Source organism: Vespertiliibacter pulmonis (assembly GCF_013377275.1).
In the GTDB taxonomy this organism is placed as follows: Bacteria; Pseudomonadota; Gammaproteobacteria; order Enterobacterales; family Pasteurellaceae; genus Vespertiliibacter; species Vespertiliibacter pulmonis.
The window spans coordinates 1516374-1574044 of the sequence record NZ_CP016615.1 but is presented as its reverse complement, the minus strand read 5'-3'; the positions used below and the strand labels follow the sequence as shown (position 1 = coordinate 1574044).

Genomic DNA, 57671 nt, shown 5'->3' with positions numbered 1-57671 from the left:
TTGTAACATTTTCAATAGTTCTTTTGGCTCAACATAGCCAGGGATCACTTCTCCTTCTGATGTAATGATACTAGGTGTTCCCGTTATGCCAAACTGAATACCTAAGTTATAATGCTTTTTAACCACACTAGGAGTTTTTACTGTTTTCGGGAGACGTCCACTTTCAGCTTCATTCAATGCAAATACCTTATCTTCGGCACTCCACACTGCCTCCATTTGTTTAGCGACTTGCGTATTTAATCCGCCTCGAGGAAATGCTAAATAACGTATAGTAATACCTAAGTCATTGTATTCTTTTATCTGCTGATGCAAAATATGGCAATATTGGCAAGTAATATCCGTAAAAATATTCACTACATATTTTTGATTCTTCGCAGGAAATACAATCATTTCGTTGCTTAAGGCATTCAACTGTTTCATTAACGCATTATTTGTGATGTCTATCGCTTTACCACTTTTTAATTCAAACACTTTACCATAAATTACGAAACGCCCATCTTGACTAATTTGCACAACACCTTGATCAGATACTGCGGTTTTAAAGCCTGGTAAAGCCGATTCTGCAATTTTAACATTTGTTGCTCCAACACTTTCAAGCTGTTTTTCCAAATTAACGCTTGCCCAAATCGAGCTTGAAATTAAACTTGCTACTGTTGCTACCATTACTTTTGAATTCATTATTATGTCCTTATAGTTTTAATTTTGCTTCGATCATTCGAGCTTTTGCTAAAAATGCCTGCCGCTCTTTCTCTGGCATTCCAGAACCTGTTCCTGGTAGCCTTACCGTTAATGGATTAACTGGCTGTCCGTTAATATGAAACTCATAATGCAAATGTGGACCTGTTGAACGCCCTGTATTACCTGAAATAGCAATACGCTCACCTTTTTTCACACTCTGTCCTACACGAACTAACGCCCTACTTAAGTGCATATAGACCGTAGTATACTGTCCACCATGTCGCACTTTAATATAACGCCCTGCACCATTTGCTTGATAAGCCACATGCTCAACAACACCATCAGCTGGAGCAATAACTGGTGTTCCACTTTGTACACCTAAATCAACCCCTTTATGAGGAGCAATTCGTCCAGTAACGGGGTGTCTTCGTCTTGGGTTAAAAGGCGATGAAATTCTAGGTGTAAATTGTAACGGATAGCGAGAAAATCCCTTACCTAACGTTTCACCATGCCGGCTATAATAACGCCCATTATCTGCCTGAATAGCATAATAGCTTTTATTACCACTAAGAATATGGATAGCCTCCACATTACCTAATTCTGTTACCTTATTATTGATATATTCTCGTTTCACTAAAATAACGTATTTATCCCCTTTTTTTAGCTTATTGGTTGCAATTTGCCATTGAATACCTGATGCAAGCTGAGAAATTTGTCGGTTAGAAAGCCCTTGTTTTTTTAAACTCGAAGTAAAATCTCCATTGAGAACACCTCTTACTACATCTTGTTTCCAAACGCCCTGTTTTTCTATGGTTTGTACAGAAAACTGATTTTTCGATTTACGTTCAAAAATTTTCTCTTCTTTTTCGGATACCAACCAATTCATATATTCTAGCTCACCGTCTTTGTTTAGGATCCAATAAAATTGTTGCCCCGGTGTCAATGTCGCTAATTGAGGAAATTTTTTCTCTAGTACCCGAGCTGTTGCATTGCTTAATCCCGATTGCTCCAATACATCTTTTAATTTATCGCCTCGAGCAACTGTATAGCTAAATTGATTTTGAATACGAATAGCCTGCTCTGCGACATCTAAAAAACTATCCAATGCTTGTTCAGCTTCTTCAGACAATATTTCTCCCGATTTTTTTTGTTTATCTTTAGCCGCTGCATCTTGTAAACGCTCAATTGTTTCATCATCAACATCATCTTCCGCCACAAATTCATCTTCATAAGATGTCGCATTTTCATCAGTTGGAGACTGAACATCTACTTCATCAAGTTCATTATCTTGAATATCAATATAAGTAAGATCTTTTGCATTTGAAATAGCGGAATGAGAAAGGTTATCTAATGCTACATCTTCCATTTTCGTATCAGATAATGCCATTAATGCCAAATTATTTGCTGAAGTCGCAAAGGGATCAGGATTATCCGCAACCTCATTAACAAGCGGTGCGTTAACTATATTTTTTTGCTCTGTTTGTTTACTAGACGAATGATGATACTCTGGTTGCGATTTAACCGCTAAACCAATGCCAATTACAATGCAGAACAACGCCATTAAAAATAAAAACGCTTTAACACGATTTTTCTTACGGCGGCGATCTCGAGCGAAAACAACGTATTGCAAATTATTATCCTAATTATTTTTCTTATTTTAGTTCTAAATATTTATCCATTTTCGCTTTGACAGAAATTCTGCGAAAAAATTCACATGGACTTGTCAAAGATAAAAAAATCCGCTACTTTTAATGGCCTATACCCATAAAAATTTTAATACAATGCAAATTACACGAGTTAAGCCGATTACTCAACCCAATAATGAGCCATTGATCCGTTTAGAAAAGATTAACGTAACCTTAGAAAGTAAATCAATTTTACAAAATATCACGCTCAATATTTATCCAAATTCTATTACAACGATTGTCGGGCCCAATGGTGGTGGAAAATCAACCTTGTTAAAAGTATTACTTAAGTTATTACCCGCAACAAGCGGCCAGATATATCATAAAAAAGACATAAAAATTGGCTATGTTCCACAAAAATTACATTTAGATTCATCTATTCCCATTACAGTCCGTAAATTTTTGTCTCTTAAACCAAGGGTAACTCAAGCTCTGATTGATGAATCTCTTGAACTTTTTTCTATCACTCATTTAGCTCAAAGTAGTATGCAAAAATTATCAGGCGGAGAATTACAAAGAGTATTGTTAGCTCGTGCAATTTTAGACCGCCCACACCTACTTGTCTTAGACGAACCAATGCAAGGCGTAGATATTACAGGGCAAACAGAACTCTATCAACTACTAAATAAAACACGAGATTGGCTAAATTGTGCAATTTTAATGGTTTCTCACGATCTTAATATTGTAATGGCAAATACGGACGAAGTATTGTGTGTTAATCGACACATCTGTTGTGCCGGCACACCCGAAAAAATTTCAATGGAACCAAGTTTTATCCATTTTTTTGGCGATCAATTTGCTAAAAATGTGGCATTCTACGCTCATAATCATAACCATCACCACAATCTTCACGGTGATGTCTGCGGTGGTAACTGCCAACACTAATTAAGGAAAACTATGTTTGAAATTCTATTTCCTGCTTGGCTTGCAGGATTGCTTTTAGCATTTGTTACGGCACCACTCGGGGCGTTTGTAGTATGGCGAAAAATGGCATATTTTGGAGACACCCTATCCCACTCAGCGTTACTTGGGGTTGCACTCGGTATTTTTCTACAAATTGACCCCTATCTAGCGGTAATTATCATCACAATTTTACTTGCTTTAGGCTTAGTTTGGCTGGAGCAACGTTCTAATCACTCGGTAGATACTATTTTAGGAATTATTGCACACTGTAGTCTCTCTCTTGGGGTCATTACTATTAGTTTACTTGACAATGTACGGGTAGACTTAATGTCCTATCTTTTTGGCGATTTACTGGCAATTGATTTTAATGATGTCATTTTTATCGGCATTGGCGTGCTATTTATAGCGACTATTTTGGCATTGTTCTGGAAAAAATTACTATCGATTACCGTAAGCCCTGAACTTGCTCAAATCGAAGGGCTAAATATTGCCCGTTTACGCCTATTATTGATGGTTTTAACTGCCTTGACGATTGCACTAAGTATGAAATTTGTAGGGGCTTTAATTATTACTTCTCTACTCATTATCCCATCGGCAACTGCACGCCGTTTCGCTCACACGCCAGAGACGATGGTCATTTATGCTATCTTTTTCAGTATCATAGCCATCTCAGGTGGTCTTATTTTATCAGGATTAAAAGATACCCCCGCAGGTCCTTCTGTTGTAATTTGTGCTGGTGCAATGTTTCTACTTTCTTTATGTAAAAAAATAGCAAAATAAAATCGCTAATAATACTTGCTATTTTTCCCGATTTTCCCGAAAATCTCACTAGACTGCTTGCTATATGTTATTTATACAAGCAGTTCATTTTTTGGAAATTTTATTAATAATGAAAAAATAAATTATGTGTCAATTATTAGGAATGAATTGCAACTCTCCAACGGACATTACATTTTCGTTTGAAGGGTTTCGACGGCGGGCTGGGCTTACAGATTGCCATACAGATGGTTTTGGTATCGCTTTTTTTGAAGGGAAAGGCGTTCGTATTTTTCGAGATAACCGCCCTGGAGCTTCCTCACCAATGGCAGATCTCGTTAGCCAATATCATATAAAATCCTATAATGTTATCGCTCATATTCGTAAAGCAACTCGAGGCGATGTCAATTTGGAGAACACTCACCCTTTTATCCGTGAAATCTGGGGAGAAAATTGGGTTTTTGCCCATAACGGTACCATCGAAAATATTACTATCTGCCCAAGCAATCATTATCAACCTATTGGAACAACAGATTCAGAAGTTGCATTCTGCTGTATTGCTACGAAATTAAAAGAACGCTTTCCTTTTAAACCTAGCGAAAAAGAAATTTTTGATGCCATTGTTGAGATTACGAGTGAAATTGCGATGCACGGCGTATTTAATTTCATACTCTCTAATGGACATTGGATGATTGCTCGCTGTTCAACCAATCTACACTATGTATGCCGTAAAGCTCCTTTTGGTGTTGCCTTACGAGATGATGATGTAAGTATTAATTTTCAAGAGTATGCTTGTGAAACAGATAAAATCGTTGTCATTACTACTCAACCACTAACTAAAAATGAATCTTGGACAAAAATGAAAAATGGCGGTTACGTCTTTTTTAAAGAGGGTGATGTGATGTTTGAAATTGAAGGGACATTACCTGAATGTAAACCTCACGTTTAACGTTCAATGATATAAGAATAAAACAAGCGGTCGTTTTAGCAAAAAATTTACTAAAATAACCGCTTATTATTTTATCTACTACTCAAAAACAGCCCATACAGGTGCGTGATCAGACGGTTTTTCCATTGATCTGATCTCTAAATCAATGCCTGTGGCAACACAGCGGCTGGCGAGTGAATTAGACGCTAGCACTAAATCAATGCGTAATCCACGATTATCATCAAAACCTTTTGATCGGTAATCAAACCACGAAAATTTATCATCTGCCATTGGATTCATTGCTCGGAAAGTATCCACTAATCCATACTGATGTAATTTACCAAGCCATTCGCGTTCTTCAGGCAAAAATGAACATTTGCCGTCTCGTAACCAACGTTTACGGTTAGGCTCACCAATTCCAATATCCAAATCAGTTGGGCTAATATTCATATCCCCCATAATCACAATTGGATTTTCAGGTCGTAATTCCGTTTCTAAATAATGTTGTAAATCAGCATAAAATTTCTGTTTAGCTGGAAATTTCGTTTCGTGGCTACGATTTTCACCCTGTGGAAAATAGCCATTTAGCACGGTTAATTTACCAAAAGAGGTTTCAAGATCTGCCATAATCATTCTTTTTTGAGCATTTTCATCATCCGTTGGAAAACCTTTTCGAACAGCAATAGGTTCTGCTTTAGTTAATAATGCAACGCCATAATGCCCTTTTTGTCCATGGTGAAAAACGTGATAGCCGAGATGATTGACTAAATCGTGTGGAAAATCTTCGTCTGACACTTTTATTTCTTGCAAGCCCAATACATCAGGCTGATGTTTAGCAATCAATGCTTCTAATTGATGCGGTCTAGCTCGCAACCCATTGATATTAAATGAGATAAATTTCATTCGTTGTCCTTGTAAATATAAATTTCTACAATAAATAGAAATAGGGAAAGATTTATTGACTATACGGCTTTAATTTGAATAACACCACTATCGGTGTAATCATTTAACTCGTCTTCATCTTGAATTATAGGCTGTTGGGGAATATCCGCTTTATCAAAGGCAATATCGCCTTCAATACCTTCTAATAGTATTCCTCGCTTAAGCCCTTTAAAATCAAAAAGTTTTGGATCACAAAGGTGAGAAGGCGCAATATTTTGCAAAGCACTAAACATTGTTTCAATACGTCCCGGGAATTGACGATCCCACTGTTGTAACATCTCTTTGACCACTTTACGTTGTAAATTTGGTTGTGAACCACACAAATTACACGGAATAATCGGAAAGGCTTTTGCAATAGCATAACGTTCAATATCTTTTTCTTTACAATATGCAAGCGGTCGGATTACGATTTGTTTTCCATCATCGCTGACTAATTTAGGTGGCATACTTTTCATTTTTCCACCATAAAACATATTTAAAAACAGCGTTTCTAGCATATCATCACGGTGGTGTCCAAGTGCAATTTTGGTCGCTCCAAGCTCTGTTGCGGTACGGTATAAAATCCCACGGCGTAAACGAGAGCAAAGTGAGCAAGTTGTTTTTCCCTCTGGGATTTTTTCTTTTACAATACCATAGGTATTTTCTTCTACAATCTTATAATCAACCCCAATTCCCGCAAGATATTCAGGCAAAATATGTTCAGGAAATCCTGGTTGTTTTTGATCAAGATTTACTGCGACAATATCAAAATGGATAGGGGCATTGATGCGTAAATTTAACAAAATATCAAGCAATGTATAGCTATCTTTTCCGCCTGATAGACAGACCATTACTTTATCGCCCTCTTCAATCATATTAAAATCAGCAATCGCATTACCAACATTTCGGCGTAAACGCTTTTGTAATTTATTAAAGTTATACGCAACTTTTTTCTCTTTTTGCGTGTTTTGGAAGGCTTCTTGAGTCATAATATCGTTATTTTCTAAGTTCAAAAGATTAAATATAGTAAACTTTTCCCCTATTTTTTCAAGTAAAGACGTAATATATACGTTGATAAATTTCGGATTTTTAAGCAATTATGACAACAAAACGCATTATCGTTGGAATCAGTGGTGCGAGTGGATTTCAATACGGCTTTAAAGCCTTAGAGTTATTAAAAAACCTTGATGTAGAAAGCCATTTAGTCGTTTCAAAAGGGGCTGAATTAACTCGCCAATATGAAACAAATTATACTGAACAGCAACTATTAGATTTAGCTGATGTGGTACATTCTGCTCACAATCTTGGGGCAAGTATTTCAAGCGGTTCATTTAAAACGATGGGAATGCTTATTGCCCCCTGTTCAATGCGAACTCTTGCCTCTGTTGCACACGGATTTAGTGATAATTTACTCAGCCGTGCTGCAGATGTTGTATTAAAAGAACGGCGAAAACTGGTGCTAATGGTACGAGAAACTCCCCTACATTTAACCCATTTAGACAATATGCGAAAGGTAACAGAAATGGGCGGAATTATTTTTCCACCTGTACCTGCATTATATCATCAACCCAAAAGCGTTGATGAAATTATCACCCATAGCGTTAGCCGTGCGTTAGATCTGTTTGATCTCAATATAGATATTGCTCGCTGGCAAGGAAAGTAAACTCATAATGACTCCAATTCCTACCAATATTATTAAATTTATCAACCGCCATCACGTTGTCAGCCTTGCTTGCTACTCAAATTGTACAATCTGGTCTGCAAGCTGTTTTTACATTTTTGATGTCGAAAACAACCGCTTGCTTTTACTTACAAAACGAACGACTCGCCACGGGGAATTGATGCAACAAAACCCAAATATTGCCGGCACAATCGCAGGACAACCCGAACATCTCAATGAAATAGAAGGTATACAATTTTCTGCAACAGCTCGTTGTTTATCTCAAACTGATGAAAAAAATAGGGCTTTTACCCAATATACTCAACGCTACCCCATCGCCAAACTTATTCCAAGTGATGTATGGGAAATTTGCTTTGATGAAATCAAATTTACGGAGAATCGCACCGCTTTTGCCCATAAAACTTACTGGAAAAGAACAGATTAGTTTTCTAAAAATAAAAAATTGGACGTAATAACGTCCAATTTACTTTATAAAACTATTTAGAATAGGTATTACAGCATTTTTCCATTATCAATCTGATAAACTCGGTCAAAATGATCCATACCATTTAAACGGTGAGTTATCATCAATAATGTTTTATCCAGACAATGTTCAAAAATACATTGTAGAATATGTTGCTCCGTTTCTCTATCTAACCCTTCTGTTGGCTCATCAAGCAAGATAATTTCTGCTTTGCTCAACAATAAACGAGCTAACCCTAAACGGCGTTGTTCTCCGCCAGATAATGGACGTCCACCATCACCAAGCCATAAATCTAGCCCTTCTTGTTCAGTTAAATAGCTTAATTCAACTTTGGCTAACACTTTATACAATTCAGCTTCACTCGCTTGCGGATTTCCCATTAACAAATTATCTTTAATCGTTGCACTAAAAATATGCACCCTCTGGGTTAATGCTACAATATGTGTTCTCAATACCTGCTCAGGATAATTCGTAATTTTGCAATTATTCAGTAAGATCTGACCGCTTGTATTATCATAATTACGTACAAGAAGTTGAAAAATAGTTGATTTTCCACTACCTGTTTTACCTAAAATAGCGATTTTCTCGCCAGCATTGATCTCAAAGGTAATCTGATCCAACACAACTTCAGTACGTTCAGGATAACTAAAACTCACTTTATCAAAACGGACAAGCGGTTGGTTTTTCTCTATTTTTTGCCATTTTTCTGTACCATTAAAGGTAACAAGCGGTCTTTGCTGAGTAATCTCATTTAGCCGTTCTGCGGCTGTGATGATTTGCCCTAAATGCAAAAAAGCGATACCTATTGGACTTAAAATTTCAAGCGATGCCAGCGTGCAGAATACAACTAACGCAATCAATGCCTCAGGGCTATCTGCGCTCGGCACATTAATAGCCGTTGCAGAAAGGTAAATGACTACCGTAACCAATAAACCATTTAATGCAACTAACATTGCATTAGAAAGCCCTGCTAGTTGGCTCTCTCTACTTTGTGCGAATAACCACGTTTTTTCTGTCTGATTAAGCCGATCCGTTGCTTGAGCTTGCACCCCAAATAATAGAAATTCGCCATTCAGCTGTATCCATTCAATAAACTGGCTACGATAATTTGCTCGGCTTTGAATAGCAAGGTTGCCTAATTTTCTGCCTAAACGATAAAATAATAGAGGAAAAATAAGCAATAATACCGCTAACGAGCCACAAATAACAAAAGCTAGAAGTGGTGAGATAAATGATAAGCCTATTGCCATAAATAGAATAATCATTACCGCACTCACAAAAGGCGAAATTAAATTGAGATAAAGTGTATCTAACGTATCAACATCTGATACTAGCCGATTTAATAATTCACTATTTCGATAACGGCTTAATCCTGCTGGTGTTAAAGGAATGAGTTTACGGAAAATAGTTACTCTTAAATTAGCTAAAACTCGAAATGTACCATCGTGAGTAACAAGCCGTTCAAAATAACGAGAAATAGTACGCCCAATTGCTAACCCTCTCACGCCTGATGATGGATAAAAGAAGTTAAATAATAGGCTTGAACCCACTAATGCAGATGCAGCTAAAAACCAGCCTGATAGGCTTAATAAGCCAATACTTGCCGCCAAACTGGTAATAGCAAGTACAATACCAAACAATAACTGCCCTAAATGGCTACGGTATAGCGAAAGAAATGGAAGAAGTGCTTTCATTATTCATATCCTAATAATTCTGCAAAAAAGCCTTGATGCTCTAATTGTGTAAATGTACCACGTTGAATAATCTGCCCTTGCTTCATTACCCAAATTTCATCGCACTGTTTTAAATCCTCAATACGGTGCGTAACCATTAGGGTAGTCTGCTCACGGCTTAAATGATGTAATGCTTGCAACACTTTTTGTTCTGATTGCAAATCAAGGCTTGCCGTTGGTTCATCTAATAATAACAATTCATAAGGGCGTAGTAACGCACGAGCAATTGCAATTCGTTGAGCCTGTCCACCTGATATGCCTACATTGCTGTCGTGGATTTTGCTATCTAATCCTAACCTCTCGACAAATTCATCAGCGTTAGAACGGCACAAGGCTTCTTTTATCTCCCGTTCTGTTACATTCGGATTACCTAATAAAATATTTTCTCGCAATGTACCCCTAATTAATTGCGGATTTTGCCCTACCCACGCTAATTTTTCTCGCCACTCCGCCATATTGAGCTCTCGCAGTTCTATTCCATTGATAGAAACGCTACCTTGATACGGTAAAAAGCCCAATAACATATTGATCAACGATGTCTTACCCGACCCACTTTGCCCAACCAGTGCAATATGTTGATGTGGTTTTAATTCAAAAGTCAGTGGTTCAGTTAATGCAATTCCCTGTGGCGATAAAATAACACAATCTTTCGCTTGTATAACAAGCGGTTCATTTGGCACATTTTTTTGCCCTTGTGTTTGCGTAACTATTTTCTCACTCAGAAAATGTTCTAAACTATCCGCCGCTCCAATTGCCGCAGCTTTATCGTGATAGAACACGCCTAATTCACGCAATGGTTGGTAAAATTCGGGTGCTAACATTAAGCAGAAAAAGCCAATAAAAAGTGAAACAGGCAATCCATAATTGCCAAATTCTAACTCACCTAAATAACTAAAACCAAAATAGACTGCCATCACGGCAATTGAAATAGCTGTAAAAAATTCTAATATAGCAGAAGATAAAAATGCCATTTTTAGTACGTCCATTGTACTGACACGAAACTCTTCTGTACGTTGATAAATTTGATCAGTTTGAGCCTTTGCTTGTCCGAATAAACGGATAGTTTCCAACCCTTTTAAACTATCAAGAAATTGACCGCTTAAACGAGCTAATATACCAATATTACGTTGATTTGCTTCTGCAGCTTTAAACCCAGCCAATGCCATAAAGATAGGCAAAATAGGCAGGGTAAAAAATAAAATAAGCCCTGCAGCCCAGTTCAACGGGAACACAAAACAGAGAATAACCAGCGGTACGATCAATGATAAAAATTGTTGAGGAAGATATCTAGCATAAAAATTATGAATATTTTCTACCTGCTCTAACATCAACGTTGCCCAGCTCCCAGCAGGACGTTGGTGAATTGCCATAGGACCAATCATTGCTAATTTCTCTAACACTTGCTGACGCAAATGTTGCCGTAATAATTGTCCTGCTTGAAAACCTGCTCGCTCTCGTAACCAAAGCATAATGGCTCGTCCTAAGAAACAACTCAATAACAGCAATAGTTGCCCAATGAAAGTGTTTGGTGACTGATGTTCTACAATCATTTTATGTAGTATTGATGCCAACAACCCCATTTGAGCAACAATCAGAAGAGCAGACATTGAGCCAAGCAATACATTGAGATAGAGCCATTTTTTAACAATTTTTTGATGCTGGCGGAGCCATTTTTGTAATTGCTTTTGACGTTGTTTATCCATAATTTTATATTTATTCCTACTAAATTTAGCGTTAATCAAACTCAAAACGGTAGAGTAAATCAACTGCTTGATTAATACTTGAAATCCATTGTAAATAGAGGCTTGGTGCAAGACGATAACGTAATGTTAGCTCAGTCAATGGAGCAAAAATGCCAACGCCATATTTCACTTTAAATTTTGGTGTTAAGCTACCACTTACTACCACTTTAGTGTTATCCCCAATACCTGCTGTAGTTACGTTTAGATCACTAATTCCAAAAGCACTGCCAACGCCACCAACTAATTTACTACTTTTTGATAAACTCATTCCAATCAACGCCGCTGCAATAGAGTTACTTGAGCCTGCATCGCCACTATTTTCTAAACTTCTACCCGTAAGAATATAAGAAAGGGCTTGGTCTTGCGACATTGATGGGCTTGAAAAAACTTTTACATCGGGTGAATCTGCAATACCTGTAATTTTAACACCTGCGACTACATTTTGATCTTCCATTGCTTCAGGATTACGAATTGCCTCAATATCTAATGTAGGCTGTGAAGGCATTCCAGTGAAAGAAATCACTCCCTTACGCACCACCAAATCTTGCCCGAAAGAGGCAAAAGTTCCATTTAATACGTTTACCTGACCATATAATCCCAGGCCTTTACTGCCTTGACGAACTTTTAAAATACCTTTTAAATCACTTTTAAAACCATAAGCATCAATTTTTACGGCTTCTTTCGGATCTTGCCCTATATTAACGGTAATATTCGCTTTAATCGCCATTCCTTTACCGTCTTGTGGAAGATTTTTAAGAGGAAGAGTAACCTGTTTATCTTTAGCCGTGCCGTCCATTATTACTTCATCAGCACTCACACTTACCGCACTCTCTGGTAATTCTTCCACAGAAATTCTCGCCCAAGGCACATCAATATTACCACTTAACACTAACTCTTTAGGGGTAGCTTTCACTTCAATATTTGGGCTAATATCCACTTTGGCTATACTTGGGATATTTACTCTAAAACGATTTGCTTTGGCACTAATTCGAGTATGCCACGCATCAAGTCTCTTCCAATTTGCGTCTCCCTCCAGCACTAAATTGCTTTCTTTTGTCTGAATGTTACCTTTTAGCGTAGAGCTTACCCCATTAAAATTCGCCGTCAAATTACCCCCCGTTACATCAAAGGGCATTGCATTAGAATGTGCTTTTAACCCACTTAACTGCAAATTACCAAATAAAAGTGGAGAAAGTGCATTGCCTCCTAATGTCAATCGAGCATTTAAATTTCCATCAACACTTTCACCATTTGTTAATAACGGTTTAATTAACGATAAATTGATCTGCTCAATATTAAGACTTCCTGATAACGCCCGAGTATTCATAATGTCTTTCATCATTAGATCACTTACAACTCGTCCATTATTTTCTACTCTAATATCTGTTTTTAATTTTAGATTATTATCTACTAAATTTGCTTTTAGCGTCAGCGGGCTAAGGCTGATTGGGAAATTACGCCCCCCATTTTTCTGTATAAATTTAACCCCATTTGAGGCTAAATCAAGATTCAATATTGGGCTTTTATTTTCAAACCAAGCAATATCACCTTTCGCAGAAACAATACCTGAAATTTGACTCTCTTTATCTAAAAGCTCTTGTAATGTAATCAAATCAAAAGACTTAATTTCAAACGGTACTTTACCTTCTAATCCAGCATTAAATGTTGTAGGAAAACAAAGATTTAATTTAGGATTATGCCAACAATGAGACGAGATATTGGCTTGTACTTGCTTATTACGGTAACTAATTTGAATAGGTTTATCGTTTTTCCACTCCCCAATCAGCGGTTGAGGTGATTGAATTAGCACATTGCTCAACTGTCCCTGCCAAATCTGTTGCAAGCGGTCAAATTTACCCGAAATTTGTAAATTTGCTCCTATTGGATCACCTTTTGAAACCAATTTCAAACTATGATTAGTTTCACTCCCCGAAAGCTGTAAATTTGCCATCGCTAGTTTAATATCACCGTGGCTAAGTTGGCTTAGAGCAAGATCAATATTTCCTTGAATAGTTTTTTCAGTAGTAATCTTCCCTTTAGCTGTCAGCTGTTTTAACGAAGTCTGCTCATAACTTACATTGTTCGCTACTAAATCTAAATCTAAAAAAGGTTCAGTAATTTTTCCTTGTAAATGCACCAAACCATTTACACTTGCTTTGAGATTTGGCACAAGACCTTGTAAATTAGGCGCTTTAATATCCAAGAGAAAATCAGATTTATCACCTAATACCCCCTTCAACCCAATTTTATTTTCGCCGTAAATTAAATTCGCATTCGGTACACTTAATAGAGTATTAGAGTCAGCAGTCAATTCACCCTTCAATTGTAATGGCTTATTTAATAAAACCCCTGAGAGATCTATTTCTGATACGGCAACGCCCCATTCATCGCCTTGTTTACCTCTTCCCGCATAGCCTGTTGTTTTCATATCTCCTGATAACATTGCTGCCCATTCAGGCAATAATGAACGAGTATTAATCCCTGCTAAATGAGCGTTAGATGTCCATTCAATACCATTAGACCAATCTACTTTCCCCACGAGATTTGCCTGCCCTTGCAAAATATTAAGGGATAATTTCTCTAATTCAAATTGGGTTAGTCCTCCTTTACCGTTGAGCTGAAGATCCCCATTCGGCATACCCATTCCACTTATAGCTAAATGGCTATCTAATTGATAATTAAGAAGATCACCCGATAATTTAAGATCAACATCTTTTAAAACAAGGGGATCTTGCCCTTTTTCAGCAATAAATGGATACTTAATTTGATCACTTTTGATCGTCAAATCAAGTGGTGTTTTCGGTGCTGAAAGTTGTACTGAGCCTTCAATCTGAGCATTCACCGCTCCACGAGTATTTACATTCAATACTGTTTTACCAAATAGCTCACCTGAAATCGTCAAATCCACTTGGTTAGCTGGTAATTTGAGTTCTTTTAATTCAGGCGTATCGGCTTTTAATTGCCAATTAAGCGGATAGTTATCAATTAAATTTAACGATCCTTTCCCTGAAATATTGCCTTTATCAGTCTGAATATCAAGATTACTTAATGCAAGCGACTTCTCATCAGACTTCAACGCTAAATTGACAGATGAAATATTAACAAGTGATTGTGTTGATACCGCCTCATCTTGATCAGATTTCTCACTCTCTCTGATCTGCTGTGCAATCTGAATATTTTTTGCATTAAAATCATCAATATTTAAATTGACGGGTAATTTAATCGGATCAAGTTTTGTCAATAACGGTTCAGATAACTGTTGTTTTAGTGCTTCCCAATCAATAGCTGGCTTAGATTCACTATTCTCTGGCTGTTTTGCAATTTTTTGCTCAGAACTATCCGCTTGTGAAAGCGGTAAAATCACTTGTAAACCATCTAATGTTGTTGGCAATAGCTGAATATTATTTTTCTCCCCTACCAAACCCGATTGAAAATGATCAAGTTTAACTGCCACGCCATCTACATTTACATTAATATTATCTAAGGCAAGATTTTTCAAAGAAACTGGTAATGGCAGCTGAACGTCATCTGACGAATCTGATTTGGGCTCAGAAGGAGGAAATTTTGTCGTATCAACTGAAATTGTGGCATCTTTAAGTGCTATATTATTTAAACAAAGCGTTTTATCTAATAAACAATCAAACCCAATATGGAGATCCGCTTGTTTAACTGCAACATCAACGCCCTCCATATTAAAATGGGTATCAGACAAGCGTAGTCCATCTTGTAAACTGCCATCTATTTGACTAATACTTAAGCTATCCATTGATTTTGCCAGCCATTGCAAAGCCAGACGCTGGCCATTCCCTGTCGCCAAAAAAGCAATAATAGCGATGAGTAAACCGAATAATAGGCATAAAAACCACCAAAAATATCGCCATTTACTTCTCTTTTTTGTTGGCTGATTTGATTGTTCTGTTTGTGATTCCGTCATTTTATTATCTACTCTATTTGATTAAATTACAGGCAAAATAAATAGCATACGCCAATATTACAGCTCTGTTCCTAACCCAATATAAAATTGGACACTTTTTTTGCTGTTATCTGGCGAACGAACTGGGGTTGCGAGATCAAACTTAATTGCTCCGATCGGAGAGACCCAACGTACACCAACTCCCACACCTGAATGTAACTCTTTAGCTTTATAATGGGTTGAGGCTAAACCTGTATCATAAAATGTTGCCGCCCACCACGTTGGGTAAATTTGATATTGGTATTCTGCTGTTGCCGTGGCTAAATGTGATGCACCCGTTAATTTCCCTTGCTTATCACGAGGGGAAATATCTTTATAACCAAAGCCACGCACACTCATATCACCACCAGCGAAATAACGCAAAGCTGGGGTAATTCGGTCAAATTCTTGAGTATTCAAATACCCCACTTCTCCACGCAAATAAAAGCGATGGTTATCAAAAAATGTTCTCACCCACGCACTTGATGCTTTAACACTATAAAAATTAACGTCGGAGCCCCACATTTTGCTGCCCCAATTCAATGTCAGTTTTTGAGCATCTCCCCAAAGCGGAAAACGGTTACCATCACTGCGTGTACGATTAACTGATGCTGTTGGATAAAGCAATAACGTTTTAGAACGTGGTTTACTTGCTTGTTGGAAAGAATCGTATCGTGCTTTCATTCCTAATGAAAATGCCCAGCCCGTTTCATGATTCCAAAAGCGTTGAAATGCTAGATGCGCCCCTGTAAATTGCGTATCATTTTGATCTTCTCGTTCAACACCGCCCGACATTTCATAAAAATAGTTGATCGGGTGGGCTTTTACTGGAATTTTATAACCAAATTCAAAACGCTGCTCAGGTTTAGATAAATATAAATTACTCTCAATACTATGCCCACGGCTATTTAACCACGGTTTTTTCCAATTTAGCTGGAAACGAGGGCCAATACTGGTTGCAAATCCGATACCTACTTCTACATTATTTTTTTTCTTAGGTTGAAGCAACACATTTAGATCAACTTTTTTCTCTGTCTCTTTTATTTCTGGCTCAACAAGCACCGAGGCAAACCAATTACTTGATGAAAAATCACTTGATAATTTAGATAAATCAGTCAGATCGTAATAATCTTCAGACTGAATTCGCAAAATATTGGTTAAATAATCTTCTCGAATTTGGCTATTTTGAAAGGTAATATCACCATACCGATAGCGTTCACCTGCATCATAATGTAACCGCCAATCCGCTTGGTAAGTTTTAGGATAAATTTCTAAACGATGTAATGTCCATTCTCCATCAAAATAACCTTTTGCTTGAGCAAATTTTTCCACATCACTTTTAAATGAATCATACACACCTTGGTTAAGAACAGTCCCTTTAGCTGGCACAGATTTTTTAATAATGCCATCAAAATCACTATTTTCCACGCCATTACTCTGAATTTTTATATCTCTTTCATCGACTTTAACAGGGTTATCTAACGTAACTTTTAAATTTAACAAATCTTTTTTGGGCCGTTCTCGTGGTGTTAAACTAAATTGATACTGTGAATTAAAATACCCTTTGGCACGTAATGCTTTATCAACGGTTTCTTGCACACGATATTGGTACCGTTCAGAGCCATCAGCCTCTTCATTACTTACTTGTGAAAGGTAGATTCGCACATTTGTATAAAGATCTTTATCCTCAATCCCACTAATTTTCAACAATACCGTCTGCTCTGCACTCGCCACTGTTGCTACACATAATGCTAAATAAGCCAATTTTGTTTTCATTATTATTTCTCTATATTTATTTTTACTACTCTTTTGGCACGCCTCGTAATAACGGCGAACTATCATAAGGCTGAACAGACGTTAAAGCGGGTTCAATATCAAATAGTAGAATAAACGGCTTAACTGAGTTAACACTTTCCCCACGCCATAACTGCCCTATACTTACCAGCTCAATATCATTCGGTAAATTAGCAATTCCCTTTTCTAATACCGCAATACTATGTTTACGAGGATGACCAATCATAATTGCTGTACCGTGCTTTCGAGCGTAATTGATCGCTAAATTAAACTGTTTCTGCACATCAGGAAGTAAATCACTGTCATCAAGAAAAATATTTCTCTCTAAGGCTTTCACCCCAAACTCTGTTGCAACTTTTGCAGCAACACTACTACCGATGGTTTTACTATCTAGAAAAAAGAGCTGATTTTGTGATAATGCTTTCATTAAATGTTGCATTAACGGACGATCTACCGTTGCTCGACTTCCCATATGATTATTTAAACCAATTGCATAAGGCACTTGATTACGAGCAGATTTAATCAAGCGAGCCACTTTTCCTTCGTCCATACCAACCATCAATGCTCCAGACTCAATGGACTGTAACTGATTTTTTGGCTGCATAGGTAAATGGATTAAAATATCTCTTTTTTGCTCAAAGGCCTTTTTTGCTCGTGCAGTAGCATAAGGCGCAGAAGGAATAATTGCTACGCTAACCGCTTTTGGCATAGCATAGATAGCATTATCTTCATTGCGATAACCAATATCATCAATCACAATCGCCAATTTACCAGCCTGTGCAAGCGGTGAGATTACATAAATTATTTGCAAAAAAATAAGAGGAAATAACCGCTTGAATATGCTGTTTTTATTGCTTTTTTTCATTTTAACGTACCCAATTTAATGGGTTTACTGTTACGCCTTTACGGCGAATAGCAAAATAGAGTGCTGAACGATTTTGCCCTCCCGTATTCCCAACATAAGCAATGGTTTGCCCTGCTTGTACACGGCTTCCCTTTTTCACCGCCATAGATTGATTATAGCCATATAGCGATAAATCTCCTTTACCGTGATCAATCACCACTAATTGTCCATAACCTTGTAACCAGCCTGCTAACGCCACTTTTCCTCCTGCTATCGCTTTTACAGGAGTTCCTGATGCTGCTTCGATGACAATAGCGTCCCATTTTAATTCTCCCATTTGAGTTGAACCAAAACGGTTTAAAATTCGACCTTTCACTGGCATTGCATATTTGCCTGATAAACCAGATCCTGCTCGAACCTGCTGTTTTTCTTGTTCTGTCGCTTGGCGCTTTTCTTCACTATTTTTCTTTTGCTCTAGTTGTGCAATTTCACGATCTTCTTGCTGTTTTGCTTCTTTTACAGCTTGTGCTACTTGGCGTCTCAACGCTGACTCATTATTTTTCAACGCTTCTAAACGAATTTGATCTGCCTTCAGTGTTTGATCTAATGAACGAATTGTACTTTCTCGCTCATTTTTTACTTTCTTTAATTCACGTTCTTGTTTTTTTTGTGCAGAAATTTGTGATTGCTGTTTAGTCTGCTGTGCAGTCAATTCATCTCTGCGTAATTTTAGATCTTCTTGCGTACGGCGTAATTCTTGAATCGCATCAATCCGAATTTGGTTGATATGATCATAATATGCCCCCATTCTATCTGCATTTTTAGCTGAATCTGACATTAACCGTTCAATCACCGAAGGATGAATGCCTGAACGATAAGCCGAATCTAACTGCTCTTTTAATTTTTCCTTTTGCACTTTTTCTTGCTGTTCTAACCGCTTGATTTCTTGCTCTGTTTTTTTAATCATTTGGCGTAGTTCACTCAAACTCAATTCATTCTTTTTTAATTCCGTATTGAGTTTGCCTATTTGTAACTCTTGATTTTTTAAAGTTGATTGAAGGGAATCTCTCTTTTTTTTCTGCTCATTAATTTTTGCCTGCTGTTGGCTAATACTTTGCTGAATCTGCGAGAGATTACTCGCCTGTAAGCCAGACGACCATAGTAATAAACTACCTGATAAAATAGATACCGCTAATCGAAAATAGAGAGATGAAATAGCTTTCACAAAATGTCCCTTACACGCGCCCACAGATCACTAAAGTTTTAAATAGGTGGATATTTTAATCTGTTATCCACTAAATGACTATGCTTAATCACAGCTTTCAGTATAATGTTTACTGAATTCATTTTCTATCTCACACATTAGTTTATTGAACTATCTCTAATAAGCCCCTCTTGCTGATAGCTCATTAATAAATTTCCTTGTTGATCAAATACCTCACCCCGAGTTAGTCCTCTTCCATTACTCGCATTCGGAGTCTGTAAGGCAAAAAGCAACCATTGTGTGAAATCAATATTACGATGAAACCAAATACTATGATCTAAGGTAGCAACCCGTAGTCCCTGTTGCATAAAGCCTCGTTCGTGTGGTTGTAACATCGTTATAATGCAGTGAAAATCACTAAAGTAAGCAATCAAGCATTGCTGTAGTCGCTGATTTAACTGATCTAATTGACCAGCCCCATTTAGTTTTGCCCATAAAAATTGCTCCATAGGTAATTTTTTCCCGTTAAATGGATCATTAGGATATTTAATCCTCACATCAAATGCTCGTTCTTTCTGAAATTTCTCTCTCAATGGTGAAGGCAGTATTGTTGCAAAAGACTGTATTAACGTATTTTCGGAATAAAACGCATCTGGTTTATCTGTTTTTGGCATTGTAATTTGATGCTCAAATCCTCTTTCTGGTACTTGGAAAGAGGCCATTACTCGGCAAATTAGCTCATTATTCTGCTTAGCATTAATATTGATAGCGGTAAAATTTTTCCCTTCACGCAAGATTTCCGTTTCATAGATAATTGGAAATGCAATATCACCGGCTCGTAGAAAATAAGTATGGCAAGAATGCAAATACCGCTCTGTATCTGTCATTTGCATTGCTGCTGAAAGTGCTTGTGCAATAATTTGTCCGCCAAAAACCTGTGGAAGACCTAGATCCTCATTTCTTCCACGAAATATACCGTTTCCTAATGGTTCTAAGGCTAATAAATCAATTAAACTTGTAATCACTGTCATAAGTCAATTTACCCTAAATGTGCTAGTCATTTTCTCTCATGTAAGTTTACCCTAAATTTTGCCACTTTATTCAGCAACTCGACTGTTTATATTGTTTTCCACTTGTATTGTTACAATGAACGCTCTATAATCAGCCGCATTACACAAATGTGTAAAGCTATGAGGGCATTTTTGGTCTCTCGCAATAGGTTTTAGTTTATTTGGTCAGGTTCGGAAGAAAGCAGCCAGGATTGAAATTTCTATGTGCCGAGAATCGCTGGAAATGCCCTCGCCCTTTATAAAACCTAAATTTTCTTTCTGCTTCCTTAAAATAAATGAGGCGGACAGCTCCACCCCATTCTAATTGTTTGTAATATGTAATTACTGCTCTTTAGGTAATTTATACAACTGATTTTTATATAAATAACTCCCTAATAATGCGTGAGCTAATGCTTCTTTCTTTATTTCATCAGGTAACACTTTAGGGGTAAATTTAGCTGATTGTTTATCATAAAAGTAGCCTTGTGGCTCCGTATTTGGTTGCAAAATTACTACATCATTATTACCTTTCATCATCGCTTGAGTTTGATCATATTGCATCAACGCACGATTTGGATTGGCTTCTTGAGTTAAGTCAAACCCAATCATCGGATACTCACCACTCACACCCGCTAACGAAAGTAGCGTTGTTGGCATATCAATTTGGCTGACTAAACGGCTATCTCGTTTTGGATCAATTCCTTCACCCAAAATCAAAGCGGGAATATGAAAATGGTTAATCGGCACTAATTCTGCTCCTGCTACACGAGAGTCGTGGTCTGCAACCACCAAGAAAACCGTATCTTTCCAATAAGTTGAATTTTTTGCTAACTTGAAAAAATAACCTAAGGCATAATCAGCATATTTTGCCGCATTATTACGAGTCTTTTTATCCTGCTCAAATAATTCAATTTTACCATCAGGATAGTCAAACGGATCGTGGTTACTTGAGGTAAACACTAAGCTGAAAAATGGTTGATCACTTTTCGCAAATTCAGTAAATGTTTCATTCGCTTTATCAAAAAGATCTTCATCACTCACGCCCCAAGTCCCTACAAATTTAGGGTTTTTATAATCTTGTTCATCTATAATTGTTTGAAAGCCATTACCATAGAAATAGCTTGCCATATTATCAAAATGTTTTTCACCGCCATAAATGAATGATGTCTTATAGCCTTTATGCCCTAATAAATCTGCAATAGTAAAAAATCCATGTTGGCTTTTGGTTAATTTTACTGTAGCTCGAGCAGGTGTTGGAGTAAACCCTGCACTTACCGCCTCAATTCCCCTAACAGAGCGAGTTCCCGTGGCATATAAATTTTCAAATAACCAACCTTGTTCTGCTAATTTATCAAATTCAGGGCTAATTGGTCTGCCGCCCAACGTATTAATAAATTGAGCGCCTTGGCTCTCTTGCAAAATAATGACAATATTTTTTGGCTTGCCTTGGTAAGTCGCTTGGTTTTTAGTTAGTGTTGGATACTCTGCAGAAATATAATCTGATTCAGGGCGACCTCGTTGCTGTTTAACGATATTCAACATTTCTTCCACAGACATTTTGCCATATTGTTCTGAAGATTTATCCTCATCTTTCAATTGCTGTACAGCATAAAGCACGGAATAACCCGAATTAAGCACAAGGGAATTAACTAACGGATCACTAGAAAAGGCTACCATTGCAGGGTTTATTCCTCGATGGTGTAAACTTGAACGAGCTCCAAAAATAGTGAAAACAATAATAACTAATGCCATTACAGGTCGCCATTTCCAACTTGGTAAACGTAAATTTTTAACCGCCCAACCTGCAAATTTCCAATAGAAAACTACCGCTAGTATTGTAACAATAAAACTTGATACGACAGCGATAAAATGCCCACTTACCAGCATCGAAAATACTTCTTTAGGATACAATAAATACTCAATAAAAAGGCGATTTGGTCGGAAATCATAAGTCTCTATAAAAGCAGGCGTCGCCATTTCCATAAAGATAATAAATACGCCCGTTGCCGTTAGCCATACCCGCAAAATACCACGCCAAATATTCCCTAAGGTATTATTATGAAGTAACAATACCGTTAATAATGCCGGTAAGCCAAGTAAATAACAGAGCGAAACAATATCAATACGAATACCCTGTAAAAGAATAGGTAACCAACCATTTACAGCAGAAATACGTTCTGCTTGCCAAAGGGATAAACCAAATCTAGAAAGGGTTAAAACTAATAAATTTACCCCTATAAAACAGAAAATTGGAAATAAGATAAAGCGACGCTGAGTATGGGTAACTTGAGATTTGAATATTTGCATAAAATGCCTTTAATTTAAAAGAATAATAGAATCATTTAGACGAATGACACCGCTATTTTCTGGCACTAAATGTATTCCAAAAATTGGCTTGCCTAGGTCGTTTGTATGATATTTTTTCAACGTTTTGAGAGGTTCAGCCGCTGAATTAAGTTCAAGGGTATTAAGATCCCGAGTAATCATTGGACAACGAGTACAGCATTGCGAAAACTTAAACACTACGTCTCCAATTTTAAGTCGTTGCCATTGTTCTTCTGCGAACGCTACGTTTCCATCTATGACAATATTACCCCGAAATTGTTCCATTGAGATAGGTACGGGAGACCATTGTTGTAACTGATCCAACGATTTTTCAGATAATAATAAGATAGGATTGCTGTCAGCAAAACTTAATGGATTTTGGACAAGTTGAGCCACTTTTCTCTGACTTTCAGCACCGAGCCAACGCAGCTGTACAGAGCGTTTAAATTTTTTACTCAGCCACTCATTCACCCTCTGATTAGCCACTAATGAGTTAAAATGTGTTCCCCATACTTCACTTATTTGGCTCTCAATAAAATCTTGGTAAAACGCCACGCACTGCTCTCCCTTTTCATCACAAATAATGATCCCTGTTGAAATAGGAAATGCGGATAAACAGTACAAAACAGCCTCTTTACGAGCAGTTATTAAAGTACCATCAAGCTCTGTAATCATAAATTCACGATCAAAATTTAGCCCTTGCAACTGAACAAAAGCTTGATGCACTGGGTATGCCCGAGTTGATTTTATCGGGAAAATATTCAACTGTGTTACTTTCATATAATTGCCCCAAAAGAGCCTCTGGCATTTAAATACAATATCGGAAAAATTAATTATTTGCAAAATGATTGCTCAATAATACGCAAATAGCTTGGTCATTTTCTTTTCATCTTTTAGAATAGCTAAAATTTTTGGCTTTAATCACCAAACTACGTTAAAGGACATTAAAATGGCAAAAAAACCTACTGATTTTGAAACTACCTTAAAAGAATTAGAAAACATTGTTGGACGTTTAGAAGCGGGCGATTTGCCGTTAGAAGAAGCATTAAATGAGTTTGAAACAGCCATTCAATTAGTTCAGCAAGGACAAGAACGTTTACAACAAGCAGAACAGCGTATCCAAATTTTATTACAAAAAGATGAACAAGCCCCTCTTGCGGATTATCAATAATGACAAAACTTTCCCATAAACTCACCGCTTGTCAAGACAGAGTTAATCAATTTCTTGCTCAACAATTAGAGCAATACAAAGGAAAAAATGCCCCGTTAGCAGATGCAATGGCTTATGCTGTGTTATTAGGCGGAAAACGAATTCGTCCTTTTCTTATTTATACTACGGGTGCAATGCTTGGCGTTGAATTATCAAAACTCGATAGTTCAGCGGCTGCTATGGAAGCTATTCACGCTTACTCTCTCGTACACGATGACTTACCTGCGATGGATAATGACAAACTCCGCCGAGGCCAACCAACTTGCCATATTGCCTTTGACGAAGCGACCGCTATCTTAGCTGGTGATGCACTACAAACATTTGCCTTTCAATTACTTGCTCAAGATCGTTATTTAACAGATACACAAAAAGTCGCACAAATTACCCAGCTTTCTCTCTCCGCAGGGGCATTAGGAATGTGCTTAGGGCAAAGCCTTGATTTAACAGCAGAAAATAAAACTATCTCATTAAATGAGCTAGAAACAATTCACCGTAATAAAACTGGAGCGTTAATTGTTGCTTCTGTACTTATGGGATTAAATTTATCTGAATATGCTCAAAATACCGAAATAAAATTTCACCTTGAGCAATATGCAAAAGCAATTGGTCTAGCATTCCAAGTTCAAGATGATATTTTAGATGTCATCGGGCAATCCGATAAAATTGGGAAAGTTGTTGGAGCAGATAATGCACTAAATAAAAGTACTTATCCTAAATTACTTGGACTAGAGAAAGCACAGCAAAAAGCTAATGATTTATTAAAATCTGCGTTAAATTCCCTTACTCAATTACCTTTTGATACCCTAATTTTGCAACAACTTGCAGAATTTATTGTAAAACGAGAAAATTAATCAATGAAAGATACGCTTTTTTCTGCCCCAATCGAAAAATTGGGTGATTTTACCTTTGATGAAGCCGTTGCAGAAGTATTTCCTGATATGATTCAACGTTCAGTACCTGGTTATTCCAATATTATTACTGCAATTGGAATGCTTGCTAATCGCTTTGTTACAGATAACTCTAACGTCTATGATTTAGGTTGTTCTCGAGGTGCAGGTATTTTATCTATCCGCCGTAACATTGCTGATAAAAACGCAAAAATTATTGGTGTTGATAATTCCGAGCCAATGATCGAACGATGCCGCCACCATCTAAATGCTTATCACTCCGCTATACCTGTTGAAATTTTATGCGAGGATATTCGCCAAACACAAATTCAAAATGCGTCAATGGTTGTCCTAAATTTTACATTGCAATTTTTGCCGCCAGCTGACCGCTTTGCTTTGTTGGAGAAAATCTATCAAGGGCTAAACCCAAACGGAATATTAGTCATTTCTGAAAAATTTAAATTTGATGAGTACGAAATGAATGAGCTATTGATTGACCTTCATCATACCTTTAAACGAGCCAACGGATATAGTGAATTAGAGGTAAGTCAAAAACGTACCTCATTAGAAAATGTAATGCTAATTGATAGTATTTCAGCCCACAAAGCACGTTTAAAAGAGATTGGCTTTCACAATGTAGAGCTTTGGTTTCAATGTTTCAATTTTGGCTCAATGATTGCAATTAAATAAACATTAGTTTATTAATTGCAAAAAATCTTTAGTAACTAACCGCTTGTATTCTTTTAATTTATGATAGAATTCAGCCTATTTAATTTTAACGTTTAATCCTTATGGCAATCCAATCAAAATACCAAGATAAACAACTAGATGCTCTACTCAATGATTTAATTATTACCCTTGAAAAACATAAAGCCCCTGTGGATCTCTCCCTTATGGCATTAGGCAATATGGTAACAAATATTTTGAGTACCAATATTCAAAATCCAGCCCAACAGCAATTGTTAGCGGATACTTTTTGCTCGGCACTAAAAAATTCATTACAGAAAAATGAATTAAAGCCCAATTAATCTTATAAAATATTATGCTGAACCAGCTTCTACGCTTATTTCCAACTAATTCACGCCAATATCGTGAAGAAACTTCTCAACGAATTGCTTGGGGGCATTGGTTCGCACTATTTAACATTCTCTTAGCATTATTGATTACTTCTCGCTATGCCCTCAATGCTGATTGGCCAAATACGCTAGCAGGAAAACTCTACTTCTTTGTTAGCCTATTTGGGCATTTTAGTTTTGTTGTCTTCGCACTTTATCTACTTATTTTATTCCCTCTTAGCTTTATTATTCGAAATAACCGTGCATTTAGAGGGATTTCTGTTATTTTCTCAACCATTGGCTTAACCACATTACTCGTTGATACCGAGGTCTTTAAGCAATTCTATTTACATTTATCACCATTAGTGTGGGATCTATTAGTAAATCCTGATGAAAGCGAGCTTTCTCACCAATGGCAATTACTATTTGTTCCAATGCCAATTATTTTATTAGCCGAAATGCTTTATTCTCGCTGGTGCTGGAATAAATTACGCAGTTTTAATCGCCAACGCTGGGGAAAATATGTCGCTCTATTTTTCCTTACCTGTTTTACTGCAACGCATCTGCTATATGCGTGGGCGGATATGATGATTTACCGCCCAATCACAGCACAAAAAGCGAATTATCCTCTTTCATACCCAATGACAGCTCGTACTTTTTTAGAAAAACATCATTTGATTAACCGTGCAGACTTAGAGCAAACAATCGAAACAAGCGGTCGATTAGACACTTTTTTTCTCAATTACCCTAAAACATCACTAAAATTTGATAAAACGCCTCATAAAACCAACCTGCTTTTTATCAATCTATCAGGGTTAAGCAATGAGATGATCAATGAAAAAATGATGCCGACATTATATCAAGTCAGCAAACAATCTCGTTACTTCAAACATCATTATACTGGAGGAGATACGGCAAGTGCAGGTATTTCAAGCCTATTCTACGGATTAAGTGGTCGCTATGTTGATGCGATCCTAAGTGAAAAAAAACAATCGGTACTCATTTCTCGTTTACAACAGCTAAACTATCAATTTGGGTTATTTTCCCATAATGGATTTGCTAAGCCTATCTACCAGCAAGCACTTTTCGCCAATTTTAAATTGCCTACGGCACAAGATAATCAAACAACCATTCAGCAATGGCAACAATGGCTGAATGATCACTCAGCAGAGCCTTTTTTCAGTTACCTTGATTTAAGCCTAGAGCAATCTCCCCAGTCGCTAGACCAGCAATTTGATATTATTTGGCAAAGCCTTGAGCATCAAGGGTTAACTAAAAATACCCTAATTCTTATCACAGCTGATATTGGGCAAGCGGTAGTTTCCGACAATATATTTGCAATGGCTAAAACGAATATTCCAATGATACTCTATTGGCAACAGGAGCAAGGTATTTATACTGGGTTATCAAGTCATTTAGATATTACTCCAACATTATTACCGCAATTTTTTGGGCTAAATTCACCCGTTGAAACCTATTCTCAAGGAATTAACCTTACCAAAGAAAATAGTCGAAAATGGTTGCTTTCCTCAAACTATTATTGGAATGTTGCGATTTTATCTAATGGCGAACAGTATCATATTGATCGCAAAGGCGATTTTATCCATTACAATGTTGAAAATACTAGAGAAATTCATACTCGTCCGCCTCTCGCATTATTTTTACATCTCATTCAACAAAGCAACCAGTTTATTGCTAACTAACCGTTATATCCAAACAAACCAAAAGTTTATTGCTTATAAGTAATAAAAAAAGCCCCTAAATTAGGGGCCACTCGGAAAGCAAATTTATGAAATTAGTTGCTGAACACAACTTTTATCGTTTTATGTGAGTAATTCTATGTCAATTTAGTCAAGATTGCAAATTAAAACTTAACAAACTGATATCTAATATTAATTTCTTTGATAAAAATCATATTCTGCACAATTTACAAACGGCGAGCTTGCCAAAATGTCTTAGCCCAATAAGGTGCATCTAAGCTAGAATAAATTACACCGCCCTTAGTTGAAGCGTGGAGAAACTGCCCATTTTTTACATAGATACCAACGTGCTTGCCATTTGGTCCTCTCCCTGTTTTAAAAAAGACTAAATCGCCTGCTTGTAGTTCTGATTTTGCGATTTTTTTTCCTTCTCTTGCTTGATCAATCGTCATTCTCGGTAATGAAATACCAAATAATTCACGAAAAGTAACTTGTACAAAACCAGAGCAATCTACCCCTTGACGGCTCGTTCCACCTAAACGATAACGGGTTCCTTTCCAACGAGATTTTTGTTCACTTAAACTACTAATTGCAAAAATAGGATCAAAAATCTTCCCCTGATGGCTCTTCTGATAAATCGTTGAATGACCTCGTTTATCCTCCTTAACTGACGGAGAACTACTACACGCTGTTAAACTAAAAATAATTGCTGTAATAAATAGAGATGAGGCAATTTTATTTATGCACATATTAATCCTTACTAAAACAAAAGGCATTCACTTACAAAAACTGAATGCCTTTATTTATTAGGCTTTTACCTTTAAATCTTCAACTCGTTCTCGTAGTTTTTGGCCTGGTTTAAAAGTAACAACTCGGCGAGCAGAAACGGCAACATCTTCACCTGTTTTTGGATTACGTCCCGGGCGAGCTTTTTTATCTCGAACTAGAAAATTACCAAATCCCGATAATTTTACTTCTTCACCTTTTTCCAGGCTTAATTGGATTTCCTCAAAAAATTGCTCAACCAATTGTTTTGCAACACGTTTATCCAACCCACATCGTTCAACGAGGTTTTCTGCGATATCAATTTTGGTAAGTGCCATAATAAAGTCCTTAATCTAATCTCTTAGATAAGCATTAAAACGTTGTTCAAGCTCAGTTAATACAGCTTGAATTACTGCATTAATTTCATCTTCTTCAAGGGTTTTTTCTGTATCTTGAATCGTTAAACTAATTGCTAAACTTTTCTTGCCGTCAGCTAAATTAGTACCTTGATAGACATCAAATAAATTTACGCCCACTAATCGCTTACCTCCCGCCTGACGACAAACTTCTAAGATATCATTCGCTGGTATAGTTTGCTCAAGAACAATCGCAATATCACGTTTATTTGCAGGAAAACGAGAAATTTCTTGTGCATTAGGAATTGTACGTTCGGCAATAACTTCAACGGCTAATTCAAATACGACTGGTTTCCCTGATAGCCCAAGTTTTTGCACAACTTTAGGATGAACAGTACCGATAAAGCCAATTTCTTTACCATCGAGTAAAATAGCTGCTGATTGACCTGGATGTAACGCAGGGAATTGTTTTGCCACAAATTGTAATTTATCAGCCACTGAGGTGAGTGATAAAACGCGCTCTAAATCACCTTTTAAATCAAAGAAATCGACAGGCTGCCCTTTACTCTCCCAATGCATGCTTGTTTTATCTCCAACAATAACTGCCCCTAATACTCTCTCTTGACGAATACTATTTTCTGCATTTTCATCAGGAATAAAGCGTAATCCTGTTTCAAACAAACGTACACGATTTTGCTGGCGATTTTGATTATAAACCACTGCATCTAACAAACCCGTTAATAGCGATACTCGCATTGCAGACATTTCACTTGAAATTGGGTTCGGTAAAATTAATGCTGATTGTTCAGGGTGCAATAAAGTTTGAATTTTAGGATCAACAAAGCTATAAGTAATCACTTCTTGATAACCGCTATCCACTAATGCTGTACGAATACGGTTCATTTCTAAGATCTTTTCTGGCACGCCACGCATCTGCAGATGTGCAAGCGGTGCGTTATTAGGAATATTGTTGTACCCATAAATACGGGCAACTTCTTCAATAAGATCTTCTTCAATCTCAATATCAAAACGCCAGCTAGGGGATTGAACAGTCCAAATATCATTAGCATACTGAGGCTGTAAACCTAAACGTTCCAAAATAGCAGTAACCGTTTCCGTTGGAATAGAATGCCCTAATAAACTATCTAATTTTTTACGATGAAGTTTAACACGATGAGATTTAGGCATATTCTCAGGGCTAACTGCTTCCACAATTTCGCCTGCTTCACCGCCACAAATTTCAAGTAATAATGCAGTTGCACGTTCCATTGCTTTACGAGCTAATTCAAAATCAACACCTCTTTCAAAGCGATGAGACGCATCAGTATGTAAGCCATATTGGCGAGCTCGTCCAGCAATAGCTAATGGTGCAAAAAAAGCAGACTCTAAAATAACATCTTTCGTTTCAGTATTGACACCGCTCTCTTTACCACCAAAAATACCAGCGATAGCAAGCGGTCCGTTTTGGTCTGCAATAAGTAATGTATTCGCTTGCAATTTTGCTGTTGTGCCATCAAGCAGAACTAATTCTTCCCCTTCTTCTGCCATTCTTACCTGTACTGGTTGTGCAACTTTTGCCATATCAAATGCATGCATTGGTTGCCCAAGTTCTAGTAAACTTAAATTAGTAATATCGACCACCGGATCAATAGAACGAATACCACAACGGCGTAATTTTTCTTGTAACCATAATGGTGATGCAACCGTTACATTAACGCCTTTAATTACTCGAAGCAAATAACGAGGACAGGCTTGCGGTGCTTTTAATTCAATTTCAATCTTATCTGAAATCGTTGGTAATACTGGGGTGATCTCAGACTGATTTACCGCTAACTGATTGATAACCCCAACTTCACGAGCAATACCCGCAATACTCAAGCAATCAGCACGATTTGGTGTTAAACTAATTTCAATCGATTGATCATTTAAGGCTAAATATTCACGTAAATCCACGCCAACAGGTGCATTTTGTGGCAATTCAATAATCCCATTTTGATCATCTTTAATACCTAATTCTGAGAAAGAACATAACATTCCTTCTGATGGCTGACCACGCAATTTAGTTTTCTTAATTTTAAAATTACCCGGTAATACTGCTCCCTCAACAGCACAAGCTACCTTTAAACCTTGACGGCAATTCGGCGCACCACACACAATATCTAATAAACGATCTCCGCCAACATTTACTTTAGTTACTCGTAATTTATCAGCATCAGGGTGCTGGCTACATTCAACCACTTCTCCCACAACCACGCCAGAAAACTCACCAGCAACAGCCTCTACACCATCGACTTCTAACCCTAACATTGTAATTTGGTCGCAGAGTTGCTCTGTACTAATAGCTGGGTTTACCCATTCACGCAACCAAGATTCACTGAATTTCATCTTATTTTCTTTCCTTCTAATTACCTTGCATTAAGCTATATTTGATAGATTTAATGAATGCAAGCGGTCATTTTCTATTATTTTTTGCAAAATTTTGCACTAACTCACCGCTTTTATTTATTCACAACCAAATTTACTTAATGTTAATTTGACTACAGACACCAAACGATCATTTAAATTGTTTTAAAAAACGTAAATCGTTCTCAAAAAATGAACGTAAATCAGTTACGTTATAGCGAAGCATTGTTAAACGCTCAACGCCCATACCTACCGCAAAACCTGAATACTCATTAGGATCAATACCTACATTGCGTAATACATTCGGGTGAACCATTCCACAACCTAATACTTCCAACCATTTACCATTTTTACCCATTACATCAACTTCGGCAGACGGCTCGGTGAATGGGAAATAAGAAGGGCGAAAACGTACTTGCAGATCTTCTTCAAAAAAGGCTCGTAAGAAATCATGTAATAACCCTTTTAATTCAGTAAAATTAGCTTTTTTATCTACATAAAGTAGCTCAATTTGGTGAAACATCGGGGTATGTGTTTGGTCATAATCATTACGATAAACACGCCCAGGAGCCATAATACGAATAGGCGGCTGAACTTTTTCCATTGTACGAATTTGAACGCCTGATGTTTGTGTACGTAGTAAACGTTGCGCATCAAACCAAAATGTATCATGATCTGCACGAGCTGGATGATGAGCGGGAATATTTAACGCATCAAAATTATAGTAATCTGTTTCAATTTCAGGTCCTTGCTCAACACTAAAACCAAGCTCTGAGAAAAATTTTACAACACGCTCAATCGTAATTGATACAGGATGTAATCCACCTAATTCTGTTTTACGCCCAGGCAAACTCACATCAATACTTTCATTTATTAATTGTGCATTTAACGCATCATTCTCTAATTTCTCTTTTTTCTTATTTAACGCATCTTGAGCTATCTGTTTAGCTTCATTAATTTTAGCTCCCACAGCTGGACGCTCTTCAGCAGAAACATCACGCAATCCCTGCATTAATGCCGTAAACTGCCCTTTTTTACCAAAATATTCCACACGAAGTGCTTCAATACTCGCCACATCGTTGGCATTTTCTACTGCTACTAACGCTTGAGTAACAATACTTTCTAGGTTTTGCATTCCCTATCCTCTAAACACATATTCAAAATAGATAAAATAGTAATACTTCTCAGCCACCTTGTAAATTTAAAAATCATTGAAACTTGCACTAAATTATTGATTTATAAATATAAGCATATAAATTTTTTGATTTCCAAACTCAAATTAACATCCCTATTTTATTAAGAAACTAGGTAGCCTATTTGCAAGATATTGTCAATATCTCACCGCTTGTTTACAAAAATAAATCCACGAAAAGATTTTAATTCGTGATCTTCCTCACAACATAAAGTAAAATTCGCCAAGTTTTATCTTACTTGTAAAAAGTAGGCATATTTTTATCAACCCAATTGGAGATATTCTATGGCAATGAATAATATTTTAGGATTATTCGCCCATTCGCCACTCAAACCTCTACAAAAACATTCTAAAAAAGTAACAGAATGTTGTGGTTTATTAGTCCCTTTTTTTGAAGCGAGCTTTGAAAATCGTTGGGACGAGGCAGAGAAAATTCGTAGTCAAATCATTGAATTAGAACGTCGTGCTGATACACTTAAACGTGAAATTCGCCTAAAGTTACCTCGTGGTTTATTTATGCCCGTAGAACGTACTGATTTATTAGAATTAGTTACGCAATTAGACAAGCTCGCTAACTATGCCAAAGATATCTCTGGACGTGTTATTGGCCGTCAGCTTGTTATTCCAACCGAAATGCAACCTGCTTTTTTACACTTCTTATCTCGTAGCCTCGATGCAACAAAACAATCCGACAAAGTTATTAACGAAATGGATCAATTATTGGAAACAGGCTTTCGTGGACGGGAATTAAATTTTGTAAACCGTATGATTTTAGAGCTAGATACAATTGAAGATGACACCGATCAATTGCAAATCGTCTTACGCAAATCATTACTTAATATTGAAAACTCACACAATCCAATTGATATTATGTTTTTATATAAAATCATCGAATGGATTGGGGTTCTTGCTGATCAAGCTCAAAGAGTTGGCTCACGCATTGAATTAATGCTGGCACGTTCATAAGAGGAAAGGTTTATGGAACTCATACATCATTACGGATTTATCATTATACTGATTACTGCTGCATTCGGCTTTATAATGGCCTTTGGCATTGGAGCAAATGATGTTGCTAACGCAATGGGAACATCTGTTGGATCAGGTACGATTACTGCTAGACAAGCAATTTATATCGCACTTATCTTTGAATTTGCTGGGGCTTATCTTGCTGGCGGAGAAGTTGCTGAAACAATAAAAAGTGGCATTATTGCTTCTGATGCTTTTGCGGGTAATCCTGATATTCTTATTTTAGGAATGATGTCTTCGCTCTTTGCTGCAGGCGTATGGTTACTTATTGCTTCTCAAAAAGGCTGGCCCGTATCAACAACCCATACAATTATTGGTGCTATTGTTGGCTTTGCTTGTATCACTATTGGTGCAGAAGCAGTGCAATGGTCTCAATTTACAGGTATTGTTGGTAGTTGGTTCATTACCCCTGTTATTGCTGGAGTTGTAGCATTTGGTATTTTTAGCTCAACACAAAAACTAATTTTTGATACAGAAAAACCTCTTGTTCAAGCACAAAAATATGCACCTTATTATGCAGGCTTGACCGTTTTCATTATTTGTGTTGTTACTTTAGACAAAGGGCTAAAACACGTTGGCTTAGAGCTAAGTAAATCTCAAACCATTGGACTTGCTTTTTCCCTTGCTATTGTTACGGCTTTAATTAGCTTTTTTTATCTACGTAGCAACAGCTTTGTTGCCCGCCTACAAAAAGGTGGATTTGACGGCGTTGAGAAAGTCTTCAGTATGTTAATGCTACTGACTGCTTGTGCAATGGCATTCGCACACGGCTCTAATGATGTAGCTAATGCAATCGGTCCTCTCGCAGCCGTTGTATCTATCATTGATAATGGGGGCGTTATTGACGGCCAAACCATTATGGCACCGTGGATTTTACCCCTGGGTGCAATCGGTATTGCTATCGGTTTAGCCGTAATGGGACATAAAGTGATGGGAACTATCGGTACAGGTATTACTGATCTTACTCCAAGCCGTGGCTTTGCTGCACAATTTGCCTGTGCAATTACTGTGGTTATTGCATCAGGAACAGGCTTACCGATATCTACGACACAAACCTTAGTTGGTGCAGTATTAGGTGTAGGTTTTGCTCGAGGCATTGCAGCCCTTAATTTAGGCGTAATCCGTAATATTGTTGCCTCTTGGGTTATTACTCTCCCTGCAGGTGCTGTGATCTCAATTATTATCTATTACATTCTTAGCGCAATTTTCCGCTAAGCTAGTACGAAAGAAAGTGCGTGGATTGCACTTTCTTTTTATATTTTCACGAAAAAGGACGCCCAATTATGAAAAAAACTGTTGCTACCCTATGTGGTGTAATTTTACTTGCGTGCTCACTTCCAACAGTAGCACAAACACAATATGTTACTGAAAATCTAAACACCTATTTACGCAAAGGTGCTGGGGATAATTTTAAAATTTCAGGTACTATTCAAGCAGGAGAAAAAGTAACAGTACTTGATCGTAAAGAGCGTTATAGCCTTATTCGAGATAGTAAAAATCGTGAGGCTTGGATTCTCACAAATGAACTAACCACCACACCAAGCTCCAAAGAACTCGCACCACAATTACAACAGCAAGTACAAGATCTCACCCTCAAACTCAATAAAATTGATAGCGATTGGCAACAACGGACTGTTGAAATGCAACGTCGTACCAAACAAGCCGATCAACAAAGCAGCGATTTATTGGAACAAAATGCGCAATTAAAACGTGAGCTAGATATTTTGAAAAGTAAAAATCGTGATCTTGAAGCTATTCAAAACGCTGAATCCCGAGAAATTATGATTCAATACTTTATCTATGGGGGAAGTGTATTAGGGGTTGGATTATTATTTGGATTATTATTGCCTTTACTCATACCTCGTCGTAAACGTAAAGATGGCTGGTCATAATTAATCAAAGAAGTAAAAAGGACGGATAACCGTCCTTTTTACATTATATATTTTTCAGCAATATACGAGTCTCGCTTTTATCTATTACTTGAGATAATACTGACAATTTCATTTCCTCTGCAAGAAATAAAATATCATTCACACTACTCTGCTTATTTAATATCAGCCATAAGCTATCATTATACTTTAATAAAGATAGGGCTTTCTTTGCCATCAATAAAGGTAAAGGACAATGATAGGCGGTGAGATCGATCTGATAATTCATTACACTTTTCGGCGGTTTTCCATAATTTTGCCAATCGCTTTTAAATCACTCTCGGATAAATATTCACGTCCTAATTCAAAGAGTGGCTCCTCAATTGAAATGTGCAAATTATATCCTTCAACAAACCGCTTGATAAGCTCTCTATCTACATTAGTCCGTTTCCCAGTAAGCAATGCTAACAGCTGTTCTTCCAACAAATCCCAATTATGATGTAATTCAGTATGTTGTTGTTCCAATACTTTAACAGCATCAACCGCTTTCGGAAATTTTTTGATCAACGTAGGAAAAAAATCTTTCTCTTCATCATCGTGGTGTAACGGAGCAGATAGATTAAAATAATTTAAAATTTGTTCAACATCATTTTTAACGGCTTGATTCACACCTTGTTTTTCAAGGTAATCTGGCAATAATTGTAGCTGCCGACAGAATTTCTTTACCTTACTATGGCAGGCATATAGCATCTCTATCGGTTCATTCCAGCTTGCAAATTGTTGTGGGTTTAAAGTAAACATAATTACTCGCTACTTAATTGTAATGGTGGAACTTCTTTACCAATTTTTTGATAGAATTCCACGACAAACTCATCAAAACGATCATCATCAATGGCTTGGCGAATTTGAGCCATTAAACGTTGGTAATAACGTAAATTATGAATAGTATTCAAACGAGCACCTAAAATTTCGCCACACTTATCTAAATGATAGAGATAAGCTTTAGTGTAATTTTTACAAGTATAACAATCACATTCAGGATCAAGCGGTGAGATATCATTGCGATATTTCGCATTACGAATTTTCACAATCCCGTTGCTCACAAAAAGGTGTCCATTGCGAGCATTACGAGTCGGCATTACACAGTCAAACATATCAATTCCACGGCGAACTCCTTCCACTAAATCTTCCGGCTTACCTACTCCCATCAAATAACGAGGCTTATCTGCTGGAATTTGTGGGCAGACGTACTCTAAAATACGATGCATATCTTCTTTTGGCTCACCGACAGCTAGCCCACCAACAGCATAGCCATCAAAACCAATTTCAACTAATTTTTCTACTGAAACTTTGCGTAACTCTTCATAAACACCGCCTTGAATAATCCCAAATAACGCATTTGGATTTTCTAGTTCATCAAAACGATCACGGCTTCGTTTTGCCCAACGCAGTGACATTTCCATTGATTGTTTTGCATAATCAAAGGTTGCAGGATAAGGTGTACATTCATCAAAAATCATCACAATATCTGAACCCAGATCATACTGAATTTCCATTGATTTTTCTGGAGATAAAAAGATTTTCTCTCCGCTAATTGGATTTTGGAATGTTACGCCTTCTTCTTTAATCTTTCGTAATTTGCCTAAACTAAATACTTGAAAACCACCTGAATCTGTCAAAATTGGCCCGTGCCACTGCATAAAATCGTGCAAATCACCGTGCATTTTCATAATTTCTTGCCCTGGCCGTAACCATAAATGGAAGGTGTTGCCTAACAAAATTTGAGCCCCTGTCGCAGCTACTTCTTCAGGCGTCATTCCTTTTACTGTTCCATAAGTTCCTACTGGCATAAATGCAGGGGTTTCTACATGATATTCCCCTTTAGGGCGGGAAAAGGTTAAACGCCCACGGCGAGCATTTCCATCCGTTTTTTTTAGTTCGTATTTCATTTTCTCTCCTGCGAATAAACAGTTCGCATATATGTGAATAAAAATATCAAAGAATATGATATCAAATGGTACTCTACCTATATTCTATATTCCTAAAAATAAGTATAAATATTACAAGCGGTCAATTGGCTGATTTTTTTGCAAATTTCTCTGCTAAAATTCGTTTCAATTTATCGTAAACAAAGAGCACCCTATCAGCAACAGTAGTTTTATAAGGGCGGTACAAATATAAATGCCATATTTGTTTTTCAATTTCAGGAAAAAGTTCTATCAATTTTCCTTGTTTAAGGTAAGATTGGCAAATCAAATCCATTAATTGAGAGCAAGTTCTCCCAGCTAATGCAGATTGTAATTCACTATTCATATCTGTTGTAAAAAAAGCAATTTTACTTGATGAAAAATACTGTTTTTCATTGATTTGCCAATTCCACGCCCGTTTTAATTTAGGATCAATCAACCCACTTAATGGGTAATTTTGTGCCAGATCTTGCAAATCTTTAGGATAATCTAACCGCTTGATAAGTGATGGAGAAGCTACAATTTTTTCTGTAATAGTACAAATTGAATGAGCTACCCAATCTAATTCAGGCTCAAGGGCAATACGTAGGCCGATATCAATTTGATCATCAACAATTTTGAGTTTATCAAGAGCAACTCGCCAATCGATCACTAACTCAGGGTAAGGCTCTAAAGCTGTTAAAAGTTCAAATATCAATTCATCATTACAAGGCAAAGGAGGTAAAGTAATACGAACTACCCCTTTCATTGATCTATTATTTAAATCTGATGGAGAAAATAAATTTTCCTCTTCATCAAGAAAACGCTGGGCTTTAGGTAAAAATTGCTGACCAAATTCAGTTAATTTAATACTGCGTGTATTACGTGTAAATAAACTTTCCCCGAGCAATGTCTCCAATTCTGCAATCATTCGACTAACAACTTGGGGAGATACTGCTAGACGCAATGCAGTTTCCCGAAAGTTTAATGTCTCACAAGCAACACAGAAATAGCGGAGTGCATCAAGTTTATTCATATTATTCCATTTTTAAGAATAGTCTTTTCTTATTTTATTCATTTTTGATTAAAAAAACTAGCGTATAATGCCCCCATAAAGCAAAGATTGCTTATTAAATTTTTTTAGGGTAGCAATATCCTGTTTATTTTATTTCGGAGAACAAATTTATGACTGAACTCAGTAGACAACCTGTCGCAGACAGAGCGGAACACAACGCATTTTTCCCTTCTGAATACTCACTTTCACAATATACTCGCAAAGTAACTGACTTTGACGGGTTCAAATTTGAAAAACCATACACTGGTGGGAAATATAAAGTTTTAATGATCGCATCAGACGAGCGTTATGTTGAAATGCAAAATGGTAAACTTTTCTCAACAGGTAACCACCCAGTTGAAACATTATTGCCTATGTTACATATTCACCACGCTGGTTTTGAAATTGATGTTGTTACATTATCTGGTAACTCTGTTAAATTTGAAATGTGGGCAATGCCAACTGAAGATAAAGCAATTATGGATCTTTATCAAACTTATTTGCCAAAATTCTTAGCGCCTGCAAAATTAGCTGATATTTTAGAAGAAGCAACAAGTGAAAATTCACCCTATATTGCTGTATTAATTCCAGGTGGGCACGGTGCATTACACGCACTTCCATTTAGCAAAGATGTTAAAGATATATTCAAATGGGCATTAAATAAAGATAAACACATTGTTACTTTATGTCATGGTCCAGCTGCATTATTAGCGTCAAGCGAAGGTGAGAAAGCGGAAGACTATCCATTCAAAGGATATGAAATTTGTGTATTCCCTGATGCGTTAGATGAAGGTGCAAATATCGAAATCGGTTATATGCCAGGTAAATTACCTTGGTTACTCGGTGAGCGTTTATCAAATTTAGGCGTAAAAATTATGAACGAAGGTATTACCGGACAAGTTCATAAAGACCGTAAATTATTAACCGGTGATAGCCCATTAGCATCAAATAATTTAGGCATTTTAGCCGCAGATGAGTTATTAAAAGCTGTTGCATAATTTTACAAGCGGTAAGATTCACAATTATTTTGCTAAAGCAAAATAGCTATCAGATCTTACCGCTTTTTCTTATCTATAATTTACTCACTGCTATTTATCAAATCAATCAAACCATACTCCCCCTATAAACTTATACTTACTCTATGAAATAATTTCATTGCGTAACCAATCATCACTTAAGAGAATAAACAATGAAAATGCAACAAATTAATATGAAAGAAGCGGGTTCAGCTGATGTTTTATTTATTGAAGAAACCAATCTCCCCCAACCCAAAGGAGACGAACTATTAGTAAAAGTTGCGTATGCTGGTATTAACCGTCCCGATATTATGCAACGGCAAGGGTTATACCCAATGCCCAAAGGTGTTACACCAATTATGGGATTAGAGCTATCGGGTACCATAGTCGGAATAGGCGAAAATATTTCTCAATTTGCTATCGGTGATAAAATTTGTGCATTAACAGACGGCGGAGCTTATGCAGAATATTGTATTGTGCCAGCAACTCAAGCACTACCTATCCCAGATAACTACTCATTACTCGAAGCCGCGGCTCTTCCCGAAACTATTTTTACCGTATGGGCGAACTTATTTATGGATAACCAAGTAAAAGAAGGTGAAAGTTTACTCGTTCATGGCGGCACAAGTGGTATTGGTATCACAGCATTAGCTATCGCTAAAAGTTTAGGTATTAAAACATTCGCTACCGTAGGTGATGATAAAAAATGCCAAATAGTCGAACAATTAGGCGGTATTCCAATCAATTACAAAACCGAAGATTTTTCTCAAATTATACAGGCACAAGGCGGTGTTGATGCTATTTTAGATATTGTTGGAGCAAGCTATTTTGAACGCAATTTAGCAAGTCTGAAGCAGAATGGACGGCTATTTTTAATTGGTTTTATGAAAGGAACAACAGTAGAATCAGTTAATTTATTAGATATTGCCATTAAACGCATTCATATAACAGGCTCAACAATGCGTGGGCGTAGCAAAGCAGAAAAAGCAGAGATTACCCATTCACTCTATAATAACATCTGGGAAAAATTAGCCAATAATCAAATTCATAAACCAATAATTCATCAAGTATTTGATTTCCAAGATGTTAAAAATGCTCACATAGAAATGGATAAAGGCACTCATATCGGCAAAATCATGCTTGCTTTTGATAATAACTAAAGAGGTAAAAAGTGGTTATTCTTCCGGTTAATTTATTAAATGCTATTGCCTATTAAATCACGACCAGACGACAATAATTTCTGCTAAATATAGTTAGATAGAAAATATTATATATGTTTCTTAAGTCTCCATTATTGAATTTGAGCCTGCTCGTATTTCAATCGTGATTGATCGCAATACATTTATTCGTCAGCTAATTTAAAAACAATTACTTTCCGTTGATTCTCAGACCAAGCTTATCTTAAATCAGGGAGAAAGCCCCAAATTCACCCCACATAAATTGTATCTATTGAGTTATTTAATTAGCCAGACTTTGATATTACTGATGAACTGAGAACATTACATTATGTCGCAGGTGCTCAATTCTATACCATTGGCAAGGAAATTAATTTAAAAAATGCCTCAAATGCAGTTGGCTAAATTATTTCAATTCCTAAATATCAGGAAACACCTAGTAAATACTAGGTGTTTTGCTATATTTGATTTAGTTATGAACCATTAAAATAGATAGATGAATGCTCAATATCGTTTTAATTTAGATATCTAAAGGTGCCCATTCCTTTCCAACTACTGGTGGTAACCAAGCTAGCCCTTGCACACAATTTGTCCAAAGATTATCTGGAATACCATATTGATCCTTTTTATAAGGATCAAGTTCAGTAATTACTTCATTTTCTCTACCTGTTGCTAACAATGTTGCAATTTGTGGATTGAGCATCACCGCTTTTCCTAATGCGATAAATTCAGCCCAACCCGTTTGATATGCTTGAATAATTTGATCGGGACTCAATAGATTTCCAACCCCAATTAAAGGCAACTTTCCAGCAATTCGTTGATGAATAAGTTGTATACGAGCCATTGAAGTATCTGCACCACGGCGAGCTTTTTTATAAAAATCCCAAAGTGAAACGTGTAAATATTGCAATGGTTTTTCGATCAATGCATCAATCAATGCAAAAGCATCTAGCATAGTCAAACCATTTTCCCCTGCTTCCTCTGGAGAAAATCGATAGCCTACAATAAAATCTGGACGTTGATATTGTTCACGAATAGCCATAACCTTATCAATAATAGCTAAAGGGAATGCTAAACGTTTTTCTAAACTTCCACCCCATGCATCATTACGATGATTAGTTTGAGCCGAAAGAAATTGTTGAATCAGATAGCCATTTGCACCGTGAATTTCTACCCCATCAAAACCCGCACGAATAGCCATATCAACTGCTCGTCCAAAGGCATTAATCATCCCTAGAATTTCAGATTCAGTGAGTGCCCTTGCTCCCTTTTCTTCATTATCACTCGGCCCAACAATCTCTCTGCCATTTGATAATTTAACTAATGCTTTTTCACCCCCATGATAAATCTGTAAAATCGCCTTCGCGCCTTGAGACTTAATTGTATTTGCGGTCAATTTTAAACTTTCGAGATGGCTTTCATTACTTGCTTTAAATTGCCCAGTAAAAGCATCTCCTCCTTCTGCAACAAGAGCACATTCAGTAATAACCATCCCGATATTTTCAGCACGATTACTCAAAAAATATTGTTCTTGTTGACTCAGTGTCCCATCTAGATTAGAGGAAAAAAGCGTCATTGGAGCAACAACTAAACGATTTTTAATTTCAACGCTATTATTTAACATATAGGGTTGAAACAGTGCGGTAAATTTTTCATTCATTTTTATCTCCGTATATAAATATATTTGAAAATATTTAAATTCATATTGATCCCACTCAAAAGTATATAAAACACAGGGATTTTAAAATAAAAAAGGCACAGATCTAATGATAATCTGAGCCTTCTATTCTTAATGATTTGCTTTTGTAATATCAAAAATTAAAACGGAATATCATCATCAAAATTATCCATTACCGGCTCAGCCTGTGGTACAGGTTTTGCTTGGGGTTTTGATGCTGGTTTTGCATAGTTATTTGATTGAGAATAACTATCGTTATAGCTATCTTGATTATAATTATTCTGTGAACTTTGCTGATTAAAGTTATTTGCTCCGCTTTGCCCGCCATTATAACCGCCTTCACTATCATTGCGTCCACCTAACATCGTTAGGGAATCGGCTTGGATTTCAGTGGAATAGCGATCTTGACCATTTTGGTCCTGCCATTTACGTGTTTTTAATTTTCCTTCAACATAAACTTGCGAGCCTTTACGTAAATATTGCCCAGCAACTTCAGCATTACGTCGGAAAAGAACAATTCGATGCCATTCTGTTACCTCACGACGTTCACCTGTATTTTTATCATTCCACACTTCACTAGTTGCGACACTAATATTTGCCACAGCATCACCATTTGGCATTGTTCTCATTTCAGGATCATTACCTAAACGTCCAACGATAATTACTTTATTTACCCCTGCCATAAATCCCTCTTAATAAATGTACAAATTTTTAAGCTATTTTGCCTGAATTTCTAAAAAAAATCATCATTTAAAACTGACTTTTTGTACAGTCATTCAATTTATGCGATAATAATCGACAATTTAAGATAAATCTCTTTACTTTACTAAAGGATTATATGCAATTTATCGATATCCGTGGGGCGAGAACTCACAACCTAAAAAATATCAACCTAAAATTACCTCGTGATAAATTTATTGTTATCACAGGATTATCAGGCTCAGGGAAATCATCTCTTGCATTTGATACCCTTTATGCAGAAGGACAACGCCGTTATGTTGAATCACTTTCTGCTTACGCACGCCAATTTTTATCGTTAATGGAAAAGCCTGATGTTGACCATATTGAAGGGCTTTCGCCTGCGATTTCTATTGAGCAAAAATCAACCTCTCACAATCCTCGCTCAACAGTTGGAACAGTAACCGAAATTCACGATTACTTACGCCTCTTATTCGCTCGTGTCGGTGAGCCTCGTTGCCCCGATCACGATATTCCCTTAACTGCACAAACGATTTCACAAATGGTGGATCGGGTATTAGAAGAGCCTGAAAATAAACGATTAATGTTGCTTGCTCCAGTGGTTAAAGAGCGTAAAGGTGAGCATATCAAATTATTAGAAAATCTTACCGCTAATGGTTATATTCGTGCCAGAATAGATGGTGAAATTTGTGACCTTTCTGATCCTCCTAAATTAGAGCTACAGAAAAAACATACCATTGAAGTTGTTATCGACCGTTTTAAAGTTCGTCCTGATATTGCCACTCGACTCGCAGAATCGTTTGAAACTACTCTCGATCTCTCAGGTTCAACGGCAATTATTGCTGATATGGATAACCCTAATGCAGAAGAATTAGTGTTCTCTGCTAATTTTGCCTGTCCACATTGTGGTTACTCTCTCACGGAATTAGAGCCTCGTCTATTTTCATTTAATAATCCTGCTGGAGCTTGCCCTACCTGCGATGGTTTAGGTGTTCAGCAATTTTTTGATGAAAATAAAGTTATCCAAAACCATGAAGTTTCTCTAGCAAGCGGTGCAATCAAAGGCTGGGATCGCCGAAGTTTCTACTATTTTGGCTTACTGAACGCCGTTGCCAAACACTATGACTTTGATATTGAAACACCGTTTAATCAATTACCAAGAAAAATTCAACAAATCATTTTAAATGGTTCAAAAGATGAAATTGAATTTATCTATGTTAATGATCGAGGTGATAGCGTTAAACGAGTTCACGCCTTTGAAGGCATATTGAATAATATGGCTCGCCGTTACAAAGAAACTGAATCGAACTCCGTGCGGGAAGAGCTTGCAAAATATATCAACAACCGAGCTTGTACAGACTGTCATGGTTCTCGCTTACGCCGTGAAGCACGCTATGTCTTTTTAGGACAAACTAACCTGCCCGAAATTGCGGAAAAAAGCATCGGTGAAGCACTACAATTTTTTGCAGAACTCAAACTCATCGGACAAAAAGCTAAAATTGCTGAGAAAATCCTAAAAGAAATTCAAGAACGCTTGCAATTCTTAGTCAATGTTGGGCTAAATTATCTTTCTCTTTCCCGATCAGCGGAAACCCTATCAGGCGGAGAAGCTCAACGTATTAGACTTGCAAGCCAAATTGGAGCAGGATTAGTAGGTGTAATGTATGTACTTGATGAACCGTCTATTGGGCTACATCAACGAGATAACGAACGCTTACTCGATACACTTATTCACTTGCGAAATTTAGGTAATACCGTGATTGTTGTTGAGCATGATGAAGATGCCATTATGGCGGCAGATCATATTGTTGATATTGGACCTGGCGCGGGTGTACACGGAGGCAATGTAATCGCTCAAGGTACTGCCGAACAAATTATGCAGCACGAAACCTCTATTACTGGAAAATTTCTTTCAGGGAGAGAAAAAATTGAAATTCCTGCTAAACGTACTCCTTACAATAAAGAGAAAGTTTTAGTTTTAAAAGGTGCAACAGGCAATAACCTAAAAAATGTTGATCTTGAAATTCCTGTCGGTTTATTTACTTGTATCACTGGTGTTTCTGGTTCAGGGAAATCTACCTTAATTAACGATACTCTTTTCCCTATTGCACAAAATGCGTTAAATCGTGCAGAAAATAATGATATTTCTCCTTATAAAAGCATTGATGGCTTAGCACATTTTGATAAAGTAATTGATATCAACCAAAGCCCTATTGGGCGTACTCCCCGTTCAAATCCCGCAACCTATACAGGACTATTTACTCCTATCCGAGAACTTTTTGCAGGTACGCAAGAAGCTCGAGCAAGGGGTTATAACGTTGGGCGATTCAGCTTCAATGTACGAGGAGGACGCTGCGAAGCCTGCCAAGGTGATGGCGTAATTAAAGTAGAAATGCACTTTTTGCCCGATGTTTATGTCCCTTGTGATCACTGTAAAGGCAAACGCTATAATCGTGAAACATTGGAAGTTCGCTACAAAGGAAAAACTATCCACCAAGTTCTAGAAATGACAGTGGAAGAAGCTCGAGAATTTTTTGAAGCCGTGCCAATGCTTGCCCGCAAATTACAAACATTGATGGACGTAGGATTATCTTATATTCGTTTAGGGCAATCGTCCACAACTCTCTCTGGGGGCGAAGCCCAACGAGTAAAATTAGCGACCGAACTTTCTAAGCGAGATACAGGTAAAACGCTCTATATTTTAGATGAACCCACAACAGGATTGCATTTCGCTGATATTAAACAACTTCTTACCGTTCTCCATCGCCTACGTGATCAAGGTAATACAATTGTCGTTATTGAACATAATTTAGATGTGATAAAAACCGCTGATTGGATTGTCGATCTTGGCCCTGAAGGCGGTGCAGGTGGTGGGCAAATTATTGCTTGCGGCACACCAGAACAAGTCGCAAAAGATAAACATTCACATACAGCTAGGTTTTTAAAAAGTATTCTAGCTAAAAAATAATTAAACAAGCGGTGAAATTTGCAAAAAATTTGCTTATCTTACCGTTTGTGCTATCTAAATAAGGTAATCAATGGACTATCAATTTACTCACACAATGCACGGCGTTATGGCTAAATGCTCTATGGATCACGAAGCCTTTGCCCATTGGCTCAATACTGAAATAGTGCAAAATTTTATAGAACTACAAGATATTCTTACTGAAATCACTAAATGTAAACTTGCGCCCAATTATGAAACTATTTTTGAAGGACGTGAATATACCCTTTATCTCAATGCAGAAGAAGTGATGGTAAAAGCGAATAACTTAGCAATGGATATTGAAGATTTTGAACAAATGGAAGAAGGCTTTAATTTCTATAATGAGGAAAGTATTGCTTTTTGTGGATTAGAAGATTTTGAGGTATTTTTACAAGCCTACGATCGGTTTACTAAAACATTTCATTAATTCGATAAAAGGTCGCACTATAATGGCCTTTTATTTTTATTACATTTCAAATCTATTAATGTTTATTTAAACAAACTTACCTTATAGTAATTCTAAAAAATGTAAAAAACAACTTAACAAATGGTAAGTATGTGATAAAAGCAAATAATTCTATAACCGATCACCTATTTGTAATTCCCATTTTTTATACAACGATAAATAGCGAAGGCACTAGATAGGTTTACAGCATTATGTAAATCTTCTTGTCAATTTCTTGAATTAGATCGCATTTTTATTTATTTCATTTTGTTAGAATTACTCACCCTATATATTCTTGTGAGGTGGTATGAGTGAAATTGCATTAACAGTAAGCCTATTATCATTAGTTGCTGTTTTAGGGCTATGGATTGGTCATATAAAAATTCGGAATGTTAGCTTAGGGATCGGTGGAGTATTATTTGGTGGCATTCTCGTTTCACATTTTATGTCCTCATTTGGTATCCAGCTCAACGAGCATACTCTCCATTTTATTCAGGAATTTGGACTGATTTTATTTGTATATACGATAGGAATTCAAGTTGGCCCTGGTTTCTTCTCATCATTACGTCAATCTGGTTTAAAATTAAATGCCTTTGCCCTCCTTGCTGTCGGATTAAGCGGTCTGCTCGTTGTGCTTTTACATAAATTATTTGATGTTCCATTACCAATTATTCTTGGAATTTTCTCAGGAGCAGTAACAAATACACCATCTCTAGGTGCGGGGCAACAGATTTTAAATGAATTAGGCAGCGATACTGCAATAATGGGAATGGGTTATGCCATCGCTTATCCATTTGGCATTATTGGTATTCTATTGTCTATGTGGCTGATTCGAATTTTATTCTCAGTAAATGTTGATACGGAAGCCAAACAATTTGAGAAAACCCAACATAATCAAAAAACAGGACTTAGTACACTTAATGTACGAGTTACTAACCCTAATCTAAATGGATTACTTCTAAAAGAATTGCCAGATTTTGAGCTACACGATGTCATCTATTCTCGTTTAAAACGTAATAACGAACTCTTTGTACCTAAAATTGATACCCAAATTCAACTCGGTGATATACTGCACCTTGTTGGAGAAAAATCTGCATTACATAAAATGCAACTTATCATTGGCGAAATAACCGCCACTTCAATTACTACACAAGATACAACTTATCGTAGTGAACGGGCTATCGTTACTAACGAGAAAGTCTTTGGCAAAAAAATTCGCCAACTTATGCTAAAAGGCAAATATGATGTAGTTATCTCTCGCTTAAATCGTGCGGGCGTAGAGCTTATTCCCACTGGGGAAATGGCATTACAATTCGGTGATGTGTTAAATCTAGTCGGTCGCCAAGAAGATATTAAAAAAGTGATGACAATCATCGGTAATGCTCACCAAAAATTACAACAAGTACAGATGCTACCAATTTTCATTGGAATTGGTTTAGGTGTATTACTTGGCTCTATCCCAATTTATATTCCTGGTTTCCCCGTTGCACTTAAAATCGGGCTAGCCGGCGGTCCATTAGTTGTCGCCCTTATCTTAGCTCGCCTTGGCAGTATTGGTAAACTATATTGGTTTATGCCACCGAGTGCAAACCTCGCCTTACGGGAAATTGGTATCGTATTATTTCTTGCAGTAGTAGGCTGGAAAGCTGGTGGGAATTTTTTTCAAATTTTATTTAGTAATGACGGTCTATCCTGGATTGGCTATGGAATAATCATTACACTTATCCCACTACTTGTGACTGGTATATTAGCTCGAATATATGGCAAACTAAATTATCTGACTCTTTGTGGCTTACTCGCAGGCTCAATGACTGATCCCCCTGCTCTTGCTTTTGCTAATGCAATTAAAGAAGATAATGGTGCCGCTTCACTTGCGTATGCTACTGTCTATCCACTCGTGATGTTCTGTCGCATTATTTTGCCCCAACTGTTGGCTATTTTGCTCTGGGTGTAGGCTAGCTAGAATAAAAGGGCTGCTTCAATAATATGTTGAACACAGCCCTTAATATATTTTCTAGCTTTATAAACGATATAAGATCAATATCTTACTTATTTCTATTTCCAATCAACACTATTTAAGCCAACCAATCATTGTCGTAATTACCCCTAAATTGATGAAATCAACAAAGAATGCACCAACAAGCGGTACAATCAAGAATGCTTTATGCGATGGCCCAAATGATTCTGTAACAGATTGCATATTAGCAACAGCAGTTGGTGTTGCACCTAAGCCAAAACCACAATGTCCTGCTGAAAGCACTGCCGCATCATAATTCTTTCCCATAAAACGATAAGTAATAAAATAAGTATATAAAATCATCACAATCGTTTGTATAAATAAAATAATAAAAAGCGAACCAGCTAGACCTGATAATTGCCATAGTTTTATACTCATCAATGCAATAGCTAAAAATAGGCTCAATGATGCATTACCAAATACATCAATAGCACGATCAAACATATCAAATTTGAATACTAAGGTAAGAATATTGCGTAATATGACTCCACAACCTAACGCCCATACAAACTGAGGTAATCCAGTATTAGGAAAAATATGCACCATTACTGATGAAAACGCTAAACAAGCAGCAAATAATGCGGTTGTTTCTACGACTGAATTTGCTGTAATTAAGCGCACATTATCCATATCTTCAAAAGTATCATCGCTATACTTCTCTGAAGAATCAATTTTAGCTTGATGCTTAATTGGCGACATTTTCATTTTATTGACTAAACGACGAGCCACTGGCCCACCAATTAAACCTCCTGCAATTAAGCCGAAAGTTGCTGATGCCATTGCAATTTCAACTGCCGCTGAAATTCCATATTTTTGAACAAACAAATTTCCCCAGGTTGCTCCTGTACCGTGTCCACCCGTTAATGTAATCGACCCTGTTAATAATCCAATTAATGGATCAAGTCCTAACAAGGCTGCTAATGAAATACCCACTATATCTTGTATAATAATAAAAATGCCAACCACAGCCAAAAATATAATTAACGGCTTTCCCCCCTGCTTTAAACGTGAAAAATCTGCGGATAAGCCAATAGAAGAAAAGAAAACTAACATAAAGGTAGTTTGTAGAGAACTTTCAAATTGGAAAGTAATATTAAAAAATTTATAACAACAGAAAATAATCAGTGCAGCAAATAACCCGCCAGCTACAGCTTCAGGAATATTAAAATCTTGTAGAAATTTAATTCGATTTACAAATAATTTGCCAATTAATAAGACCAATGTTGCTACAATGAGTGTGTAATAACCATTAAGAATAATAGATTCCAAAAATATTCTCCTTCCTATAAATAAAAAAGGGCTAATACTAGAGAAAATCATAACAGCTGTCAAAAAATTGACACACATAGCCTAATATAACAGCTATTTTTATACTTTTACCTTCACATAACTAAAGGAAAAAATTATTATTTCCAACCCATCTTAATATTTCACATTAATTTGTCGCAATAATTACCGCTCGTTTTGGTCTAGGATAGCCTTCAATCGTTTTCGATTGATCATTAGGATCTAAAAAATCTACTAATGACTCATTTTCTAACCAATCTGTTTTACGCTGTTCTTCCAACGTTGTTACCTCTTCATCAACACAACGTACATTGCTAAATCCTACTTTTTCTAACCAATTTATCAATGCCATTACAGATGGAATAAAATAGATATTTTTCATTTTGGCATAACGCTCGACCGGCACTAAGACTTCATTCACTCCCCCGTCAATAACCAATGTTTCAAGTACAAGCTCTCCACCTTTAACCAGTTGATTTTTCAGTTGCGAAAGATGATCAAGTGGTGATTTTCGATGATATAGCACCCCCATTGAAAATACCGTATCAAAAGCGTGTAACGGTTGCATTTGCTCAATACCAAGCGGAATTAAATTAGCTCGGCGATCGTTATTTAATAGTTTACGCACGGCTTCAAATTGGCATAAAAAAAGCTCCGTAGGGTCAATACCAACCACCATTCTTGCCCCCTCCCCTACCATTCGCCACATATGGTAACCGCTGCCACAGCCAACATCTAACACAATACGATCTTTTAATGGTGATAAATGAGGCAATACTCTATCCCATTTAAAATCCGAGCGCCACTCGGTATCAATATGTACGCCATACAAATGATAGGGGCCTTTACGCCACGGCATTAACTGTTTTAAATGGTAAACTAATCGTTGCATTTCCCCAGAAGATAATGGCTCAGATAAACGAGATTCGACTCGCTGAGTTAAATCAATTTCTGCTGGATAATTAGGTAGAAAATCCACTATTTTAGCCCATTTAGGGTAATCAGCGTGGGTTTGCTTTTGCCACTGTTTTAATTGTAGGGGTAACGTTTCAAGCCAATCAGATAATGGCGTTGTAGCAATTTGTTGAAAAAAAGGACGAAAATCAATCATATCTTTAACTCATTGAATTATGACAAGCGGTGAGATTGTAAAGGGATTTTGCAAAATCAGCAAAACATACTAGATTTATTCTATAAAATTTTATATTGTAAAAGCGATTTACAACAATAATATAAAAGGAAACCCCATGCAAACTTACAACATTGCCATATTAAGTGGAGACGGAATTGGTCCTGAAATTATGGCTCAAGCCTTAAAAGTGCTTGATAAAATTCAACAAAAATTTGAAGTTAAACTTAACTATCACCACTATGATATCGGTGGTATTGCTATTGATAATCACGGTAAAGCTCTACCAGATAGCACACTTAAAGGCTGTGAAAATGCCGATGCTATTTTATTTGGCTCAGTAGGTGGGCCTAAATGGGAAAATTTACCTGCGAATGAACAACCTGAACGAGGAGCATTATTACCACTTCGTAAACATTTTTCACTATTTTGTAATCTTCGACCAGCAACTTTGTATAAAGGATTAGAACAATTCTGCCCATTGCGAGCTGATATTGCAGAAAAAGGATTTGATATTGTAACCGTACGGGAATTAACTGGTGGAATTTACTTCGGACAACCTAAAGGGCGTGAAGGTGAAGGGGCGATGGAAAAAGCTTTTGACACTGAAATCTACTATCGCTATGAAATTGAACGGATAGCCAAAGTTGCCTTTGAAACTGCAATGAAACGTAATAAACACGTTACTTCTGTGGACAAAGCGAATGTGCTAACCAGTTCGGTATTATGGCGTGAAACAGTTAATCAAATTGCAAAACAATATCCCGAAGTTACCCTTGATCATATCTATATTGATAACGCGACAATGCAGCTTATCAAACAACCTAGCTTTTTTGATGTATTACTATGTTCAAACATTTTTGGCGATATTATTTCTGATGAATGTGCAATGATTACAGGCTCAATGGGTATGCTACCTTCTGCAAGCCTAAATGAAAAAGGCTTTGGATTATATGAGCCAGCAGGCGGTTCTGCACCCGATATTGCAGGTAAAAATATCGCCAATCCTATTGCGCAAATTCTTTCTGCTGCACTGCTATTACGTTATAGTTTTGGCTTAGAAGAACCAGCTAAAGCCATTGAACTTGCTGTGCAAAAAGTATTAGCCGATGGCTATCGCACCGCTGATTTAGTTTCTCAAACTGCCCCCATTTCTACAAATGAAATGGGCGATTTAATTGCAAATTATATCTAACTCCTAAATAAAAAGCGGTTAAATTTTTTAAAATCTAACCGCTTGCTATCTATTTTATTAGTTCATTTAGTCTTTTTTCTCTGTCGGCGTTTCAGATCCAGCAGTCATTTTATCTGCAATATGGGCTGTTTTTAAACGTTCTATCTCTTCATCTCTTAATACACGTCTAAGAATTTTACCTACATTACTTTTTGGTAATTCATCACGAAATTCAATATCTCGGGGAATTTTATAACCAGTAAGATATTGACGACAGTGGCTACGCAACTCATCACGAGTTAAGCTCTCATCTTTTTTAGTTACATAAATTTTAATGCCTTCGCCCGAGGCCTCACTTGGAATACCAACAGCAACAACCTCATTCACTTTCGGGTGTAATGCTACTACGTCTTCAATCTCATTTGGATAAACATTAAACCCCGATACAATAATCATATCTTTTTTGCGATCGACAATGCGTAAATTTAAATCTTTACCAAATTCAACAATGTCACCCGTTGCCATCCAACCATCTTTTAACACTTCTGCGGTTTCATCAGGACGTTTCCAATAGCCTTGCATAACTTGTGGCCCTTTAACCCATAATTCACCACGTTCTCCTAGGGGTAAATCATTCCCATCTTCATCAACAACACGAATATCTGTATTCGGCATAGGAATACCAATAGATCCTGAATATTCAGTAGTATCATTACGAGTTGCTGATATTAATGGTGAACATTCCGTCATCCCATACCCTTCAATAATATGGCAACCTGTTACATTCTGCCAACGTTCAGCAACAGCTCGTTGAACCGCTGCTCCTCCTCCCACCGTCAATTTTAATGTTGAGAAATCGACATCTTTAAATAGTGGATTATTCAATAACGCATTAAATAGCGTATTTACCCCTGTAATCGCTAACACTTTATATTTTTTTAATTCTTTTATAAAGCCCGTAATATCACGAGGATTTGTAATCAATAAACCTGTAATACCTAATTCAACAAACAATAAGCAATTTACCGTTAAAGCAAAAACGTGGTATAAAGGCAAAGCAATCACAGCTATTTGATCGCCATTACCTTTCACAAGCGGATAAGCAACCCATTTAGCTTGAAGAACGTTAGCAACTACATTACGATGCGTAAGCATTGCACCTTTAGCAACTCCCGTTGTGCCACCTGTATATTGTAAAAAAGCGAGATCATCAGAATGTACTTGAGGCTTAACATATTGCCGTTGTTTACCAATACTCAACGCCTCTCTAAAGCTTACGGCATGAGGTAGCTTATATTTCGGCACTAATTTTTTGACATATTTCACCACAAAATTTACTAACGTTCGCTTACCAAAAGAGAGCTGATCTCCCATTCTAGTTAAAATAACGTGTTTAATTTGAGTATCGAAAACGACTTTTTCGAGTGTGGCTGCAAAATTAGAGACCACTATAATGGCTTTTGCCCCACTATCATTTAATTGATGTTCTAATTCCCTAGGTGTGTAGAGCGGATTAACATTAACAACCACCAGCCCAGCACGCAAAGCACCAAACAAAGCGATAGGATATTGCAGTATATTTGGCATCATTAATGCAAGACGCTCACCTTTTTCTAAGCGTAATTCATTTTGCAAATAAGCGGCAAAAGCACGACTACGTTCTTCTAATTTACGATAGGTTAGGATTTTCCCCATATTAATATAAGCAGGAATATCTGGATGACGTTGCACTGAACGTTCAAACATTTCTATCAAAGATTCATACTGATCTGGATTTATCTCACGGGTTGCACCATCTGGATAATTATCAAACCAAATCTTTTCCATTCTATTCTCCTTAAATCTTACGCACAAACTGCGGAACAATATCGCTTTTTATATTGCGTGAGAGTATTTTTTTTATTGTGAAAAATGTTATTGCTGTAGTAACTAATATTAGCAATGCCACTAATAATTCATTGTGAATCCATTGAGAAAAAAGCAAACTCGATGCTAAAATTACCATAAGTGGTAAACCATAAAGCCAAAATAGGCTAAAAAACAAGCTTTTTTCAGCCAATCCCAATTCAATTTGATCACCTGGGCGTAATATTTCGTTTACTTTAACCTCAAACCGAGGTGCAAACTTTTCTCCCGCTAACGCAGAAAGAGCTTTTGTACCACAACTTGTTTCTCCTGCACAGCCACCACAACCACTTTTTGCATAACATTGTACTATTGCAACACCATTTTGGTAATGTAATACTGTTGCTCGCTCAATCATCATTGTTTGCCCCCTTCTACAAGCGGTTGTTTTACTTCATTATTTTGTGATAAACGAATTTCTTGCACAATATGACGAGCCGATACTAAGGGAATTTCCCCCACAATCACTAAATCTCTATCGCCAACTGTCTGACTATAAATACTTAATTTTCCCTGCCGCCAAAATTGCTCATTAAAAATTAACCCTTTATTTTCAACGTTATATACAGTAAAAGTGAAAAGCCCATCGCTATATAGCTGGCTTTCTACAGGCTCATTAAAAGTAATATCAGACAAACGCTGTTGCCCTGCTGACACTACTTTAAAACCACTAGGTAACCAGTTAGGCTGCCACGTTAAATTATGGCTTTGTGGCTGTATTTTAGGCTGAATTAAAGTCGGTAAAATTAATGATTCAATCGGCTCAATAATATATAAAAGCTGTTCATTAACACTACTTTGAATAACTTTAAATTGTTCTAACACATTGCGATCTCTATCTAACAGATCGCTTCTTAATAATAAATGAGTTTCTTCGTCAATCCACAGAACATATTGATAACGAAACTCGTCTCGTGGCACAATACGTATTATTCTCGCTAATTTATCTGCCACACGAGTTCGCCCCGCATCAACAAAATAATACCCTTTGAGTTGATTAAAATCCGCATAAATTACACTAGGCAGATCATCAATAATTTTATTATTTGGTAAACTAAATGGCTGAAATTCGCCAAAATAGCTCACCATATTATTACGTAAAATAATCTCCTCACGAGTATTGTCTAATCGTAATAGCTGTGCATATTCTTTTCCTTGATAATTAGCATGTCGAAAACGCAATGATTGCACATTTTCTCCCTGCTGAACAATGTAAAGCTGCTCATAATTCAACTGGCGATGAGCATTTGTCATCGCATTCAGATAAGCTTGGGGCGACATAGGCTTATCTTCCGCCCATGCCATCTGACACATCAAAGAAAATAAACTCAATAAAATCGTCAGTAATGAAATCTTTTTCATAATTCTGCCAGAAAAATTAAGAGGTTTGGATTGTAACAAAAAACTATCTTAATTGCATAAAAAAGCCCGAATATTCGGGCCTTTGTAAAGAGAAACGATTATTTACCGTCCCAAGCTCGCAATGCGTCCGTACGGTTTTTCGCTTTTTGTTCGGCCGTACGTTTATAATCATAATTAAATAATGCAGCTTCCCAATCACCATAATTTGGATTTGGTAACATAATAAATGTTTTACCAAATTGCTGACGATTTTTTTCTACGAATGTACGGCGATCTGCATTTGGTTTTTTATAAGTTTCATCACCAAAATCGTTTAAATTATCACCAATATAGAGAACAATTTCATAGCCTAATTTTTCAATTTCAGCAAAACGTGGAGTTTTATTTGATTTGTCTTTTTTCAGATAAAGGGTTTGTTCATTAGCACCGTTAAAACCAAGTGTTTTCATATCATCTAATGTAGCAACTTTTTCACTGCTATCTTTACGATTAGATACATAGAACATCGTGCCTTTATGGCTATTTACATAGTTATTAAACTCAACGGCGCCAGGGATTGCACGAGTTTGGCGAGCATTGACCCAACGAGTCCAATCTGCACCGTCAAATCCTTTATTATTTTTGATTTGCCACGCTGCATAACCACTGTTATCCATCATCGTTTCATCAAGATCAACCACAACAGCTTTTTTCTTCCCTTTAGCTACTTTAGCATTATCAAACGCTACTTTGGCTGAATTAAAAGCTTGATAAGCAAGAGCTTGGTATTCACCAGACTCTTGCATCCAGTTTATACCCAGCATTGCGTGCTGTTGTAATTTTTCTTCACCATTTGATGTTTGCTGAGTTGCACAACCAGTTAAAGCAATAGTTGCCGCCACAGCAATGGCAGATAGTTTTAACGTCATTGATTTCATTTTGTTCTCCTCAGTTATCGTAAAGAAATGTCAATGCTTGGTCATTATAACGGAAAATAAATAGCCAGACGATAGCCAAATGCAACTTTTCCGTTGTTTATTTGTTATTCGCAAAATTTTGCACTAATTCGACCGCTTGCATTACCACCAACACGCATTGCAGAAACGGCTTAAGCCAAAGCCATAATCACGATTATAATCGTAACGCATTTGGCGAATTTCTTCTTGAGCTTTATAATTTTGCCAAGCTAATTTATAACAAGCTTGGAACATTGGGCTATTTACTTTTTCTACATATTGACGTTCAAATAGCGCTTGTTCTTTTTCGCTGCGAGATAACGGTGGATTAAACTGCTGATTCATTAATTCAGCCGTATTTGGATCACATTGTTTTGCTAATGATACTTGCAAAGCTTGCTCTGCTTTTACTCGTTTCGCTTCTCGTTCCATTTTTTGTTGTGGTGTAATTGCACAAGCAGTTAAATTCACAATAATTATGCTCAGTAATAAATGATGATATTTCATTAGTTTCTCCCGTATTTCTATTCAGATTCGTCCATAACAGATACAATAATTTTGTGCCATAATGTTTTGACAATCTCTCGCTCTGCAACAAATTCATCATCACTTACAATAAGTTCCTGATTTAATAAATTTAATTGATGAATTTTAGTGCGTAATTGTATGTAACACTGCTTTAAAAGCTCCCCATCGTCTTTACAAAGTAGGCAAGATTCCATTGCACTATCAAAAATACGAACATTATCTGACCACACCGCCATTTCAAGTTGTTGATGAGCATTATTTAATACCAAAAATTGAGCAATGAATTCAATATCGGTAATACCACCACAATCTTGTTTTAAATGGAAAGCACCTTTTTTTGTTTGACTTAAATGCTGGTACATCTTCTTACGCATTTGACAAATTTCATTTGCTAACTGACCGCTTGATCGTGGAGTTGTAAGCACTTCTCTGCGGATTTGTTCAAACTTTTCACATAATAAAGGCGTACCGTAAACCGCTCTTGCTCTGACTAACGCTTGCGACTCCCATGTCCACGCTTCATTATGTTGATACTGTTCATAGGCATTAAATGTACTGACTAATAAACCAGCTTCTCCAGAAGGGCGTAATCTCATATCTATCTCATATAATACCCCAGCGCTGGTATTCACATTGAAAATACTATTAATTTTCTGAGCTAATTTGAGATAGAACTGATGGCTTGAAATAGATTTTTTCCCGCCAAGTGTTACACTATTTTCGGGTGCATTGTGTAGAAAAACTAGATCAAGATCGGAATTATAGCCCAACTCAATTCCGCCAAGTTTACCATAACCAATGACCACAAAATCTTGTTCCCCCCACTCTAAGTGTTCTGGTGAACCAAAACGGTTAGAAAGCTGTTTCCAAGCGATATTGACCACTTCACCAATTACCGCTTCTGCAAGGGCAGTAAGATGATCGCTAATTTTCATTATTGGTAAGCTACCTAAAATATCGACTGCAGAAATTCTGAGTAATTGACTCTGCTTAAATTGGCGTAATGCATCTAATAACGCCTCTTCATCATTTTCTGGTACTCTCAATAAATATTCACGTAATACTGTTGAATATTGATCAAGCGCTGTAATCTCCGTTAAAGATTGGCTAAGTAATAATTCATCAAGCAGCATTGGATAACGTGCAATCTGCTCTGCAATCATTATGGATTGGCTACACAAGGTAAATAATTTAGGCAAAATCTGCTCTTTTTCA

Annotated in this window: 50 protein-coding genes and 1 other RNA gene (2 of these 51 cut by a window edge); 20 read left to right on the top strand and 31 right to left on the bottom strand. The window is 36.9% G+C overall.

The window, feature by feature from the left end:
* Positions 1 to 663 carry the 5' portion of a bifunctional protein-disulfide isomerase/oxidoreductase DsbC gene (gene dsbC / locus A6B43_RS07650; RefSeq protein WP_124211004.1) on the bottom strand. 9 nt of this gene lie to the left of the window's left edge, so 663 of the gene's 672 nt are visible here — the first part of the coding sequence; its start codon is at positions 661 to 663; the stop codon falls past the left edge of the window.
* A gap of 25 nt (positions 664 to 688) precedes the next feature.
* Positions 689 to 2239 carry a murein DD-endopeptidase MepM gene (mepM, locus tag A6B43_RS07645; protein WP_124211003.1) on the bottom strand — a complete coding sequence of 517 codons (1551 nt, stop codon included), beginning with the start codon at positions 2237 to 2239 and terminating at the stop codon, positions 689 to 691.
* 220 nt (positions 2240 to 2459) lie between these two features.
* Here mepM and znuC point away from each other — a divergent pair, with 220 nt between their 5' ends.
* The 3 genes from znuC (at position 2460) to A6B43_RS07630 (ending at position 4971) form a co-directional block, all read left to right on the top strand.
* Positions 2460 to 3248: a zinc ABC transporter ATP-binding protein ZnuC gene (znuC, locus tag A6B43_RS07640; protein ID WP_124210387.1), complete on the top strand. Its 789-nt coding sequence runs from the start codon at positions 2460 to 2462 to the stop codon at positions 3246 to 3248.
* 12 nt (positions 3249 to 3260) lie between these two features.
* A complete protein-coding gene (gene znuB, locus A6B43_RS07635; RefSeq protein WP_124210386.1) occupies positions 3261 to 4046 on the top strand; it encodes a zinc ABC transporter permease subunit ZnuB in 786 nt (261 codons plus the stop codon).
* Positions 4047 to 4170: 124 nt separating this feature from the next.
* Positions 4171 to 4971, top strand: a complete 801-nt coding sequence (locus tag A6B43_RS07630; protein ID WP_124210385.1) for a class II glutamine amidotransferase — start codon at positions 4171 to 4173, stop codon at positions 4969 to 4971.
* Positions 4972 to 5049: 78 nt separating this feature from the next.
* Here the strand turns inward: A6B43_RS07630 and xthA are convergent, their stop codons facing one another.
* Positions 5050 to 5853 carry an exodeoxyribonuclease III gene (gene xthA, locus A6B43_RS07625; RefSeq protein ID WP_124210384.1) on the bottom strand — a complete coding sequence of 268 codons (804 nt, stop codon included), beginning with the start codon at positions 5851 to 5853 and terminating at the stop codon, positions 5050 to 5052.
* A 59-nt stretch (positions 5854 to 5912) separates the two neighbouring features.
* A complete protein-coding gene (gene ttcA / locus A6B43_RS07620; RefSeq protein WP_124210383.1) occupies positions 5913 to 6860 on the bottom strand; it encodes a tRNA 2-thiocytidine(32) synthetase TtcA in 948 nt (315 codons plus the stop codon).
* 110 nt (positions 6861 to 6970) lie between these two features.
* On the opposite strand from ttcA, the gene A6B43_RS07615 reads away from it, so the two are divergent.
* Positions 6971 to 7534 carry a UbiX family flavin prenyltransferase gene (locus tag A6B43_RS07615; RefSeq protein ID WP_124210382.1) on the top strand — a complete coding sequence of 188 codons (564 nt, stop codon included), beginning with the start codon at positions 6971 to 6973 and terminating at the stop codon, positions 7532 to 7534.
* Positions 7535 to 7541: 7 nt separating this feature from the next.
* Positions 7542 to 7976 carry a PNPOx family protein gene (locus tag A6B43_RS07610; RefSeq protein WP_418902967.1) on the top strand — a complete coding sequence of 145 codons (435 nt, stop codon included), beginning with the start codon at positions 7542 to 7544 and terminating at the stop codon, positions 7974 to 7976.
* Positions 7977 to 8044: 68 nt separating this feature from the next.
* On the opposite strand, the gene cydC is transcribed toward A6B43_RS07610, so the two are convergent.
* From cydC to A6B43_RS07575, 7 genes are all read right to left on the bottom strand, one after another.
* Positions 8045 to 9709: a heme ABC transporter ATP-binding protein/permease CydC gene (gene cydC / locus A6B43_RS07605; protein ID WP_124210381.1), complete on the bottom strand. Its 1665-nt coding sequence runs from the start codon at positions 9707 to 9709 to the stop codon at positions 8045 to 8047.
* Positions 9709 to 11451 (bottom strand): heme ABC transporter permease/ATP-binding protein CydD, encoded by a 1743-nt coding sequence (gene cydD / locus A6B43_RS07600; protein ID WP_124210380.1) that lies wholly within the window; start codon positions 11449 to 11451, stop codon positions 9709 to 9711. The genes cydC and cydD overlap by 1 nt, the downstream gene beginning before the upstream one ends.
* A gap of 31 nt (positions 11452 to 11482) precedes the next feature.
* Positions 11483 to 15424 (bottom strand): autotransporter assembly complex protein TamB, encoded by a 3942-nt coding sequence (tamB, locus tag A6B43_RS07595; RefSeq protein WP_124210379.1) that lies wholly within the window; start codon positions 15422 to 15424, stop codon positions 11483 to 11485.
* Positions 15425 to 15481: 57 nt separating this feature from the next.
* A complete protein-coding gene (tamA, locus tag A6B43_RS07590) occupies positions 15482 to 17218 on the bottom strand; it encodes an autotransporter assembly complex protein TamA (RefSeq protein WP_124210378.1) in 1737 nt (578 codons plus the stop codon).
* 25 nt (positions 17219 to 17243) lie between these two features.
* Positions 17244 to 18101, bottom strand: a complete 858-nt coding sequence (locus A6B43_RS07585; RefSeq protein ID WP_124210377.1) for a divergent polysaccharide deacetylase family protein — start codon at positions 18099 to 18101, stop codon at positions 17244 to 17246.
* A gap of 1 nt (position 18102) precedes the next feature.
* Positions 18103 to 19263, bottom strand: a complete 1161-nt coding sequence (envC, locus tag A6B43_RS07580; protein ID WP_237306966.1) for a murein hydrolase activator EnvC — start codon at positions 19261 to 19263, stop codon at positions 18103 to 18105.
* Between the two features lie 179 nt (positions 19264 to 19442).
* Complete coding sequence (locus tag A6B43_RS07575; protein ID WP_124210376.1) at positions 19443 to 20315, bottom strand: acyl-CoA thioesterase; 873 nt, start codon at positions 20313 to 20315, stop codon at positions 19443 to 19445.
* A gap of 168 nt (positions 20316 to 20483) precedes the next feature.
* On the opposite strand from A6B43_RS07575, the gene ffs reads away from it, so the two are divergent.
* Positions 20484 to 20581, top strand: an RNA gene (ffs, locus tag A6B43_RS07570) — signal recognition particle sRNA small type.
* Between the two features lie 94 nt (positions 20582 to 20675).
* On the opposite strand, the gene A6B43_RS07565 is transcribed toward ffs, so the two are convergent.
* Positions 20676 to 22640, bottom strand: coding sequence for an LTA synthase family protein (locus A6B43_RS07565; protein WP_124210375.1), 1965 nt, complete (start codon positions 22638 to 22640; stop codon positions 20676 to 20678).
* A gap of 9 nt (positions 22641 to 22649) precedes the next feature.
* A complete protein-coding gene (locus A6B43_RS07560) occupies positions 22650 to 23438 on the bottom strand; it encodes an MOSC domain-containing protein (RefSeq protein ID WP_124210374.1) in 789 nt (262 codons plus the stop codon).
* 169 nt (positions 23439 to 23607) lie between these two features.
* Between A6B43_RS07560 and xseB the strand changes: the two genes are divergently transcribed.
* The 5 genes from xseB (at position 23608) to A6B43_RS07535 (ending at position 27513) form a co-directional block, all read left to right on the top strand.
* Entirely contained in the window at positions 23608 to 23829 is a 222-nt protein-coding gene (gene xseB, locus A6B43_RS07555) for an exodeoxyribonuclease VII small subunit (protein WP_124210373.1), read from the top strand.
* Complete coding sequence (ispA, locus tag A6B43_RS07550) at positions 23826 to 24719, top strand: (2E,6E)-farnesyl diphosphate synthase (protein ID WP_124210372.1); 894 nt, start codon at positions 23826 to 23828, stop codon at positions 24717 to 24719. Before xseB ends, ispA begins: the two co-directional genes overlap by 4 nt.
* 3 nt (positions 24720 to 24722) lie before the next feature.
* A complete protein-coding gene (gene cmoA, locus A6B43_RS07545; protein WP_124210371.1) occupies positions 24723 to 25445 on the top strand; it encodes a carboxy-S-adenosyl-L-methionine synthase CmoA in 723 nt (240 codons plus the stop codon).
* 101 nt (positions 25446 to 25546) lie between these two features.
* On the top strand, positions 25547 to 25783 hold the full coding sequence (locus tag A6B43_RS07540) for a YejL family protein (protein WP_124210370.1): 237 nt from the start codon (positions 25547 to 25549) through the stop codon (positions 25781 to 25783).
* A 14-nt stretch (positions 25784 to 25797) separates the two neighbouring features.
* Positions 25798 to 27513 carry a DUF3413 domain-containing protein gene (locus tag A6B43_RS07535; RefSeq protein ID WP_124210369.1) on the top strand — a complete coding sequence of 572 codons (1716 nt, stop codon included), beginning with the start codon at positions 25798 to 25800 and terminating at the stop codon, positions 27511 to 27513.
* Between the two features lie 224 nt (positions 27514 to 27737).
* On the opposite strand, the gene A6B43_RS07530 is transcribed toward A6B43_RS07535, so the two are convergent.
* The 4 genes from A6B43_RS07530 to pheS form a co-directional block, all read right to left on the bottom strand.
* Positions 27738 to 28259, bottom strand: a complete 522-nt coding sequence (locus tag A6B43_RS07530; protein ID WP_124210368.1) for an NlpC/P60 family protein — start codon at positions 28257 to 28259, stop codon at positions 27738 to 27740.
* 57 nt (positions 28260 to 28316) lie between these two features.
* Complete coding sequence (locus A6B43_RS07525; RefSeq protein ID WP_124210367.1) at positions 28317 to 28613, bottom strand: integration host factor subunit alpha; 297 nt, start codon at positions 28611 to 28613, stop codon at positions 28317 to 28319.
* A gap of 15 nt (positions 28614 to 28628) precedes the next feature.
* Positions 28629 to 31016, bottom strand: coding sequence for a phenylalanine--tRNA ligase subunit beta (pheT, locus tag A6B43_RS07520; RefSeq protein ID WP_124210366.1), 2388 nt, complete (start codon positions 31014 to 31016; stop codon positions 28629 to 28631).
* A 169-nt stretch (positions 31017 to 31185) separates the two neighbouring features.
* The gene (gene pheS, locus A6B43_RS07515) at positions 31186 to 32169 is read right to left on the bottom strand and encodes a phenylalanine--tRNA ligase subunit alpha (RefSeq protein WP_124210365.1); all 984 of its coding nucleotides are present in this window, start codon (positions 32167 to 32169) and stop codon (positions 31186 to 31188) included.
* 342 nt (positions 32170 to 32511) lie between these two features.
* Between pheS and A6B43_RS07510 the strand changes: the two genes are divergently transcribed.
* The 3 genes from A6B43_RS07510 to A6B43_RS07500 all read left to right on the top strand — a co-directional run bounded on the left by A6B43_RS07510 (position 32512) and on the right by A6B43_RS07500 (position 35144).
* Complete coding sequence (locus tag A6B43_RS07510; RefSeq protein WP_124210364.1) at positions 32512 to 33192, top strand: TIGR00153 family protein; 681 nt, start codon at positions 32512 to 32514, stop codon at positions 33190 to 33192.
* A gap of 12 nt (positions 33193 to 33204) precedes the next feature.
* The gene (locus tag A6B43_RS07505) at positions 33205 to 34467 is read left to right on the top strand and encodes an inorganic phosphate transporter (RefSeq protein WP_124210363.1); all 1263 of its coding nucleotides are present in this window, start codon (positions 33205 to 33207) and stop codon (positions 34465 to 34467) included.
* 68 nt (positions 34468 to 34535) lie between these two features.
* A complete protein-coding gene (locus A6B43_RS07500) occupies positions 34536 to 35144 on the top strand; it encodes a TIGR04211 family SH3 domain-containing protein (RefSeq protein ID WP_124210362.1) in 609 nt (202 codons plus the stop codon).
* 43 nt (positions 35145 to 35187) lie between these two features.
* On the opposite strand, the gene A6B43_RS07495 is transcribed toward A6B43_RS07500, so the two are convergent.
* From A6B43_RS07495 to A6B43_RS07480, 4 genes are all read right to left on the bottom strand, one after another.
* Entirely contained in the window at positions 35188 to 35409 is a 222-nt protein-coding gene (locus A6B43_RS07495) for a sulfurtransferase TusA family protein (protein ID WP_124210361.1), read from the bottom strand.
* Positions 35409 to 35921: a hemerythrin domain-containing protein gene (locus A6B43_RS07490; protein ID WP_124210360.1), complete on the bottom strand. Its 513-nt coding sequence runs from the start codon at positions 35919 to 35921 to the stop codon at positions 35409 to 35411. The genes A6B43_RS07495 and A6B43_RS07490 overlap by 1 nt, the downstream gene beginning before the upstream one ends.
* 2 nt (positions 35922 to 35923) lie before the next feature.
* Positions 35924 to 37069 (bottom strand): tRNA guanosine(34) transglycosylase Tgt, encoded by a 1146-nt coding sequence (gene tgt, locus A6B43_RS07485; protein WP_124210359.1) that lies wholly within the window; start codon positions 37067 to 37069, stop codon positions 35924 to 35926.
* A gap of 121 nt (positions 37070 to 37190) precedes the next feature.
* Positions 37191 to 38102 carry a LysR family transcriptional regulator gene (locus A6B43_RS07480; protein ID WP_124210358.1) on the bottom strand — a complete coding sequence of 304 codons (912 nt, stop codon included), beginning with the start codon at positions 38100 to 38102 and terminating at the stop codon, positions 37191 to 37193.
* Positions 38103 to 38251: 149 nt separating this feature from the next.
* Between A6B43_RS07480 and hchA the strand changes: the two genes are divergently transcribed.
* Positions 38252 to 39118, top strand: coding sequence for a glyoxalase III HchA (hchA, locus tag A6B43_RS07475; protein WP_124210357.1), 867 nt, complete (start codon positions 38252 to 38254; stop codon positions 39116 to 39118).
* A 191-nt stretch (positions 39119 to 39309) separates the two neighbouring features.
* Positions 39310 to 40296 carry an NAD(P)H-quinone oxidoreductase gene (locus tag A6B43_RS07470; RefSeq protein WP_124210356.1) on the top strand — a complete coding sequence of 329 codons (987 nt, stop codon included), beginning with the start codon at positions 39310 to 39312 and terminating at the stop codon, positions 40294 to 40296.
* Positions 40297 to 40831: 535 nt separating this feature from the next.
* On the opposite strand, the gene A6B43_RS07465 is transcribed toward A6B43_RS07470, so the two are convergent.
* Complete coding sequence (locus tag A6B43_RS07465; RefSeq protein ID WP_124210355.1) at positions 40832 to 41971, bottom strand: NADH-dependent flavin oxidoreductase; 1140 nt, start codon at positions 41969 to 41971, stop codon at positions 40832 to 40834.
* A gap of 158 nt (positions 41972 to 42129) precedes the next feature.
* Positions 42130 to 42672 (bottom strand): single-stranded DNA-binding protein, encoded by a 543-nt coding sequence (ssb, locus tag A6B43_RS07460; RefSeq protein ID WP_124210354.1) that lies wholly within the window; start codon positions 42670 to 42672, stop codon positions 42130 to 42132.
* Between the two features lie 155 nt (positions 42673 to 42827).
* Between ssb and uvrA the strand changes: the two genes are divergently transcribed.
* The 3 genes from uvrA (at position 42828) to A6B43_RS07445 (ending at position 48073) form a co-directional block, all read left to right on the top strand.
* Positions 42828 to 45656 carry an excinuclease ABC subunit UvrA gene (gene uvrA / locus A6B43_RS07455; RefSeq protein WP_124210353.1) on the top strand — a complete coding sequence of 943 codons (2829 nt, stop codon included), beginning with the start codon at positions 42828 to 42830 and terminating at the stop codon, positions 45654 to 45656.
* Positions 45657 to 45726: 70 nt separating this feature from the next.
* Positions 45727 to 46101, top strand: coding sequence for a YacL family protein (locus tag A6B43_RS07450; protein WP_124210352.1), 375 nt, complete (start codon positions 45727 to 45729; stop codon positions 46099 to 46101).
* A gap of 325 nt (positions 46102 to 46426) precedes the next feature.
* On the top strand, positions 46427 to 48073 hold the full coding sequence (locus tag A6B43_RS07445; protein WP_124210351.1) for a putative transporter: 1647 nt from the start codon (positions 46427 to 46429) through the stop codon (positions 48071 to 48073).
* 117 nt (positions 48074 to 48190) lie between these two features.
* On the opposite strand, the gene gltS is transcribed toward A6B43_RS07445, so the two are convergent.
* Positions 48191 to 49405, bottom strand: a complete 1215-nt coding sequence (gltS, locus tag A6B43_RS07440) for a sodium/glutamate symporter (RefSeq protein ID WP_124210350.1) — start codon at positions 49403 to 49405, stop codon at positions 48191 to 48193.
* 166 nt (positions 49406 to 49571) lie between these two features.
* The gene (gene cmoB, locus A6B43_RS07435; RefSeq protein ID WP_124210349.1) at positions 49572 to 50534 is read right to left on the bottom strand and encodes a tRNA 5-methoxyuridine(34)/uridine 5-oxyacetic acid(34) synthase CmoB; all 963 of its coding nucleotides are present in this window, start codon (positions 50532 to 50534) and stop codon (positions 49572 to 49574) included.
* A gap of 136 nt (positions 50535 to 50670) precedes the next feature.
* Between cmoB and leuB the strand changes: the two genes are divergently transcribed.
* The gene (leuB, locus tag A6B43_RS07430; RefSeq protein ID WP_124210348.1) at positions 50671 to 51747 is read left to right on the top strand and encodes a 3-isopropylmalate dehydrogenase; all 1077 of its coding nucleotides are present in this window, start codon (positions 50671 to 50673) and stop codon (positions 51745 to 51747) included.
* A 66-nt stretch (positions 51748 to 51813) separates the two neighbouring features.
* Here leuB and fadD read toward each other — a convergent pair whose 3' ends face one another.
* The 6 genes from fadD to glnE all read right to left on the bottom strand — a co-directional run.
* Entirely contained in the window at positions 51814 to 53553 is a 1740-nt protein-coding gene (fadD, locus tag A6B43_RS07425) for a long-chain-fatty-acid--CoA ligase FadD (protein ID WP_124210347.1), read from the bottom strand.
* 10 nt (positions 53554 to 53563) lie between these two features.
* Entirely contained in the window at positions 53564 to 53992 is a 429-nt protein-coding gene (locus tag A6B43_RS07420) for a SoxR reducing system RseC family protein (protein WP_124210346.1), read from the bottom strand.
* Positions 53989 to 54993 (bottom strand): MucB/RseB C-terminal domain-containing protein, encoded by a 1005-nt coding sequence (locus A6B43_RS07415; RefSeq protein WP_124210345.1) that lies wholly within the window; start codon positions 54991 to 54993, stop codon positions 53989 to 53991. The genes A6B43_RS07420 and A6B43_RS07415 overlap by 4 nt, the downstream gene beginning before the upstream one ends.
* 98 nt (positions 54994 to 55091) lie before the next feature.
* The gene (locus A6B43_RS07410) at positions 55092 to 55910 is read right to left on the bottom strand and encodes a 5'-nucleotidase, lipoprotein e(P4) family (RefSeq protein WP_124210344.1); all 819 of its coding nucleotides are present in this window, start codon (positions 55908 to 55910) and stop codon (positions 55092 to 55094) included.
* Between the two features lie 141 nt (positions 55911 to 56051).
* Complete coding sequence (locus A6B43_RS07405; protein WP_124210343.1) at positions 56052 to 56435, bottom strand: hypothetical protein; 384 nt, start codon at positions 56433 to 56435, stop codon at positions 56052 to 56054.
* Between the two features lie 17 nt (positions 56436 to 56452).
* A protein-coding gene (gene glnE, locus A6B43_RS07400) for a bifunctional [glutamate--ammonia ligase]-adenylyl-L-tyrosine phosphorylase/[glutamate--ammonia-ligase] adenylyltransferase (protein WP_124210342.1) crosses the window boundary here: on the bottom strand, positions 56453 to 57671 show its final stretch. Its footprint extends 1682 nt past the window's final position; 1219 of the gene's 2901 nt are visible here — the last part of the coding sequence; the start codon falls outside the window, past its right edge; it ends in the stop codon at positions 56453 to 56455.

Excerpts from the sequence above, each read along its gene's own strand:
- pheS (WP_124210365.1), bottom strand. The coding sequence starts at position 32,169 with ATGCAAAACCTAGAAAGTATTGTTACTCAAGCGTTAGTAGCAGTAGAA.
- znuB (WP_124210386.1), top strand. The coding sequence starts at position 3,261 with ATGTTTGAAATTCTATTTCCTGCTTGGCTTGCAGGATTGCTTTTAGCA.
- A6B43_RS07615 (WP_124210382.1), top strand. The coding sequence starts at position 6,971 with ATGACAACAAAACGCATTATCGTTGGAATCAGTGGTGCGAGTGGATTT.
- A6B43_RS07505 (WP_124210363.1), top strand. The coding sequence starts at position 33,205 with ATGGAACTCATACATCATTACGGATTTATCATTATACTGATTACTGCT.
- cydD (WP_124210380.1), bottom strand. The coding sequence starts at position 11,451 with ATGGATAAACAACGTCAAAAGCAATTACAAAAATGGCTCCGCCAGCAT.
- xseB (WP_124210373.1), top strand. The coding sequence starts at position 23,608 with ATGGCAAAAAAACCTACTGATTTTGAAACTACCTTAAAAGAATTAGAA.
- A6B43_RS07415 (WP_124210345.1), bottom strand. The coding sequence starts at position 54,993 with ATGAAAAAGATTTCATTACTGACGATTTTATTGAGTTTATTTTCTTTG.
- cmoA (WP_124210371.1), top strand. The coding sequence starts at position 24,723 with ATGAAAGATACGCTTTTTTCTGCCCCAATCGAAAAATTGGGTGATTTT.
- tgt (WP_124210359.1), bottom strand. The coding sequence starts at position 37,069 with ATGAAATACGAACTAAAAAAAACGGATGGAAATGCTCGCCGTGGGCGT.
- fadD (WP_124210347.1), bottom strand. The coding sequence starts at position 53,553 with ATGGAAAAGATTTGGTTTGATAATTATCCAGATGGTGCAACCCGTGAG.
- A6B43_RS07525 (WP_124210367.1), bottom strand. The coding sequence starts at position 28,613 with ATGGCACTTACCAAAATTGATATCGCAGAAAACCTCGTTGAACGATGT.
- A6B43_RS07445 (WP_124210351.1), top strand. The coding sequence starts at position 46,427 with ATGAGTGAAATTGCATTAACAGTAAGCCTATTATCATTAGTTGCTGTT.
- A6B43_RS07535 (WP_124210369.1), top strand. The coding sequence starts at position 25,798 with ATGCTGAACCAGCTTCTACGCTTATTTCCAACTAATTCACGCCAATAT.
- A6B43_RS07450 (WP_124210352.1), top strand. The coding sequence starts at position 45,727 with ATGGACTATCAATTTACTCACACAATGCACGGCGTTATGGCTAAATGC.
- hchA (WP_124210357.1), top strand. The coding sequence starts at position 38,252 with ATGACTGAACTCAGTAGACAACCTGTCGCAGACAGAGCGGAACACAAC.
- cmoB (WP_124210349.1), bottom strand. The coding sequence starts at position 50,534 with ATGATTGATTTTCGTCCTTTTTTTCAACAAATTGCTACAACGCCATTA.
- A6B43_RS07500 (WP_124210362.1), top strand. The coding sequence starts at position 34,536 with ATGAAAAAAACTGTTGCTACCCTATGTGGTGTAATTTTACTTGCGTGC.
- mepM (WP_124211003.1), bottom strand. The coding sequence starts at position 2,239 with ATGGCGTTGTTCTGCATTGTAATTGGCATTGGTTTAGCGGTTAAATCG.
- cydC (WP_124210381.1), bottom strand. The coding sequence starts at position 9,709 with ATGAAAGCACTTCTTCCATTTCTTTCGCTATACCGTAGCCATTTAGGG.
- A6B43_RS07510 (WP_124210364.1), top strand. The coding sequence starts at position 32,512 with ATGGCAATGAATAATATTTTAGGATTATTCGCCCATTCGCCACTCAAA.
- A6B43_RS07480 (WP_124210358.1), bottom strand. The coding sequence starts at position 38,102 with ATGAATAAACTTGATGCACTCCGCTATTTCTGTGTTGCTTGTGAGACA.
- A6B43_RS07575 (WP_124210376.1), bottom strand. The coding sequence starts at position 20,315 with ATGACAGTGATTACAAGTTTAATTGATTTATTAGCCTTAGAACCATTA.
- znuC (WP_124210387.1), top strand. The coding sequence starts at position 2,460 with ATGCAAATTACACGAGTTAAGCCGATTACTCAACCCAATAATGAGCCA.
- A6B43_RS07495 (WP_124210361.1), bottom strand. The coding sequence starts at position 35,409 with ATGAATTATCAGATCGATCTCACCGCCTATCATTGTCCTTTACCTTTA.
- A6B43_RS07465 (WP_124210355.1), bottom strand. The coding sequence starts at position 41,971 with ATGAATGAAAAATTTACCGCACTGTTTCAACCCTATATGTTAAATAAT.
- A6B43_RS07410 (WP_124210344.1), bottom strand. The coding sequence starts at position 55,910 with ATGAAATCAATGACGTTAAAACTATCTGCCATTGCTGTGGCGGCAACT.
- A6B43_RS07470 (WP_124210356.1), top strand. The coding sequence starts at position 39,310 with ATGAAAATGCAACAAATTAATATGAAAGAAGCGGGTTCAGCTGATGTT.
- ttcA (WP_124210383.1), bottom strand. The coding sequence starts at position 6,860 with ATGACTCAAGAAGCCTTCCAAAACACGCAAAAAGAGAAAAAAGTTGCG.
- A6B43_RS07560 (WP_124210374.1), bottom strand. The coding sequence starts at position 23,438 with ATGAAAGTAACACAGTTGAATATTTTCCCGATAAAATCAACTCGGGCA.
- A6B43_RS07490 (WP_124210360.1), bottom strand. The coding sequence starts at position 35,921 with ATGTTTACTTTAAACCCACAACAATTTGCAAGCTGGAATGAACCGATA.
- A6B43_RS07565 (WP_124210375.1), bottom strand. The coding sequence starts at position 22,640 with ATGCAAATATTCAAATCTCAAGTTACCCATACTCAGCGTCGCTTTATC.
- leuB (WP_124210348.1), top strand. The coding sequence starts at position 50,671 with ATGCAAACTTACAACATTGCCATATTAAGTGGAGACGGAATTGGTCCT.
- A6B43_RS07405 (WP_124210343.1), bottom strand. The coding sequence starts at position 56,435 with ATGAAATATCATCATTTATTACTGAGCATAATTATTGTGAATTTAACT.
- pheT (WP_124210366.1), bottom strand. The coding sequence starts at position 31,016 with ATGAAATTCAGTGAATCTTGGTTGCGTGAATGGGTAAACCCAGCTATT.
- tamA (WP_124210378.1), bottom strand. The coding sequence starts at position 17,218 with ATGAAAACAAAATTGGCTTATTTAGCATTATGTGTAGCAACAGTGGCG.
- ssb (WP_124210354.1), bottom strand. The coding sequence starts at position 42,672 with ATGGCAGGGGTAAATAAAGTAATTATCGTTGGACGTTTAGGTAATGAT.
- uvrA (WP_124210353.1), top strand. The coding sequence starts at position 42,828 with ATGCAATTTATCGATATCCGTGGGGCGAGAACTCACAACCTAAAAAAT.
- A6B43_RS07540 (WP_124210370.1), top strand. The coding sequence starts at position 25,547 with ATGGCAATCCAATCAAAATACCAAGATAAACAACTAGATGCTCTACTC.
- A6B43_RS07530 (WP_124210368.1), bottom strand. The coding sequence starts at position 28,259 with ATGTGCATAAATAAAATTGCCTCATCTCTATTTATTACAGCAATTATT.
- xthA (WP_124210384.1), bottom strand. The coding sequence starts at position 5,853 with ATGAAATTTATCTCATTTAATATCAATGGGTTGCGAGCTAGACCGCAT.
- tamB (WP_124210379.1), bottom strand. The coding sequence starts at position 15,424 with ATGACGGAATCACAAACAGAACAATCAAATCAGCCAACAAAAAAGAGA.
- A6B43_RS07610 (WP_418902967.1), top strand. The coding sequence starts at position 7,542 with ATGACTCCAATTCCTACCAATATTATTAAATTTATCAACCGCCATCAC.
- A6B43_RS07420 (WP_124210346.1), bottom strand. The coding sequence starts at position 53,992 with ATGATGATTGAGCGAGCAACAGTATTACATTACCAAAATGGTGTTGCA.
- A6B43_RS07630 (WP_124210385.1), top strand. The coding sequence starts at position 4,171 with ATGTGTCAATTATTAGGAATGAATTGCAACTCTCCAACGGACATTACA.
- A6B43_RS07585 (WP_124210377.1), bottom strand. The coding sequence starts at position 18,101 with ATGAAAAAAAGCAATAAAAACAGCATATTCAAGCGGTTATTTCCTCTT.